Raw genomic sequence first — 57523 nt, 5'->3', positions numbered from 1 at the left:
CCCCAACCCCGGTTCCAGTGATTGACCAAGATCAAGCTGGTCAGGCCCAACCCCGCCGAAATCACCGTCATCCAGCCAAACAACGGTCGCAACGGGATCCGCCGCAGATACACCTGAAAAATGCCCACCCCGATCAAGCTAGCCACGCTGGTGACCAGTCGTACCTGGCCCAAAAATTCCGGTCCAAACCCCAAATCGTTGGTGACGAAGTAAAAAAAGGCCACATCCGAACTGGGGGTGGCCTGCCAAACAAACACAAACAGCACCGGCAAGAAAATACTGGGCTGCCGCACCGCCCGCCATACCTCCCCCACCTGTTGCTGCAAGGGATCCCAGCCCTGGGACAGGGCAACCGGATGGTCCTGAATTACCCCCGCAGAAAATGCGATCAACAACGGCAAAAAGGCCGTTGCCGCAAACACCAACTGGGGCGGATAGTGGGCCAACAACGCACCTCCCAAATAAGCGGTCAACAGGGATCCCAAGGCCGTCGCTCCCCACGTCAAAGATTGCAACGTCCCCGTACCCGCCCAATCGCTCTCCCGAACCCGTTCCACCACCAGCGAATCGACGATCACATCTCCCACCGCCACCGCCAGGGATCCCAGCACCATCCATAGAGTCGCCCATCCAGCTGTCGGTGCCCAGAGGGCCATGCCCAGCCAAGCCCCGCATCCCAACAGGCCAGAAAGCACCAAGTAGGGCTTTCGCCGATAACCGACAATCGGTACTGCATCTGACAGCAAGCCGTACAGGGGTTTGAGGGTCCAGGGAATTACCGCAATACCCGTTAAGGCCGCCACCTGCGCTGGACTCAACCCCAAGCTGTCCTTGAGGTAAAAACTGGTGGCCAGCCGTGCCAACCCTACCGCTCCCTGCACAAAGTACACCAAGAGGATCCCGAATAGCTCCGGTGTCCAGTGAATGCCTTGCAGCCGACTGAGGGTGAGTCTACGCAGCCGTTGCAGCAGGAGTGGAATCATGCGTGAAGGAATGTTAACGGTTTTTTTACTGTAGCCTGTTTACCCAGGGATCCCTGTCAACTGCGGCTCCATTCCCCACTTCTGTAGAGATTCCAAGCCCTATCCCTAGCTTTGGCTGACATGGCCGACAATGCGAGGGATCCCTTCTTGAATTTCTCATGAGCTGGCAACGCCCAGATGGTCGGGCTCCTGCCCAATTGCGCCCGGTCTCCTTTGAGCGACACTTTACGCGCTATGCACCCGGATCGGTTTTGGTCAAATTTGGCCATACCCACGTCCTCTGTACCGCCAGTGTGGCCGAAGAAGTCCCCCCCTTTTTGCGGGATAAAGGCCAGGGTTGGCTGACGGCTGAATACCGCATGTTGCCCGGAGCCACCCAACAACGACAACCGCGCGAGCTGATGAAGTTGTCGGGCCGTACCGCTGAGATCCAACGGCTGATTGGGCGCAGCCTGCGCAGTGTCCTGGATTTTCAGAAGCTGGGATCCCGTACCATCACCCTCGATGCCGATGTGTTGCAGGCGGATGGGGGCACGCGCACCGCGGCGATTACCGGGGGCTATGTGGCCCTCCACGATGCCATCACTTGGCTCTACAAACAGGGCTTGCTCGATCCGGAACAGGGATCCCCGTTGCGGCAACAGGTGGCGGCCCTTTCGGTGGGGATCGTCCAGGGAGAAGTGATTGCGGATCTGTGCTACGAGGAGGACAGCCAGGCGGAAGTCGACATGAACATCGTCATGAACGAGCAGGGATCCTTCATCGAGATTCAGGGCACCGCCGAACAAACCTGCTTTAGCCGTCCCCAGTTGGTGCAGATGCTGGATATGGCCCAAAGCGGGATTCAAGCATTGCTCCAGGCCCAACGACAGGCGCTCCATCTTGGCCCCTCGCGTTAAGCTCCAGTAAAAGCCCTGGATGAGCTGTATTAAAGCAATTGCCTCAGAACAGGGTTTTCTCGCTACAGAAAGGGCAGAAGGGAGCGCTACGATGAAGGGATTGTAAAGTTTCCCTTGCCAGAACTTTGGGTGGGTGGGTGAGGTGATGCAACCCCAGTTGACCCGGAGAAAGCCGCATGTCCCGTTTTGTGTTCGGATCTGAGGAGCTTGCCCCACTGCTCAGGCAGCAAAGCCGACAGTTCACAACCGGATATCTGCGCATTCATCTCAAAGGAATGGATCCCTCTGAGGGGACAGAGGCTTGGGTGCTCACCTATTACCACGGCAGGTTGATTTTCTCCGCCGACCAACCCCTTGATATCCAGATTTTTCTCAAGCGCCTGTGCCGATTTATTCCGCGCCTGAACTTGGGCTGGTCGCAGCGGGCCATCCAGGTGGTGCAGGAGCGCCTGATGAAAGAGAACTCACTGCAGGAGCTGATCGAAGGCATGACCCAACTGGCATTGCTCAAGCCAGGGGAAGTGGAAGATGCCCTGTGGCTGAACCTGCTGACGGACTTTGATCGATACCTATTCGAGCGGGCGGGCACCTGCCGCTTTGAGGTGCAAGAGCGGGTGGCCCAAGATGCCCCCATTGGCGGCTTCGAGCTGGGGCCGCTGCTACAGGAGGCGGCCCAACGCTGGGATCAGTGGATGGCGTTGAAGGTGGCGATCCCGACGATGCTGGCGGTGCCAGTGGTGAACTGGGAGCGCGTCAATCGCTATCGCATCACCGAGGAGCAACGACAAAAGCTCCACAACCTCACGAAAGATGGGCAGTCGCTGGAGGTAATCGCCAAGAAGCTCTGCCGCGATCGGCTGGAGGTGGCCACCCTCTTTGCCGGCTGGATCAAAAAAGGGCTAATTAGCCTACAAACGCCCCCGGAACTGCTTCAGGCCAAGCGCCACACCCCGATCACCATTCTGGCGGTGGATGACAGCGTGGTAATGCAGGAAATTATGCGGCAGTCTTTGCCCAACTACCAGGTGCTCACGACGGGCAACTCTGCGGAAGTCCTCCACCTGTTGTTTCAGTACCGGCCTGATCTGCTGCTGATGGATGTGACGATGCCGGGGATCGATGGGCTGGAGCTGTGCCGGATTGTACGCAACTTGGAGGAGTTCAAATCCATTCCGATTGTCATGGTCACTTCGCGGGATGGCCTGTTGGATCGCATCCGGGGCAAATGGTCGGGAGCCACCGCTTACCTGACCAAACCCTTTACCGAAAGTCAACTGAATGCCGAAGTGGAGCGCCTTTTGGCCCAACAGCCCCACTTGCAGGAGCGTCTGGCCGGGTCGGGAATCAGAATGGATCAGACCTCTTTGTTCAAGGGATCCCACACATCACTCGGATCTCCCGCTCCACGCGCTGCAGAACAGCATCAGGCCAACGCCTAGAACCCCTAATCGGATCCCTGTTGTAGGGAAGAAAACCCGGCTTTGTGTGGCGATAACTGGCCGCCGTGTACCTGAACAATTTGGGCCGCACTGAGCCAGCGGGCATCGAAGGATCCCAGATGGGTGGTGGTGACCAGGGTTTGGACACGGGTTTGAATGGCATCCAACAGTTGATTTTGGCGATGGAGATCCAGCTCCGCCAACACGTCATCGAGTAACAGCAAAGGCGGCTCCCCGATCACCTGCTCGATCAACTGCAGCTCCGCCAATTTGAGAGCCAACACCAAGGTGCGCTGTTGTCCCTGGGATCCGTAGGCACGGGCGGCGGTCTGGTTAATGCTCATCTCCACATCATCCCGATGGGGCCCCACCAAGGAGCTTCCCAAAGCCAGTTCAGCGGCAGCTTTCGCTTGAATTTCCTGCAAAAACTGGGCTTGCACCACCTCGGCAGTGGCCTGGGGATCCGGCAAAGGCACTTGGGGATGGTAGCTCAACGTCAGGGTTTCCTGTCCACCGCTGATGGCTCGATGCCAGTGATCCGCCAGAGGGTCTAGTCGCTGTACCAATCGGGCGCGGCGGCGCATGATGCGGCTGCCTGCTGTGGCCAGCTCGCCATTCCAAAAAGCCATTTCTGTGGAGGAATCGGTTAAGGAATGCCCTGCCGGATCCCGCTGCGCCTTCAGGAGGGCATTGCGCTGTTTCAGCACCTTGCGGTAGTGCTCGAGCAAGCCGGTGTAAATGGGCTCCAGTTGGATCAACACCCCATCCAACCAGTTGCGCCGCGACTCCGGCCCACCCCGCACCAAATCCAGATCCAGGCTGGAGAACAAAACGGCATTCACCTGGCCGAGAAACTCCGCTTGGCGGCGCAGCGGTTGCCCGTTCACCTTGAGGGTTCGCCGACCGCTGCTGCGCAGATCCACCACCAATTCGTGCGCCACACCCAGCCGTTCGATGGTGGCTGCGATTTGAGCCTGAGGGGAGTCATGACTCACCAACTCCCGATCCCGACTGGCCCGTCGCGAGCGTAAGGTGGCCAGCAGCTCCACGGCCTCTAGCAGGTTGGTTTTCCCTTGGGCGTTATCCCCCACTAGGATCGTTTTGGGTGAGCCAAACTGGATCCCTTGATCGCTGTAGTTGCGAAAGTGCCGCAGATGAAGGGAACGCAGGTACACAAAGTTGAGGAATTAAAGAAGGGTCTTGACTCTCTACCTCAGGGATTCTTAGCGAGCTGAGGCTAGCCTGCTGGAGGTCTTAACTTAGGCCATCTTAATTAATTCCTAAAGACTCTGTCCCACTGCCGTGACCGGCAGAAGCCATTATCAGCCACTTCCGAAAACTTGTGCCAACCGCTCACAGGTCACCTTGATTTTGTCCAGACTCCCGGGATTCACCAAGCCGTAGTAGTCAAACCCATAGACCCTCTGGGTTTGTACCGCCTGCAATTGATCCCAAAAAGGACGGGACTGGAAAAAAGCCAAGGGATCCGCCGCCTCCGGGTTGACCACCAACAGAATCTCCGGATTGGCCTCCAGGATGCGCTCGGCTGAAAGGGTGACATAGCCGCGAAATTGCCCTTGGCTTTGCAGGGTGGCCGTCAGATTGTCCGCACCAAAGCGTTCCAGCAGATCTCCAGCCCAGCTTTGCCGGTTAGGGGAAAGAATCGGCTGCGTACCCGCTAGCAGCAGCGTTTTCGGTTGAGAAGGGGGCAGTTGCTGGGGTAAGAGCGCTCCGTATTCCTGCAGTAAAGGCTGGGGATCAACTCCCAGGGCGGCGGCCAGGGTGGTGATCGTCTCTTCTAAGGCAGCCCAACTGTTGACAGCAGTTAAGTAAGTGGGGATCCCCAATTCCTCCAACCGTGAGGCCAAGGCATCGTGAAACCCACTGGCGCCCACCACCCAATCCGGTTGCAGAGCCACCAATTGCTCCAGGTTGGGTTGGTTGCCCAGGCCCAAGCGGGTAATGCCCTGAAAACGGGGATCCGACTCCAGTAGCTGTCCGGAAGGGATCCCCACCAGCTTATCGGGGGCCAGACGATAGAGAATATCCGCTGTCAGAGTGGTGAGGCTGGCCACGCGGTTGACCGGGGCCTCAACTAAAGAGTGTGGGGAGCGCGGGATCCCTGCTTGTGCCCCTGCAGAATGTCCCCACCACCAGGCTCCTAAGCCGGAGAGGGTGAGAGTCAAGATTTGGCGGCGAGAGTAGCGATAAACCATAGACCAACCTCCAGAGAACAGCAGAACGAAGGAACCCAGGTTCTGGGTTCATCCTGATCCCTCAGTTGAGGGCAAATTGAATGGGTACCGTGACCCAAGATTCGATCGGGACATTGTTTTTCAGAGCGGGGCTGAATTGCCACTGTTGCACCGCCTGCTGAGCGGCACTGTCTAGAGCTGGAAAACCACTCGAGGAGAGGATCTCCACCTGCTGCACCCGCCCCTGAGGATCAACCTTGGCTCTGAGTATCACTTGCCCCTGCTGATTGAGACGGCGGGCTTGGGGTGGGTACTGGGGTGGGGCATTGCGGCCTGGAATCGGTTGGGCCAAAGTGTCCGGCAGGGGATTGGCGGCAACCGAGGGCGGAGAAGGCGGTGGAGCAGGAGCAGGTGTTCCAGCAGGCGCTGCAAGGGGAATGGAAGTGGAAGCGGCCTGCGGGGAAGGAGAGGTCGCTGTCGAAGAGGAAGCCCCTGATGGGCCGGAGGAGAGGACTCCGTCCCGCTGACGCGATTGGATCCCTTGCAGCAGAGGGGTCAAGCGAGGCACGGGCGTACCTGCAGGCGCAGGGGAAGCAGGCATTACAGCAGGAGAGGACGGTTGCTGGGCCACAGCAGCAGGAGTAGGAACAGGGGTGGAAGTTGGGGTAAGCGGGGGAGTTGCTGTGGGAACGGGAGTGGGTGGAGGCGTGGGTTCTGGGGTAGGTGGAGGTGTTGGTGTGAACGTTGGTGTTGGGGTGGGAGTGGAGGTTGGTGTTGGGGACGGCGTTTGCAGGCCCAGGTTGGCCAGGGGCAAGGGATCCGGCTCGGGGGGAGGCGGCAAAGGTTCTGGGAGGGGTTCTGGTTGGCTGGCGGGTACTGCGGGCGGCGGTAAGGGATCCGGCTCAGCAACCGGTGCGGGAGGGAGGGGAGCTGCTGGCTCCGGCTCACTCTCTTGGACAGGCTCTGCGACTGGATCGGCTGCCAGTTCCGGTTCCGGGGGCAGTTCCAGCAGCATAATCGGGATCCGCTGCTCCAGCTCTGGCACCGGTCGGGATCCCTGCCAGATCCAAAGCAACACCACCAAGCCATGCAAAAGAGCGGATCCCAGGGTTCCCCAGGTGGGTGGTTGCGAGAGATCCGGTCGCTGATGGCGCCAGTGGGAGGGAGTCCATACCCAGCCAGACGCGGGATCCTCTGTCCAGTGGCTACGGGCCACCGCCAAGGCCGTACAGCAACAACTGGCTTGTAAAGCATCGTTCAGAAGAGCCTCACCCCAGGCTAGGCAACGACCGCCAAGCTCTGTGGGCATAGCCCAGAAGCCCAATTCCACAAAAGCCAGCCCTACCCCGTAGGCCACCCCTTCCTGCAGCCAGTAATAGCTTTGCAAGTGCAGCACCACACCCCAATCCCGCTGAGGCCGGACTTCGAGGGAAGGGTGGGTGAGGATTGGCCGTTCTGCCAGCATGATCTAGGAGAGCTTAAAACCGCGCAGAAAAATTGAGAGCTACATTCCGGCCCGGTTGAGCCCGTCGTTCTACCGCTGGCCCGACGAAAAGATTACGGGTTTCGGAGTAGAGGAAATACTTCTCGTCAAACAGGTTGTAAACCCCAAAGTTCAACTGCCAGTTGTCATCCAGGTTGTAGTAGGCCAGCAAGTCCACCACCGAGTAGCCGCTGGCCAGAAAGGGGATTTGGGGCGGAGCATTGGGATTGGTTTGGACAACCTCCCGTTGGGGATCCCGTGGATCGGCCACCAAGGTGGCTATTAACCTTGCCCCCCACACTTGGCTGGGATCGTCGTAGTTCAATCCCAGTACCGCCGTTAGGGGCTCAATGGAAAGCAGGGGTTTGTTCTCGGTGAGGTTGTCCCCTACCGCCCAGGCCAAGCTGCCGTTCAGGCTCCACCCGGTCAAATCTGGGCTGAAGAAATACTGACCTGTGGCTTCTACTCCGTAAATGCGGGCCCGACTGACATTCTGGCTCTGGAACAGGGTAACAGGCGGGGGAGGTGGCCCACCGGGTGGGCCAGGGGGGGAAGGCTCGGATCCCACTTCTCGAAAGGCTTCGATGAAGTCGTTGTAGTCGTTATAGTAGGCTGCCAAGCTAAAGCTGGCCTGAGGGTAGATCCCCCGCAAGCCCACCTCGAAGCCCTGGCTGGTTTCCGGGCGCAAATCGGGATTGGAGAGGGTGCGATAGCGGAAAAAGGGACTGGTGAGGTTGGTAAAGCCACTGTTGATTTCGTTGTACTGGGGGGCACGGAAGCCGGTGTTGTACTGGGCTGTAAACGTTAGGTTGGGGTTAATCCTCCACACCAAGCCCAGTTTTGGAGAAATCGCATCGGCAAACAGACTGACGGCTTCTGCCCCACTCTTCAAGAAGGTTTCATCCGGGCTGGGGGTGAGGTTGTAGGTGTCGTAGCGGATCCCGGGGATGAGGGTGAAATTGCCGCCATTAAACTCAATTTCATCCTGGAGGTAAAGGCCGAAGCGCACGGTATCGGAGTCGGGAAAATCTTTGGTGGGGAAGTTATCCGGGGGAATATTTTGGGTGACTGCCCCGGTTTGTAAATTGGTTTGGAAGCGGTTGCGAGGGCGTTCATTGCGAGTTGTGGAGAGATCCACCCCATAGACCAAGCGGTGGGAGATATCCCCGGTTTGGAAGCGGCTTTGGGCCTGTAGGTTCACCCCCAAGATGTTGCTGATCAGCTCATTAAAGGTATCGCGGCGGACGGGTACGGGCTGACCTTGCACAGTGAGGGTGCGGTTTTCGACGCTGGGCTCTTGGGTGCGGGCCGGTTGGTAGTAAATCTGCGCTGTGGCCAGTTCAAAGGCTGGGGTATCGGGGTTGGCATAGCGATATTCCAGGCTAAGGCGGGTGCGCTCGATATCGATGGTTTCCTCAAAAAAGCTAATGCCTGTATCTAAGTTACGGGGGGCGGTGGTGGAGGTGGTGCGACGGTTGAAATATTCTCCGGTCAAGTTGAGGCTGCTGTACTCATCAAAGCGATAGACCAGCTTGGCCAAGACGTTATCCCCAATTTCTGTCTGAGGATTGACAAGGCTGGGATCCGCTTTAATGTTGGTTTCCCGTCCATCGCGGCGGGTGTAGATCAGCATCGCCTCTAGGTTGTCCTGCCGCCCCGCCAAACTGACGGTATTGACAAAGCCCTGATTACGACTGCTGTACTGGCTGGAGATGCCCACATGGCTATCCCGTTCTCCCAAAAGATCCGCGGGATCCAAAGTCGTAAAGGTCACCACACCCCCCAGAGCATCACTGCCGTAAAGGGTGGAAGCGGGGCCGCGGATAATTTCTACGGTGCGGGTGGTTTCCAGCTCAAAGGTATCCCGCCCTAGGTTGAAGGGGCCAAAGGTAAAGCGTTCCGGTTGCCGGATCCCATCCACCTGAATGAGCACCCGGTTGCCATCTAGGCCGCGGATATTGAAATCCTGGAGGCCATAGCGGAGATCATCCCGAACCGTGATCCCCGGCTCGTAGCGCACCAGATCCTGAATGTTTTGGATGAGCTCCTGCCGTAGCCGCTCGCGGTCGATCACCGTGATGCTGGCGGGAGAATCGGCCAAGGAGCGCTCGGTGCGGGTGCCGGTCACCGTCACCTGTTGCAGGTTAAACACCGGGATCCCCTGTTGCAGCACCTGCAAATCCGCCTGCAAACGCTCGACTTCCGCCTCATCCCCCCGCTGGCGGGCCGCTTCAATTTGCGCTTCTAACTCGCGGATTTGCTCCTGCAGGGTGGTTGCCCCTTGCACAGGAGCGGGAGTAGCCTGAGCCAGCAACGGGGGATCCGACAAGGATCCCGTAGCCGGTTGGGTTTGTCCCCAAGCCAGGGATCCCCAGCCCACCCCCACACTCAAACCCAAGCTCACCAGGCCAGATAAACGACCGACAACGCCCATAACGCCTCACTCACAACAAGAAAGTTCAAGGTTGCAGTTCAAAAGAAGTTCAAAACGGATTCATTACCCCTGCCGCCCCTCCCACCGACAGCGGTACCCCATCCACCCCCACAGCCGCTATGGGGCAAAGCTGCCGGCCCACCGGGGTCGGGATCCACTCCACCTCCAAGCCAAACACCTGCCGCACCCGGGTCGGGGTCAAGACCTCAGGAGGGGATCCCACCGCCTGCAACTGGCCGGAACTCAGCAGCGCCATCCGTTGGCTGTAGCGAATGGCCAGATTCAGGTCATGGAGTACCGTGATCACCGTCAGGTTCCGTTCCTGTTTCAGCCGTTGCAACAGCTCCAGCAGCTCCAGTTGGTAGCGCAGATCCAAAAAGGTGGTGGGCTCATCCAACAGCAACACCTGCGGTTCCTGCACCAGGGCCATGGCCAAAAACGCCCGCTGCCGCTCTCCCCCCGACAGGGTTTCTAGCCGCCGCTCCGCTAGGGATCCCAGCCCCGTTTGCCCTAGGGCCTGCTCCACCCGCTGCCAATCGGCCCGCCGTAACTGCCACTCCCACCACAGCTGGTGAGGCGAACGCCCCAAACTCACCAACTGTCGCACCGTCAGTCCTGTCGGGATCCGCTGCTGTTGGGGTAGGAGAGCCAGTCGCTGGGCTACCTGCTGTGGCGTGAACTGACGATGGAGATCCCTGCCGTCCAGGAGCACAACTCCAGCCGAGGGAAGCAATATGCGGCTGAGCAAGCGCAACAGCGTCGATTTGCCGGATCCATTGGGGCCAACAATGCTCAGCCATTCCCCCCGCTCCACCTGCAGCGAGAGCTCTCGGATCATCGGCTGGCTGCCGTAGCCGCCCCACAAGCTTTTCGCCTCCAGAATGGCTGCCTGCTCCCTCACAAGCCCCTCTCCTGTCGTTGCAGCAGCCAGCCGAAAAAAGGTGCTCCCATCAGAGCCGTCACCACCCCCACCGGCAACTCCACCGCTCCCAAACGGGCCAGGATATCGGCGGATCCCAGCAAGCCCGCCCCCGCCAGGGCCGAAAGAGGCAACAGCCAGCGGTGATCGGATCCCACCCCCTGCCGCACCATGTGGGGCACCACCAACCCGACAAAGCCAATCAGCCCGCCAACGCTCACCGCCGCCGCCGCCAACAAAGCCGCCACCAAGCCAATTGCCACCCGGGTACGGGCCAAAGGGATCCCCAAGCTCACCGCCATCTCCTCCCCTAAGCCCAACAGGTTCAAGGCCCGCGCCTGCCCCCAGCCCAGCCCCAGCCCCACCAGGATGTACAGCCCCGCCGTCTGCACCTCCGGCCAGCCGCGTCCGCTCAGGCTGCCGATCAACCAGGTCAGAGCCACCTGTACCCGGTCATCCGCCATCAACAGCAAGGTGGAACTGATGGCTCCAAACAGGGCACTCACCGCCACCCCGGCCAAGATCAGCCGCTCCACCGCTAGCCCTGCCCGTGTGCGCGCCAATCCATACACCAACAGCGTGGTGAGCAACCCCCCAACCCAAGCCGCCAACGGTACCCAACTCGTCCACTCCCCTAGCGTCAGTAACCCCACTGCTGCTAGGCCTGCCCCCGCTGAAATACCCAGCAGATAGGGATCTGCCAACCCATTCCCCAACATCCCTTGCAGCAAGGCCCCTGCCATGCCCAAAGCCGCCCCCACCAACTGCGCCAGCAAAGCTCGCGGCATGCGCAACTGCCAAAGGATGGTTTGATAGGTGGGATCCCCCTGTCGCCACAGCGCCTGCCAGACTTCCGCCCCACTCATGGGCACAGCGCCCAAAGAAAGGGAGAACAAAAACAGCAAGATAATGCCACTCAGTAGCAAGCTAGCCAGGCCGATAGGATGGATAGTCCATACCTTCTGCTTATAGATCTTTTCAACACCAGGCGATGCACGTTCGTTGCCAACCAGCACCTCAAAAACCTCTTCGACAGAAATCCGCCAGGAAAACTCAGTCCCTACAGGCCCAGCAGATTCACCCCAGAGCAGAAGGACTGGCTAATTATTGGCTAGTGTTATTGAGAAATAAAATCAACAAAGTTGTAGTTGTCAGAATATCAGCACCTTTCAGATATTGCAAGAGACTACCAATAACAGGCGAATAACTAGGTGCTTGGCGCTGGCATCAATTTGCCAATTGGCCGGATTTCTGGCCAGGATTGTTCTCTCGTGAGTGTGGATGCCATGTCTTCGTCCTCTTCTGCCGCCGAAACCTGGGATGCCTTGACGGTGGATCCCGCGCTGCTCACCCCGATGATGCAGCACTACGTGGAGCTGAAGCGGCAATATCCCCAGGCGATTCTGCTCTACCGGCTGGGGGACTTCTACGAGATGTTTTTCCAGGATGCTTACATCGTCTCGCGGGAGCTGGAGCTGGTGCTCACCGGGCGAGAGGGAGGGGCAATTGGGCGGATCCCGATGTGTGGCGTGCCCCACCATGCCTTTGAGCGCTATGCCGCTCAGTTGGTGGCCAAAGGCTATGCCCTGGCCGTCTGCGAGCAAATGGAACCCGCCGATCAAGCCAAAGGATTGGTGCGCCGGGAAGTAACACGGGTGATCACCCCAGGCACCGTTTTGGAAGAAGAACTGCTGAAAGCGCGGCAGAACAACTATCTGGCGGCTATTGTGCGCCTCAAGGATCTCAGGCAACCCGACTCCCCCTGGGGCTTGGCCTACGCCGATATTTCCACCGGGGAGTTTTGGGTATGTCAGAGCGCAGGGGCAGAAAAACTGGAACAAGAACTGGCACGGCTCCAGCCGGCGGAGGTGTTGCTGCCGGTGGAGGATGGCCTGGGCCTCAATCTGGTTCGTCCCAGGGATCCCCAAGCCCTCCTGGATCTACCGGGTCAGTATGGCTATACCCTGCGCCCCCCAGAACCCTTTGAGTTGAGCGTGGCCCGAGCTAACCTGCTGCAGACTTATCGACTGGGATCCTTGGAAGGGTTGGGCTGTGCCGGGCTCCCTCTGGCAATTCGGGCAGCGGGCGGGCTGTTGCAATACCTGGAGGAAACCCAGAAGAACCTCATCCAGGAGAAGGGGCTCCATTGCCTGTTGCAACCCCCACGTACCTACCAACTGACGGATTACCTAATGTTGGATCCGCAGACGCGGCGCAACCTGGAACTGACCCAGACAATTCGGGAGGGGGCTTTCGCCGGATCCCTCCTCTGGGTGCTGGATCAGAGTCGCACGGCGATGGGAGGGCGGGCGCTGCGCCGTTGGCTCCTCCAACCGCTGCGGGATCCGGAACCCATTCAAGCCCGCCAGGACACCATCCAAGAACTGCTGGACCATCCTTCCCTGCGCACCCGCCTGGGATCCCTGCTGGATTCCCTCTACGACCTGGAGCGCTTAGCCAATCGTGTGGGATCCGGTACCGCCAATCCCCGCGAGCTGGTGGCCCTGGGATCCTCCCTAAGTAAACTGCCGGATCTGGCAGACCTAGTCGCTGATGCCCAAGCCCCTCTTCTGCAAAGCCTGCAACGAGTGGATCCCGCCCTATCGGATTTGGGCCGGCTGATTGAGCGCACCCTCCTCCCCTCCCCTCCCCCGCTTCTGACGGAAGGGGGACTGATTCAGGCTGGTGTGGATTCCGAACTGGATCGGCTGCGGCAGCAGGTGGAACAAGACCGACAATGGATTGCCAACCTGGAGAAGATCGAGCGGGAACGCACCGGGATCCCCACTCTCAAGGTGGGCTTTAACAAAGCCTTCGGCTACTACCTAAGCATCAGCCGCGCCAAAGCTCACCAAGTGCCGGATAACTACATCCGCAAGCAAACCCTGACCAACGAAGAACGCTTCATCACCCCCGAGCTAAAGGAAAAAGAAGCCCGCATCCTCACCGCCCAAACCGAGATCAACCAACGGGAATACGAGCTGTTTTTGCAGTTGCGCCTACAAGCGGGATCCCAAGCCGAACCCATTCGCCAAGTGGCCCAAACCATCGCCACCATCGATGCCCTGTTGGGGCTGGCGGAAGTGGCAGTACAGCAGGGGTATAGCCGCCCCAAAATCACCCGGGATCGGCGATTGTGGATCGAGCAGGGTCGCCATCCCGTCGTGGAAAAATCGCTTCCGAGTGGGTTATTTGTGGCCAACTCCGTCCGGTTGGGATCCCCTGAGGGCCCCGACTTGATGGTGCTAACCGGGCCGAACATGTCCGGCAAATCCACCTACCTGCGACAAATCGGTTTAATTCAAATCCTGGCTCAGATGGGTAGCTTCGTCCCCGCCGAACGAGCCGAATTGGGTCTCTGCGACCGCATCTTTACCCGCATAGGGGCCGTTGATGATCTGGCCACCGGGCAGTCCACCTTCATGGTAGAGATGAACGAAACTGCCAACATCCTCAACCACGCCACCGAGCACTCTTTGGTGTTGCTCGATGAGATTGGTCGCGGTACCGCTACGTTTGATGGTCTCTCCATTGCCTGGGCCGTGGCGGAATACCTAGCCACCCAAGTGCGGGCCCGAACCCTCTTTGCCACCCACTACCACGAGATGAACCAACTGGAAACGCTGCTGCCCAATGTGGCCAATTTTCAGGTGGTGGTGAAAGAGTTGGAAGATCGCATTATCTTCCTGCACCAAGTCCAAGCGGGCGGGGCGGATCGTTCCTATGGGATCGAGGTGGGGCGGATGGCGGGACTGCCCAAACCGGTGATCAAACGGGCCAAGCAAGTCCTGGAGCTGGTGGAAAAGCACAGTCGCATCGGCTTGGGGCTCAGAAACCAAGGACGAAACCAGGAACGTGCCCAGGGCGCGAAGAAAAATCCACCGGAACAGGAACAAAACCCCAGCACTGAACAACTGCCGATTTTCCCGGATATCGGTTAGGACTCGTTGCTGCTCAACTCTTCCTCAACGGGATCCCGTTCCTCCAGAGCAAAGGTGGCCGCCAAAATATCCAGCTCATCCCGATGCCCCTCCACCCACAGCCGGGATCCAGAACTCTCCTCTTGCAGTTTGAGGCGGATCTGTTCCGGGCGTTGGTTGCGCTGGCGGTAGTACCAACCGGCCCAAGGGGAAGCCAGCATCAGCATCCAGGGCCACCCCCCCCATTGCGGCTCAAGGGTGGACAAAACCAGCGCCAAACAGGCCAACCCCACCCCCGCCAGCCCGGTGAGAAAAAGCGCCAAGCCGGTACTGGCCTTAGCCTCCCCCGCAAAGGTGGCGATGCCATCAGAATCGGTGGATTGCAGTTGGTAGGCCCGACCCTGCAAATGGCTGCGCAAGGCGGATCCCAAGGAGTTTAACGGACGGCTGCTAAAGTAGAGGCGGTTCTCCGTTCGATCTTTACCCGAAGCTCGCAAAAAAAAGAATAGGCCGATAGCCAGTAGAGCGGTCAGCGTTAGCGTCGAAAGGGTTTCCCCCGTCAAGGTAATTTCTGGCCCATTCATCGCAATTCAGCGTCCTTAGCGTATAGAGCGTATAGCTTTTCCTAGGGTTCCCCATTCCAGCTTATGGGAGCCAGTGCCCTGCCTGAAAATTAGGCATCCCTCAGTAACCTTTGACATTCCTGCACCACCTCTGCCAAATCCTCACTACACCAGGGGTAGTCCAGAGGGGGCCGCTGGATCACCCACAGCGGGATCCCGAGGGTTTTGGCCACTGCTTGCTTGATCCTCAGTCCGCCGGCCTCTCCAGAAGCTTTGCTGATTGCCACTTCAATGGACAACTGCTGCCAAAGCTGCCATTCTTGCTCAAAACTCAGGGGCAACCGCATCCCGATCACCCGTTCGGCAGGGATCCCGGCTTGCACCGCCTGGGGAACCGATTCTGGTAAGACTCGCGCCCACAGTTGAGAACGCTCTTGCCAGGGCAAAAACAGCGGCAGAGCCTTCACCCCCACCAGCAGGAGTACCCGCCGCCCCAGCAGCACCTCATCTGTGAGTACCCCCCGCCAATCCGGCACCACCTGTACCGCAGGATCCAACTCAACCGGCGGGCGTTCGTAGCGCAGGTAAGGGATCCCCAGTTGCGCCGTCACCTGGATGGCCAGTTGCGAGATCTGCTGGGCAAAAGGATGAGAAGCATCCACCACCACTCGGATCCCATGTTCTCGCAGGAATGGCCCCAAAGATGCCGACGAAAATCGGGTGATGATCACCTGACCGGGTAAATCCTGATACAGTCCTGTTGCGCCTGCCGTAGTGACCGTCACTAGCCAGGGGATCCCTTGTTGGCTGAGGGCTTGAGCTAAGCTGCGACTCTCGCTCGTACCGCCGAGCACTGCCACCGGAGTCGGGTTACGGAGTAGGTTCATGGTGTGTTGCCAAACTTTGACACCCGTAGATACGATCAAGGCTAATGGCTGGAGGCAATTGCTCATGATCGAGATGCATGTGGCTGGGATCGCGGTTGATGCCGTTAACCAGAACCCCATTGTGATCCTCCGCGACAGCAGCGAGCGCCGTGCCTTGCCCATTTGGGTGGGTAAAGCGGAGGCCAACGCCATTTTGCAGGCCCTAGATGACCAAAAGCCCCTACGTCCCATGACCCATGATCTGCTGCTCAACTCTTGGGAGACCTGGGGGATCACCTTAGAGCGAGTGGTTATTCATGCCCTGTTGGACAATACGTTTTATGCGGTGCTCACCACTCTGAACGGCGAGAAAAAACAAGAAATCGACTGCCGCCCCAGTGATGCCATTGCTATTGCCCTGCGGGCCCATGTCCCCATCTGGACGGTCGAAGAAGTGATCGCAGAAGCCTCCATTCCCATGAACCAAGATGCCGATGAAGAGGAGCGGGAGCAGTTTCGCAAGTTTGTGGAAAATGTCAGCCCCAAGGATTTCATTCGCAGCCGACCCTTCACCGACTACCCCACCGAAGCCGATGGCTGATGGTCAGTTGATGGCAACAGGGATCCCGATGGGTAAACCAAAACCATGCCCGATGTTGCTGAGTTAACCCTTTACCCGATCAAGTCCTTAGATGGGGTATCACTACCGGAGGTGAGCCTGACAGCAGCGGGTGCTCTCCTGGGGGATCGCCGCTATATGCTAGTGGATGCTCAGGGCCGACGGGTGAACGGCAAACGCTATGCCCAGCTCCATCGCTTGCGAGCCCAATTTGATCCGGGGCTGCGACAGGTGCAGCTGTGGGGGGATGGACAGGCAGCGCAGTTTGATCTGCAACAGGAGCGGGATCCCCTACAAACTTGGCTGAGCAACTGGCTGGGGTTTCCGGTGCAGGTTCTGGAAGCACCGATCACAGGCTTTCCCGATGATCCTTACGCCAGTGGCCCTACCCTGATCAGCACCTCCACTCTCGAAGTGGTGGCCAACTGGTTCCCCGGACTCACCGCAGAGGAGCTGCGGCAGCGGTTTCGCATGAATATTGAAGTATCGGAGTGCCCGCCCTTTTGGGAAGATCACCTCTTTGCCCAGGCGGATCAGGGGGTGCGCTTTCGCATTGGAGAGGTGGAGCTGTTGGGCATTAACCCCTGTGCCCGCTGTGGGGTACCCACCCGCGATCCGATCACGGGCGCTTCCTATCTCGGCTTTCAGAAGCACTTCGTTGTCCAGCGGCAGAAAACTTTACCCCCGTGGGCCGAGGTTAGCCGGTTTGATCACTTTTATCGCCTTGGGCTGAATACTTGGATCCCGAAAACCGAGGCGGGCAAAAAGTTGAGAGTAGGGGATCCCGTGGAGATCCTCGCGGTTGAACCCCTCAGTGCCTATCCTGAGCTGAGCCGAACCCCGCAGCAGCCTCTCTAGCCGCGTCTTCCTGAATCCCCAGCGACAGTTCTGCCAACCCTGAAGCCGACACAATCTCAGCCGAACAGTCCACCGCTGCTTGCCGAGCTAACCCCAGTCTTGCTCCCGGCTCCTCTTCCATTTCCGCCTACAATCAAGCTAAAGGACATCCTTCCCTGCCAGAGCTATGCAAACCCTGGACTGCCCCCCTGTCTCCCCTCAACAGCCTTACCCAGAACCCGTCTATCCCCGTCGTCCTACCCGTACTGTGGCGGTCGCTGATGTGTTGATCGGCAGTCAGCATCCGGTGGTGGTGCAATCCATGATCAACGAAGACACCCTCGATATCGAAGCGGCTGTGGCCGGGATCCGCCGTTTACATGAAGCGGGATCTGAAATTGTGCGGGTGACCACCCCGAGCATGGCCCATGCCAAGGCCATGGAAGCGATTCGGGACAGGTTGATCCAAACCTACAAGCCGGTGCCCTTGGTGGCTGATGTCCATCACAACGGGGTCAAGATCGCGCTGGAGGTTTCCAAGTACGTCGATAAGGTGCGCATCAATCCAGGGCTGTTTGTCTTTGAAAAACCACAGCCGGGTCGTACAGAATACACACAGGCGGAATTTGAGGCCATCCGCGATCGAATCCGCGAAACCTTTACCCCTTTGGTGCAAACCCTCAAGGATCAAAACAAAGCCATGCGCATTGGGGTTAACCACGGATCCCTGGCGGAGCGGATGCTGTTCACCTATGGGGATACTCCCGAAGGTATGGTGGAGTCGGCCCTGGAATTTGCCCAAATCTGTGCCGAGCAAGATTTTCACAACATCGTCCTTTCCTTTAAGGCTTCCCGTCCACAGGTGATGTTGGCGGCTTATCGACTGGCAGCCCAACGCTTTGATGCGCTGGGATTAAACTATCCATTCCATTTAGGGGTGACCGAGGCCGGGGATGGAGAGTATGGCCGGATTAAGTCGGCAGTGGGGATTGGAACCCTGTTGGCCGAAGGGATCGGCGATACCATTCGCGTTTCTCTGACAGAAGCACCGGAAAAGGAGATCCCGGTTGCCTACAGCATTTTGCAGGCCCTGAACCTGCGCAAGACGATGGTGGAATACGTGGCTTGCCCCTCCTGTGGCCGTACCCTCTTCAACCTGGAGGAGGTGCTGCACAAGGTTCGCGCCGCAACCCAGCATTTGGTGGGCCTGGATATTGCGGTAATGGGCTGCATTGTCAATGGCCCTGGCGAAATGGCCGATGCAGATTATGGCTATGTGGGCAAAAATCCCGGCTTCATCTCCCTCTATCGCGGCAAAGAAGAGGTGAAGAAGGTGCCGGAGGCGGATGGGGTGAAAGAACTGATCGAGTTGATCAAAGCCGATGGTCGCTGGGTGGATCCCGCTTAAGATCCATTGACAGCCCTTTTCGCCAAGGGCACGCTAGCACGTGTCTCTGACAGGCTTTCCTTACGAAAAGCAGCGTAAAGCCCCCGGTTTCTAACCGGGGGATATAAGCGCACAGGCTGAATTTATTCAGCAACAGAAATAGTACATACAATAGTCCCCATGAAACGGGTCACCACCACACTCAAGCTCAAGTTTCTTGACCTCAATGCGGTCAAAGCAGAGATGTTTGCCCAGACGGTTTGTGCGACAACCGCACTGGCAAACGAACTGCTCCGCATCAGTCCGAAGGAGCGGAGGGCATTAACAACCGCCAAAGTGGTGACACCACTCAAGTCGGCCCTCTCCAACCAAGTGATTCGTGTCCTGAAGGGGAAAGCCGGCCAGCGGGTCAAACACTTCAAAGTGTTCTGGCCAGAGGTCAACAACCAAAACTGGAAGCTGCACAAAGTAGGTAGCACCTACTCAGTGAGTTTCCCCACAATTCAGGGTGACAAGCGGGTTCCCCTTGAGGTTGGCAGTTTCTACTATGCCGAGCGTCTTGAGCGCATCTTGGCCGGGCAGGATTGTGAACGGGGAACCTTGAAACTGATGCAAATACGTGGGGTTTGGTATGCTGTTCTGTCTATCACTTGGGAAGTTCCCGAAGTGAAGAGTACGGAGCGACTAGGTGTTGACCGTGGGCAGAACCGTTTGGCAGTGGCGGCCACCCGTTGGGGTCGGGCGGTGTTTTTTGGGGGTGGAGAGGTAGCCTATCGTCGTCGTCGTTTCCAGAAGCGTCGTGCCCAGTTGCAGCAGGCGGGTAAATACCGAGCACTCAAGCGACTGGAGCGCAAAGAAGCCCGGTGGATGAGGGCGGTCAACCACACCGTTAGCCGCCGCATTGTGCGGTTTGCCAATGCGGTAAATGCGGATGTGTGGATGGAAGACCTCTCGGGTATCCGCCAATCCAGACAGAGCCAGAAGGCGCGTTCGGATGCCGGGAAATCGCGCCATACCTGGTCGTACTACGACTTGGAGTGGAAGGTTGCCTACAAGCTGGAAATGGCGGGCAGGACGCTGCATAAACGTCCTGCTGCCTACACATCCAAAACCGACCACAGGACAGGATTGATTGGGAAAAGGAGTGGGCATTTGTTCACTGGGCAGGACGGGTATTGCTGTGATGCAGACTGGAATGCCGCAATGAACATTGCCCAGTGGGACGGGTTTTCGTGTCCCCTGAGTCTAAAAGAAGCCGTATCTGTAATGGGTACGGTCGGCTCAGGGGATGGGGTAGTTGGCAATCCCCTGAACTCCATGAATCCCTCACAGCTTCAAGCTGTGGGGAGCTAGAAGGGAGAATCCCCCGGTTTCTAACCGGGGGAGTGTCAATCCAAGAGGCTGTTATACCTACGGCGGGAGAAGGTGCGAACGGAACGTTCACGAACGTCAGAATCCTTTCCGCATTTCCAAATATCCTCTTAGTTAAGTGCCGGTTGGTCGATGGTAAAAGCCGTGCGAATGATGCGTTCTCCAGGGTAGCGATCTACTGCCGAAAGGCCGAGATCCCGCACCACAAAGGAGCGTTGAATCCAGCGGTCGAACCCGTCGTAGCGGGGAGTAAAGGCGGTTCGTCCATGGACAGTGCGGCGATTGTCAATGCAGAGGAGATCACCTGTTTCCAATTTAATGCCTCGGTAGACAGCGTTGATTGCTTCCTTCAGGGCTTCTAGGGCCAGACCCGCTTCGGGGGTTAGCCCCACCATCAAGTCTTCGTCGTAGTTCAAGAAGGGATCCTCTTGGCGGCCATACAGTACAGGCAAAATCGGGCCATTGGTCAAGGTTTGCAGATTACCGAAAGAGTAGTCGATGCCGGTGCGGTAGAGGGGCTCAAACAGCAGCTCCCGTTCCCGATCACTCAAGAGGGGTAGGGCATGGCTGATGCTGGCATAGGTGGTCTCTGCCTGGCGGTCATGGTCGGGGCGCAGGCAAAACAACAACAGAAATTCCGGCGGATAAGGGTGAAAAACCGTCTCGCGGTGGAATTGCAGTCGTGTTCGGGATCCCTCTGAAGATTGCACCTCCTCGCAGCCAGGTGTAGGCACTAAGTTTTGGAACAAATCGCCATTTTTTTCTTGAATGTAGGAAACCAAGTGACCCAGGCGGCTGCCGATCATGGCCAAACACCGCTCGCTGACAAAGGTGGTTTTCTCCTCCGAGCGCTGGGCTAGAGCCGGAGTCCGGGTGTGGTAAAGCCCTGGATCTACAGGTAACCCCCGTAACAACAGGATCCCTTCCGGGTTGGAATAGACCTGAAACTCCAGCAAAGCTCGCCGCAGATAACGGGGCAACTCATCCGCCCGCATTTCACAATCGAGCAGGAATTCTTCGGTTTCTCGATAAGGATGCGGCCCTGGCAACAAAAACAAATTCACGGTTGTTTCATCGAAGTGCCGACAATCGATGAGCGGATATCCTTCTTCAAGCTGTGGCCTTTTCATCACAATTCCTCACCACCCACTGCTTTAGTCATAGCAGCTGCGGCGAAGTTTTGGCGGTGATCTTAATACCCAAAAAGCCCAAAAAGCTGGGAGATGAGCTTGGATTCAGACTTGGGATTCACCGGGCCAAATCCAGAATCCAGGCAAAGTAAAAGCGGCTACGAATGGTCTGTCGTTGCTGAACGTTCCAGCCCAATTCGGTTAATTTGCTCACCAAAATCGCTTCTCGGTGTTGGTAGGCACGGGTGGCTTTGCTGGGGCCGGGGAAGAACTCTCCCACTTTTTTTAGCAACGTCAACAGAGGGGTTTTGGGGGCAAAACTGAAGATCAAGCGAGAGCGGGCCAGGCGGGTTAGATGTTCCAGCATGCGCAGGGCATCGGCTTCTGGGTAGTGGATCATCACATCCAGGCAAATGACGGCATCATATTCTCCGCTTAGTTCCTCTAAGTCCGAGACCCGAAATTGGGGGTTCTCGGTGGATCCCAACTGGATTTGCTGGCGACGGCGGGCTTCGTTCACCATTTGTTCGGAAATGTCGCTGGCGAAGACGCGGGCCCCTTTGGCAGCCAACGGCAAACTAAGACTACCGACCCCACACCCCGCATCACAAATCTGCAAACCTGAGGGATCCCCCAGCCATTCCAACACAGTGGCTACGGTACGGGCATGGCCGGAGCGAATGTCTTTTTGGACAAAATTGACCTCATCCTCTCCGTAGATGCGCCGCCAACGGTCGAAGCCAATGGAGTTGAAATAGTCGCGGACGATGCTTTTCTCTTGCATGGAACTGCCAGTAGGGATCCGGTTCGGGGAAGGGCAACAGACCCTGATGTGTCAGGGGCCGATGTCTCTTCGCTGACGCGAACCGTATTTTAGCCTGGAACCTCCCAATCATCCGCAGCATTAACCCTAGGATTGTATTAGAATTAACCCGCCTATGTTCGGATGTTGCCTTCATGACCGAAGCTGAGATCGCAGCGGTGTTGCAGTCCCGGTTGGGTGCCCCCGTCAAGATTGCCGTTAAACGTCGCCAGGGGCATTTGCATGTTTTGCTGGGACGTTCTGCCGAGGTACAGCTGGATTATCCTCACCTGACTGACCAGGTGCAAGCAGAGCTGAAGGCCCTAGCCCTATCGGGTCTGGAACAGGTGACGGTCTATGGGCGGGAGCTGGGCCGTGCCGAATACGAGTGGGAACAAGCGAGATCCCTACTCAACCCGACGTTGGCGATGCCAGATACTACGATTTCCCTAGCCGAGAAGAGCGATCTGTTACTGGAGGATCTGACTGTTGTCGCGCCCAATCCGGTTAACCAGCGAAGCAATCCACAGCCAGAACCGATGGATCGAACCGATACTGGATCCCGTTTTTCGTTGGTGTGGTTGGGGGGAGCTTTACTGGCCGCTGGAATAGGGTTAGCTTTTTTAATTCTGGCTTTCTTGTAGAGGGGATCCCGTCCGAGCAGCAGGGGTTAGAGAAGCTTTTTGGAGGGCCTCTTGCAACATCCGCTCCACCAGTTCCGTAAAGGTCCACCCCAGCGCTGCCGCCGCGTCTGGACAGAGGGAGGTGGGGGTCATGCCGGGGAGTGTGTTCACCTCCAGCACCCAGGGGTTCTCTGCTGCATCCACCCGCAGATCCACCCGGGCCAATCCCTCGCATCCTAGAGCCTGGTAGGCGCGCAGCCCCGCCGCCTCACAGCGGGCCAATCCCGCCGGGCTGAGGGAACAGGGGATGATATGACGGGATCCCCCAGGAGCATACTTGGCTTCGTAATCGTAAAAGCTGCCCTGAGCTGGGATAATTTCAATGGCGGGCAGAATTTGCCCCGATAAGATGGAAAGGGTAATCTCTTTGCCGGGGATATACCGCTCCAACAGGATCCGCGACGAGACCGACCGGGCCAGTTGCAGCCCCTGGGTAAAAGAGGGTTCATCTTCAACAATGCTAATGCCGACGGTGGAACCCTCGTTGCTGGGTTTAATCACCAAGGGGGATCCCAATGCTGCCACACACTCGGCCCAAGGGAGGGGAGCTTGGTTATCCCAGGCGATCCACTCTGGGGTTGGGATCCCTTCGGTTTGGAAGATCTGTTTGGACACCAGCTTATCCATGGCCAAGGCACTGGCCAACCGCCCGGATCCCTGATAAGGCAACCCCAACCAGTCGAGCATTCCTTGCACCACTCCATCTTCCCCACCGGGGCCATGCAAGGCAATCCAGACAAAATCACAACCGGCTTCTCGTTCTTGCCATAGGCGCAGGGGCAAATCCACCTCCGGATCGATCAGCTTCACCTGATGCCCCAAATCCTCCAAAGCACGCTTGCAGGCTTTGCCTGTTACCCAAGAAACCTGACGCTCTGACGAACGCCCCCCGGCCAAGACGACAATACGCATGGTTCTTGCTCTCCCTCACCACACCCTCAGCACGACAGTTTGATTTTTTTGTTGGATTTTGTTGGATTTTACCCTAGAGGGTTGGGCGGCGGCGGCGCAAAAACTCGGGAATATCCAAACCACCGGAAGTTGGCGGTTCCGGCTCAGGGGCTTTTCGGGAGGTTGGCTCGCCACTGGGGGTAGCCGGTTTGCGATCAACAGATCTGTTGTTGGAGGAACTCTTGGACGTAGCAGCAGCGCGCTGCACCCCTTGGAAGCCAGTGGCAATGACCGTAATGCGCACTTCCCCCTGCATACGCTCGTCTTGAACGGTGCCGAAGATGATGTTGGCGTCTGGATCGACCGCCTCGGCAATGATCTCAGCTGCAGCAGTGACTTCGTGTAAGGATAGATCTGCGCCACCCGTGATGTTGAAGAGAACCCCCTTGGCCCCTTCGATGGAGGTTTCCAACAGCGGCGAAGACACTGCGGTAACAGCTGCCTCGCGGGCGCGAGATTTGCCAGATCCCATGCCAATGCCCATCAAGGCAGAGCCAGCATCAGCCATCACGCTGCGCACATCGGCAAAATCCACATTGATCATGCCCGGGATGAGGATGATATCCGAGATGCCTTGTACCCCCTGGCGCAACACATCATCTGCCACGCGAAATGCCTCTTGTACAGGCGTTTGTTCCGAGATCACCGAGAGCAGCTTGTCGTTGGGGATGACAATTAGGGTATCGACAGCCTCCTGCAGCGCTTGAATCCCTTCCTCTGCTTGCTTGGTACGGCGCTTGCCCTCAAAAGAAAAGGGCCGAGTTACTACCCCCACCGTCAAAGCACCACTTTCTTTGGCAATTTGGGCAACAATTGGTGCTCCACCGGTACCCGTGCCCCCTCCCATGCCGGCAGCAATAAAGACCAGGTCTGCCCCCTTGAGAGCTGCCGACAATTCTTCACTGGATTCTTCTGCTGCCTTCCGACCAATGGCAGGATTCCCGCCTGCCCCCAAACCCCGCGTCAACTTTTGTCCAATTTGTAGCCGATTTAACGTGGAAGACTGGATCAGCGCCTGAGAATCGGTATTGACACTCCAAAATTCAACCCCCGTGAGGCTGCTGGCCGCCATCCGACTGACCGCATTGCCACCACCGCCGCCCACACCCACAACCTTAATCTTCGCGGTACTGCTCGGCATGATCCCCTCTGGATGACCCGCCGTTTTGGTCTGCGACCCATTCTTCTCGTACTCGACGTGAGAAGCCTCGCCCACGTAACGGTCACTCCAACGGGAAGGTGTCGACTGGGTTTGCTCCAAGCCTTGCCCTGGATTGGGAGGATGGATGTCTGACCAATTGGATGGCATGTCAGCTCTCAAGATAACTTAATTGCGGCAAAGATCGATCACGCTAGCTGATTTAATATAGAGCAACTCTCTTCGGATGCCAACGGCACAGATAACGGCATAGATATTGCATAGATTTTTCCGAGGGATCCCGCTTTCTCAGTGCCCCGATCCTCAGGATCTCAATGACATCAGCCCAGGTGCAGGAGCTGAGAATTGGCTCTTGAGGCAGCTTTGCTCCCTGAAGCCCAACTTAGGGTTTGTAACACAGTTCCCAAGCGAAGGGATTGGTATTTTTCAACACTTAGACAGACGGATTTGCTTCTGTTGAGATCCCAAATTGTTAGGCTTGCCTGCTGTTAAACCTGCATTCCCGACCCAATGTGACCAGGAATACCTCAAGACAGGGATCCCACCCCTTGCGGCAAAAAATGATAATGATTATCTTTATAGGATTGCCGGTCTTACTGCGGCAGCCTCTCTGTGGAGAGTGCCTATCTGATGCCTGTAGATTTCTGAGTTGGCCTATGAACATTGAACGCCCTAGCGCTTCGCGACCCTCTGTCTGGAGCCTGAGCCTATCGTTGTTGTGCTTGATGGGCTTGCCTGCCTGTCGCCTGGTGGAAAGAGGAACTGCCCAAGTTCAGATCTCGGAATCGACCTTGGTGGCCCAAGCGCCAGCTCCAGCAGATCCAGAAGAGGCTGTCCAGCCAGAAGTAGAGCTGCGGGTACTGGCCAGTACCAGCTTTATCGCCGATATTGCCCAAAACGTGGCTGGGGAGCGTCTACAGGTGGATTCGTTGATTCCCATTGGGGTGGATCCGCATGGGTTTGAACCTGCTCCCAGTGATTTGCGCCGTGTTGCCGATAGCCAAGTTTTGATTGTGAATGGCGGTGGGTTTGAGGAATTTTTGGGCAACTTGCTGGAGAATGTCGGCGGTGAACGACTGCTAATCGAGGCTTCGGCAGGCCTAGACATGCGACAGATTCCAGAATCGGAGGAAGCCTTATTTGCTCACGCCCATGGGCACGGGCATACTCACGCGGAAGAGAAGGAAGCGCAACCCTCTGAGTCCCACGGGCACTCCCATGGCCATTCCCACGGGCACTCTCACAATCATTCCCACGGGCACAGTCATGAACCGGATAAACACCACCATGCCCACGACGGGGATCCCCACTTTTATCTAGATCCGCTGAAAGTGATTCGCTACGTGGAAAATATCCGCGATGGTCTGACCAAAGTGGATCCCGCCGGAGCGGATGTCTATGCGGAAAATGCTGCTGCCTACATTGCCCAGTTACAAGAGCTGGATACTTGGATCCAAGAGCAGGTGGCGCAGATCCCTGAGTCCAACCGGCTCCTGGTGACCAACCACGATACCCTAGGCTATTTTGCCGACCGCTATGGGTTCCGGGTGATCGGGACGATCCTGCCTAGTGTGAGCACCAATGTCTCTCCTTCAGCGCGAGAACTGGCCAGCCTCATCGACACCCTTCAGGAGACCAATGTGCCAGCGATTTTTCTGGAGACGGGCAACAATCCCCAACTGGCGGAGCAACTGGCCCAGGAGTTGAATTTGCAGGTTAAACGCCTCTACAGTCACTCCACCTCCACAGCGGATGGTCCTGCCCCCACCTATCTGGACATGATGCGCTACAACACCGAAACCATCGTCACGGCGCTGCGATGAAGTTCAGTCCGCTTGGGGATCCCTTTCCGTTCGCGTCAGCGGGAGGTCGTCCTCCTAAGCCATTGGTGTGCCGTCAGCCGTGTGGGTGAAAAGCCGTGCATATCCGCTTGCAAGATGTGTGGGTTGGTTATGGGGAACAGGCGGTGCTCCAGGGGATCGACCTGCATATTCCAACGGGATCCCTGGTGGCAGTGGTCGGGCCAAATGGAGCAGGGAAATCCACCCTGTTTAAGGCGCTGGTCGGTCTATTGCCCCTGTGGCGGGGTGGGATCCAGGTGGGTCTACAAAACTTCGATGGGGATGTAGATCAGAGGCAGGCTAAGAAAGCCCTTTCCGTTGCCTACATTCCGCAGCGGGAGGAGGTGGACTGGCGCTTTCCGGTGACGGTACTGGATGTGGTGCTGATGGGGCGCTACCGTCAACGGCGCTGGCATCAACGTTTGCAGGCTTCAGATCGGGAAATGGCCTGGGTTTGTCTGGAGCGGCTGGGGCTGGCGGAGCTGGCGACTGCTGCCATTGGGGAACTGTCGGGTGGACAACAACAACGGGTGTTTCTGGCCCGTGCCCTGGCTCAAGAACCCCAGGTTTTGTTGATGGATGAACCCTTTAGTGGGGTGGATATTTCCCATCAAGAGGAGGTGTTGCAGGTGCTGGCAGAGTTGCAAGGGCAAGGGGTAACGATCCTGCTTTCCACCCACGATTTGGGCTTGGTTTGGCAACGGTTTCAACAGGTTCTCTTGCTCAATCGACGCGTGATCGCTTTTGGGCCGTGCCAGGAGGTGATGGTGTCGGGGCTGCTGCAACAAACCTTTGCCGGACAATGGATGATCCTGCCGGATGGATCCCTGATGGCGCAACCTTGCCTGAACGGGCGTGGATCCCCTTGACCCTAACGGCATCTCCAGACTCGAGGAAGGCATCCCTCTACAGGCTTTTTGCCCACGGATCCTGCCCCCGTTGTTTCTGGAGCCAGAAGACTGCCCCAAACGCCAACAGCACCATGGGTAGGCCAGCCCCATTTACCGCCTGCCATCCCCAGCGATTCAACAAGTCACCCGACAGGATTGTTGAGGCCGCGACACCGCTAAACATGAGAAAGTCATGGGCTGCCTGGGTTTTGGCCCGTTCTGCTGGCGTGTAGGCTTCCGTGAGCAACGTAGTGGAGCCGACAAACAAAAAGTTCCAGCCAATACCCAACAGCAACAAGGCAGTCCAGTAGTGCATCAGGCTAATACCCGACAGGTTGATGGCGATGCAAAGCAGGTTCAGGATCCCACCCGTCAGGATGATATTCAGCAGACCAAAGCGAACGATCAGGGCCCCCGTGATAAAAGAAGGTGCAAACATGCCCAACACATGCCACTGAATGACAAAGGCAGCCTGGTGAAAGGGGAAAGCATGTTCCACCATCGCCAAGGGTGTTGAGGTCATGATCAGCACCATTACCCCGTACCCGAGCATACTGCCCAACACCGCCACAACGAACACCGGCTGCCTGATGATGGTCAACAACGGACGGCCCTGCTCCACCTGTTCAGTTTTTTGCCAAGGGAGTAAGGGCACACTGGCCAGCAAAGGCAAGGAGATTGCCTGCAACAGGATGATCGTGAGTAAACAGCCCGCAAAGGGGGCTTCCGCGAACCAATCTTTCGTCCAAGTGGCCAGTTGAGGCCCCAAGACTGCTGCCACCACACCCCCCGCCACCACCAGTGAGATGGCCATACTGCGAAAGGACTCGCTAGCCAGTTCCGCAGCTGCAAAACGGTAGTAGCCAACAAAGCCATTGAAACAGCCCAACAGCACCATAGCCAGACAAAACCCGACAAAGCTGCCCGCGAAAATGGCATAGGCTCCCAATCCAGCCCCGAGCATGCCCATCCCGATACCAGTGGCAAAGCCCACCTTACGCCCCATTCGCGCCATCCACAATGAGGCTGGGATCGTGGTGAACAGGGTGGCCAGGTGCAGCAGCGCCAGAGGGAGGGTCGCCCAGCTTTTGTCGGTCAATAGGTTAGCCCCGATCAAGGCTGCCACTGTAAACAAGACGGAGTTGCCCGTCATCGCCAAAGCTTGACAGCCCGCCAGTTTGAGTACTGATATTTTGGAGTTCTGCAAAGGAAGATTCGTTTCTGTCAGGGATCTGCTCTCGGACATGGGTACCGTTTTGGGGGGGTGAAGGCAAACTAAACCAGTTCCAACTGGATTTCTGCCTTGAGCCGCTGGGGCAGGGAAATTTTGAACACATCCCCCTGATTCATTTCATGGGCCCCTTTCATGCTGGCCAGTGCCTCCACCACTTCGTCGGAGTTGGCGGTTAGCACCACTACAGGGCGCTCACAGGCAATGGGGAAATCGTGCCAGGTGCCCAGGTGCAGAAGTAGCCCATGTCCGGGAGGAAAACGCAGGGCTTGGACTTGATCCAAATCGGGAGCTTCCTTAGGATGATTGGGTGGGGCCATCACCATGATGAAGGGCTCTTGGCCCAAGGCAATGAACAACTGCGTCATGCGCATGTGGCGCTCCAACCAGAGCACGGGCGGGTAACCGGGCAGGATTTTGGCGGTGCGGATGACGGCTTTGCCAGTGTACTCGAAGTCGATGTTTTCCCCTTCCAGAACCCGCCCTTGATAAAACGGGATCCCCAACCCCGGTTTGGCCACATCATCCCCCAACAACTGACCGAAGGGCTGTACATTTTCCGGGGTGGCATCCACAATCGGTACCCGAACAACGGTGGGGGCAGAGGCAGTTGAGGTCATGCTCATCATGGGGATCCCTTTCGCTAGCGATTTTTGAGTCTCACGGGTCATTCTTGGGTTTGGTCATTCTATTGAGAGACCCGGTACAGAAACGGTTTTCATCGTAACGGTTTGCTACCCGACTCGGATCCCTCTACGTAAAATGAGCCTACTCAGCTGAGCCTATCGAGTTTTTCCTGGCCATAACCCACTGCTCGATGAGGGTGCGAATATGTTGGGCAGCAGTGCCATCTCCAAAGGGATTTTTAGCTTGGGCCATGCGGGCATAGGCCTGGGGATCCGAGAGCAATTCCCGAGCAGCATTGACGATCCCACTGGTGGAGGTGCCCACCAGGCGGGCGGTGCCAGCAGCGATTGCTTCTGGGCGTTCGGTAGTGTGTCGCAGCACCAAAACGGGCTTACCCAGGGCTGGGGCCTCTTCTTGAATCCCCCCGGAATCACTCAGGATTAGGGTGCAGCGCTGCATGGCTGCCACCCAAAGGTGATAGTCCAACGGCTCCACCAAGAAGGCCCGCTGATGGGATCCCAGTTGAGCTTGTAAGGGATCCCGGACGACAGGGTTGCGGTGCAAGGGCAGCAGCAGGGCAGTATCGGGAAACTCTTCCAGGATCTGCAGCAGGGCTTCTCCAATTGAGGCGAGGGGTTCCCCCCAATTTTCCCGCCGGTGCAATGTCACCAACAGAACACGATGTCGCTCCCAATCCAATCCGGGGATCGGGCAAGGGATCCCCTGGGCCGCCACCTGCAGCAGAGCATCGATGACGGTGTTGCCGGTGCAATGGATGGATCCCACCACGTGATCTCGCTTCAGGTTTTCGACCGCTTGGGGGGTGGGGGCAAAATGCAGGCTGGCCAATTGGGAGATCAAGCGGCGATTGGCTTCTTCTGGGAAGGGATTGTAGAGATCATCGGTGCGCAGACCCGCTTCCACATGCCCCACCGGGATCCGTTGATAAAAAGCAGCCAGGGTGGCAGCAAAAGCAGTGGTGGTATCTCCCTGCACCAGGATCAGATCCGGCTGACTGGTGTTGAAATAGGTTTCCAAACCGCGTAGGGTGGCTTCGGTAATATCGGTCAGGCTTTGGCGAGGGCGCATAATCGCCAGATCCCGATCCGCTTCTAGGCCAAACAGCTGCATCACTTGATCCACCATTTCCCGGTGTTGCCCAGTCAAAATCACCTCCGTACGCAAATGGGGGCTGGCTTGTAAAGCATGGATCACGGGAGCCAGCTTAATTGCTTCCGGGCGAGTGCCCAAGATCACGGCAATTAGGGGAAGAGCAGTCATGGATGCCATCAGCCTGCAAAAGGCTGTACGAACAGAGAGTTGGGGAGTACAGCAGTGGGAAAACTCTCCCTAACTGGGGTCATGTACGGGGAAGAAAGGGTTGCCGAGTTTCGCTGGGATTCCTGCCTGAACAAGAACACAGGGGATCAAGGCTGGGGGAGAGACACGGCCAATGATCCAGGGTGAGATGGCGATCGGTGGTGGGGCACCACAAACCAGAAGGTGGTCAACCCTGCCTGACTGGTTACGTTGATCTTACCCCCCAGTTGTTCCACCAATTTTTTCACCAAGGCTAACCCCAAGCCGGTACCCCCCCGGTTCCAGGGATCCCCGTTTGGCACCCGGTAAAACTTCTTAAACAGATGCGGCAGTTGATCGGCAGGGATCTGGGCAGGATTGGTAATCTCAAAGCGGATTTGGCCAAGCTCAGATGCGACCCGCAGGTGTATGGCGCCTCCTGGAGCAGTGTACTTGCAGGCGTTGTTGATCAGCTCCCCCAAAATGCGGGATAGGCGTTGGGTATCTGACCACAGTTGGGGCTCAGTTGATTCCAAAGCCGGATCCAGTTCCACCTGTAGCGTTTGCTGATAATGGGCGATACGAGCCTCAAACGAGCGCAGCTGAGCCGGGATCCAACGAGTCAAATCCACGGGTTCTAAAAGGGGTTGATCCACGCCCGCTTCTAGCCGCTGCAAATCCAGCAAATCGTTAATCAGCTCAATCTCGCGGTTAGATTCGGTTTCCAGGATGTCCAGATAGCGCTGCCGCTGCTCCTCATTCTGGGTTTTGCGGATCATGTAGAGGGACATTTTGATGTTGGACATGGGGGTGCGCAACTCGTGGGAGATGGTGTTGAGAAAATCATCCTTGAGTTGATGCAACGACTCCAGCTGAGCCACCTGGCTCTGTAAGGCTTTGTACAAGCGTGCTTGTCGCAGTCCAATCGCACATTGGGTGGCCACCTGCTGCACCAGCCGGATTTCGGACTCGCTAAACTCTTGGTCAATCGGTTTGAACAGCCAGAGATCCCCAAAGATAGCTAGCTCCTGCGGCGGGGTTTTGCAGGCTGTGAACAGGTTTGGTTGTGTGCGCTCTGTAAAAGCGTCTGGACTTCGGAAACGGTCGAAGATGGGACAGGCCAGACACAGGAGCGGTTTGGTAAGCTTCCGCACTCGAGTTGGCGGAACCTGGCACAGTAAAACCGGATCCCCAGCGAGCAGACGACGGTAGAGGCCACCCTGCTCGTCAAGGTCTATGGTGGACTTGAGTTTGGAGGGCAAACCGGCTCCATATTCATAGGTTATGGTGCTGATGCCCAGCTCCAGATTGTATAGGGCTGCATCACATCCTAGAAGCTCTAAGCTGGTGGCCAGCTCCTGTACCGCCGTTTGCAAAATCTGGTCTTCTTCCAGGCTGTCCCGAACTTTGTCGGTGATGCGCTTGAGGGTTGCTTCGTAGTTGAGGGACTGCCGTAGCTGGGCCGTTTGCTGTTGCACCTGCTGTTCTAGGGCAGCGTTGAGGTGTTGGATCTGCTGAGATTTGCTCCTAGCTTGGGCTTGATTCTGTCCAGTTGGGGATCCCTCCTCCAATCCACTCCCAGAGGGCTGCAAGCGACTGAGCACCTGTTGATCCAACAAAACCAGCAGCCAAACCGAAGATCCGAGGCTGATCCCTAGCAACATCAGATAGAACCAGGCCAAGTCTTCGTAGGCTGTTACAGTCTGAACCCTAGCTTCTGGAGCTGCGATCCGTGCCGATTCCACCCGAAAGGAGGATCCCCAATGCAGCACCAACCCGGTTAAGCCCACAACACCACAAAAGAGGGAGGAGCCCATGAGCCAGAAGATTTTTTGGCGGAGCTTCATGCTGACCAATGGGCCTGGGGAGCGCGCAACAACGTCAAAGAGCAAAAGTAAAGAATAGGTGAAGGTACAACAAGCTCAAGCTGCCCCTACTATACCCGCTTCAGGCGGAAAAACCCTCTCTGTCTCCCACACGTTCACCTCTGCCATGCAAAGAAGACGTAAAGAGGGTCGCGCTCCCCAGCTTTGCATCGATCACAAGTTCTTTGGCCTCAACAGCCCCATTAATTTATGTTGACGGCCATAGGCACTTTGCACCTGAACACGGTAAGCTTGCCACTTAGCCTCTGGTAGGCAGCGCGGGTATAGGTCAGCCAGTTCACTGCTTCATGGTATCGACTGGAGGTTTTCCCCGTCATGAGCGGTTCCGCCCGCTGCCGCGACCCCTAGAGCACCTACGCGAACGGTAGGGCGTACCAGAATCAACGCCTCTGGACAGAACAACCTCCATATCAAATCAAGCAACTGGTGAGGACAAGTTGGCTGGATGAAAGAGGAACCCCGCGCTGTATGCGTAGCAACCCTGGGGGAAGCAAGCTACAGCGTCGGGAGGATGTTACCCTAAACGCAACTGAGGGCTGGGGCAAAGGGATCCACCGATGGGACTATTTGACGATCTGATCCGATTTTTGGAAACCCGTCTGGAGGAATTTCTCAAGGCCCATCCCGAAATCGAGCTACAAGCCCTTGAGGAGCAGTTGCGCCAGCAGGAATCCGATACCTTGCGACTGCTGCAGGATAGCCGCGCCCAGGAACAAGCCCTGCAAAAGAGCATTCTCAGCTTGGGAGAGGAAATTAAAACCTGGCACTTCCGCATTGAAAAAGCCCAACGGGCCAATCGCCCCGATCTGGCCCAAGGAGCCCAACGGCGAGAAGCAGAACTGCTGCAGAAGGGCAGCCAGTTGTGGAACCAGATGAAAACCCTGAAGGACAAAATCCAACAAATGGAAGCCTTGTTGCCGCAAATTCAACAGCGTCGCCAAGAGGTGAAAACCAAGCTACAAGAGGTGAAAGCTGCCCAAGCCCAAAATGCTAGCAATCCGGATTTTGGTTTTGGCAATTGGGGGAAGTCCGGCGATGCTTGGGATGATCTAGAAAAACAATTTCATCAGCTGGAGGTGGAAGAAGAATTGCGCAAGCTCCGGCAACAAAAACGATAATCTACAACCTCTGACCAGTTCAGCCACTGTCCTCCGATCACAGGCGGTGTCCCCATCGGCATGATAGCAATAGCGGTAGGGATCCCGGCTCCGCTCTTTGCGGGATCTTCTCAACACAGTGGAGGTGGCCATGCAGTTTCACTATTCCCCTCTGCCAGATGTGGGGGAGCCCCTGGTCAAGCGGTTGGGGTGGTATCCGAGAGTGCCAGATATCACCTGGGAAAGTTGCCGCTGGCTGGGCCGCTGGTTGGGGGTGCTATTGCTGCACCTTAACTATCCCCCAATGCTCTGTCATTGCTGGCATTTGTGCCAGGGTTGGGGGCCGCTTACTGCCTTTGGCAGGGATAGTGGATTGGGGCGCTGTTGTGCATTCTGGGACGCATGGTGATCAACACTCTGGATGGGTTGGTGGCAGAGGAGTTTGGCAAAACCTCGAAACTAGGTGCCTACCTGAACCGTTTGCCGGGGGAATTTACGAAAACCAGCGTAAAGCCCCCGGTTTCTAACCGGGGGATATAAGCGCACAGGCTGAATTGATTCAGCCGTGGTGTGGGTCGTTGATGTATTCCAACACCTTTCCAACCGAATGCCGATAATGCTTGTACTCTGTCATGTAGATAACGGCGAAGCATCTACAGGAATAGTACAATAGCCCCCATGAAACGGGTCACCACCACACTCAAGCTCAAGTTTCTTGATCTCAACGCGGTCAAAGCAGAGATGTTTGCCCAGACGGTTTGGGCGACAACCGAACTGGCAAACGAACTGCTCCGCATCAGTCCGAAGGAGCGGAGGGCATTAACAACCGCCAAAGTGGTGACACCCCTCAAGTCGGCCCTCTCCAACCAGGTGATTCGTGTCCTGAAGGGGAAAGCCGGCCAGCGGGTCAAGCACTTCAAAGTGTTCTGGCCAGAGGTCAACAACCAAAACTGGAAGCTGCACAAAGTAGGTAGCACCTACTCAGTGAGCTTCCCCACGATTCAGGGTGACAAGCGGGTTCCCCTTGAGGTTGGCAGTTCCTACTATGCCGAGCGTCTTGAGCGCATCCTGGCCGAGCAGGATTGTGAACGGGGAACCTTGAAACTGATGCAAATACGTGGGGCTTGGTATGCTGTTCTGTCTATCACTTGGGATGTTCCCGAAGTGAAGAGTACAGAGCGGCTGGGTGTTGACCGGGGGCAGAACCGTTTGGCGGTGGCGGCCACCCGTTGGGGTCGAGCGGTGTTTTTTGGGGGTGGAGAGATAGCCTATCGTCGTCGTCGTTTCCAGAAGCGTCGTGCCCAGTTGCAACAGGCGGGTAAATACCGAGCACTTAAGCGACTGGAGCGCAAAGAAGCCCGGTGGATGAGGGCAGTCAACCACACCGTGAGCCGCCGCATTGTGCGGTTTGCCAAGGCGGTAAATGCGGATGTGTGGATGGAAGACCTCTCAGGTATCCGCCAATCCAGACAGAGTCGAAAGGCGCGTTCGGATGCCGGGAAATCGCGCCATACCTGGTCGTACTACGACCTGGAGTGGAAGGTTGCCTACAAGCTGGAAATGGCGGGTAGGACGCTGCACAAGCGTCCTGCTGCCTACACATCCAAAACCGACCATAGGACAGGATTGATTGGGAAAAGGAGTGGGCATCTGTTCACTGGGCAGGACGGGTATTGCTGTGATGCCGACTGGAACGCGGCTATGAACCTAGCCCAGTGGGACGGATTCTCATGTCCTCTGAGTCTAAAAGAAGCCGTATCTGTAATGGGTGCGGTCGGCTCAGGGGATGGGGTACTTGGCAATCCCCTGAACTCCATGAATACTCCACAGCTTCAAGCTGTGGGGGGCTAGAAGGGAGAATCCCCCGGTTTCTAACCGGGGGAGTGTCAACGATCTGCTGATTATCTTGGGCCTGTGGCCCCACGGGGATTTAACTTGGATGGTGGCATTGCTGCTTTTGACCGGCTGGGTGCAGCTGTTTGGTCTGTTGGGCTTGGTGGCAGGTGGCACAGTTCAGTCGGTTGGCCCCTGTGGACAGACGGATCGCTTGGCTTGGCTGGGCCTGGGCTGTCTCTTGGCTCAGTTTGGCCTAGAGGTGTGGGGTTGGGGGATCCCCTTCTTAGTTGTGGGTTGTATCCTCACGCTCGTGTTGCGGATAGGGCGTTCCCTTCGGCAAATCAGAGCTTTAGATCAAGACAGGGATCGAGCCGCCGCTGCTTCAGAAAGCGTTTAACGTTGTCCTCGCAGATAAGGGATCCCAAGGGCAGCCGGGGCTTCCACCTGTTTGCCTTTGCGCCACAGCACCGCCAAGGTGAGCAGGTAGGGCAACATCAACAAAAACTCATAGGGAAATTGCTGGGATCCTAAGGCTTGAATGCGAAATTGCAGCGCATCCGCTACCCCAAACAGCAACGAACCCAGCAGCGCTTGCCCAGGGTGCCAGCGGGCAAAAAACACCAGTGCCACGGCAATCCACCCCCGTCCAGCGGTGATCCCCTCTGCAAACAGGCGCAGCTGCACGACCGTTAATACCGCCCCTCCCAACCCCGCCAGGGCAGAGCCGATCAAAAGGGCGAGCCAACGGGTTCTCTCGACGCTGATGCCAGAGGTCTCTGCCGCCGCCGGATTTTCCCCCACCGCTCGTAAGGATCGCCCAAACTGGGTGCGAAACAACAGCAACCAACAGGCAGGCACCAACAGCCCACTCAGGTACACCATTGGGTCATGATTGAACAACACCGTTCCCACCCCAGGGATCCCCGCCAGTCCTGGAACCGGCCAAGGGGCAAGCCCCGTTACCCGCACATTGCTATTGGGCAGCAGTTGCCGAAACAGATAGGTGCTCAACCCCTGCCCCAACAAGACCAGCGTGACCCCTGCCACCACCTGATCCGCCCTGAGCCAGACGGCCAAAAGGGCCATCACCGCGCCCATTGCCATGCCCGCCAGGATCCCCGCCCCCAATCCCATCCAAGCCGCCCCGATTACCCCCGCTTGCTCCAGATGATAGGTAGTGGCAAAACCCGCCAAGGATCCCATCAGTAGGATCCCTTCCAAACCTAGGTTGAGAATGCCGGAACGTTGGGTTATCACCTCCCCCAATACCGCCAGCAACACCGGCACAGCCAAACGAATGCCAGACACCAATAGAGAAATCAAAAAGCTCCAGGTAAAGAGGCGCTGCAACAGAGTTTGGCCTAGGAGCCAGTCAGGTAGGTGGAGAGGCAAGCTCATGGCAGATCCAAAGGGTTCAACCGGAAAGTTCAGAATACCCCCCTAAAATGCCGCACCCTGTAGAGTCAATGGGTTCGTAGTAAACTTCTCAGTCCCTCCCGATGACGGTAGACCTTGGGATCCCGGGCTGGCTATGATCTCAAGCATGGCCATTCCGACCGAAGCTCCTCTGTTGCCAGCATCGATATCGATAGAGATCCCTGCCGGGATCCTTTCTGGGGGCCGACGGGATCCCATCCTTGTAATGGGGGCAGGCTTAATCGGTCGTTTGATGGCTGTAAGTCTGGCCGAACTCGGGTATCCCGTCCGCATCGTGGATGCTGCCCCCGGTGAAGCTACGGGTAGCAGTGCTGCTCACGTAGCCGCCGCCATGCTGGCTCCCCTGGCGGAATCTGTGATCACCGAAGCCAGCGTTGTGGCGCAGGGGTACTATGCCCTGTCTCGCTGGCCCTCTCTTTTGGCTCCCTTACCCCAGCCGGTTTTTTTTCAGCAGCAGGGAACCCTCATCCTTTGGCACCGGCAAGATGCCGGCGAGGCCAGACGGTTTTCCGCGCTACTGGCGGATGTTCTCACTCACCTGCCGGATCTGCCAGCGCCTCAGCCTCTCAATGCCCAAAGCTTGGCCCAACTGGAACCGGCGGTGGCCGGGCAGTTTGACCAGGGGTTGTACCTGCCCCACGAGGGCCAACTGGACAACCGCCAGTTGCTCTCGGCTCTCTTGGCGAAGTTGCGAGCTGAGGGTCTAGAGGTGGAATGGGGTTGCCCTTGGGATCTGGAGGCGGCACGGGCTTGGCAGCGCCATAGTGGGGGTTGGGTTCTGGACTGCCGTGGGTTGGGATCCCGGGGCGAGGGGCCTGTCGGCCAACCTTTACGTGGTGTGCGAGGTGAGGTGGCTCGCCTTTATGCGCCCGATGTGAAGCTGCAACGCCCAACCCGCCTACTACACCCCCGCTACCCGATTTACATTGCCCCCAAGCCGGATCATCTTTTCGTAGTCGGGGCCACAGAAATCGAAAGTGAGGATCCCTCCCCGGTCAGCGTGCGGTCTACGCTGGAGTTGCTCAGTGCTGCCTATACCGTCCATCCGGGATTTGCCGAGGCGCGCATCCTGGAGTTGAACAGTCGCTGTCGCCCGACCTTGCCGGATAACCTACCGGCGGTGGTGGAACTCTCCCCGCGCCTGCTACAGATTAACGGTCTCTACCGCCATGGGTTTATGATCTCTCCGGCCATCCACGATGCTGTTTTGGAATACGTGCAACAGGGTACCTGCACCCTGGCCAAGCAGCTAGGGATCCGTTTTCAGGTTGATACTGCAAATAATCACTCAACTGCTCCTGAGAACCCTGCTTCATGCGTATTGTGATCAACCAAGAACCGCGTGAGCTACCCGATGGCCTCACCTTGGCAGAGGCTGTAGCACTGCTGGAGGTCAGCAGCCCCTTTGCCGTGGCGGTGAACCAAAATTTTGTCCCCCGCACCCAGTACGCCCAAACTCCTTTGCAAGAAGGGGACCAGCTGGAAATCCTGACCCCTGTCGTCGGTGGCTAAACCAACCTTGAGAGTCTGTTCAGAAAGAGATGTCTACCCTTTTCAACCCCCCTAATCCCCTACCCTTGACCCCTGTGGATGAGGATCCCTTGATCCTCTATGATCGGCCTTTGAAAAGCCGCCTGATGCTGGGTACGGCCCGTTATCCCTCCCCGGCCCTTTTGGAGCAGGCGGTAGCCCAGGCTCGTCCTTGCCTGCTGACGGCTTCCTTGCGGCGGCAGGGGGCGCTGGGCTTGGACACCTCCCAGGGCTTCTGGGCTCTTTTGCAAAAGATGGGCGTTCCGATCCTGCCCAATACCGCTGGCTGCCACAGTCTGCAGGAGGTCATCACCACGGCGGAGATGGCCCGGGAAGTGTTCGCCACCGACTGGATCAAGTTGGAACTGATCGGGGATGACTATACCCTGCAGCCGGACACCGTCCAGCTACCCGCTGCTGCTGCAGAGCTGATTCGGCGAGGGTTCAAGGTTTTGCCCTACAGCACAGATGATCTGGTGCTTTGCCAACGTCTTTTGGATGTGGGGTGCCAAGTGGTCATGCCCTGGGCAGCTCCGATCGGTACCGGCAAAGGCCCCCTCAATCCTTACACCCTACGCACGCTGCGGGAGCGCATTACGGCCCCCCTGATCATCGATGCCGGTTTGGGGCTGCCCTCCCATGCCTGCCAGGTGATGGAATGGGGGTTTGATGGGGTGCTGTTGAATACAGCCGTGGCCTTGGCTCGGGATCCAGTAGCAATGGCAGCCGCGTTTGCCCAGGCGGTACATGCCGGTCGTCAGGCCTACCTTGCCGGGGCGATGCAACCTCAAGATACTGCTCAACCCAGTACCCCAGTTCTGGGTACTCCCTTTTGGCATCATGGCTAGCTTGAGCAGCTCTTCTAAATCCTCTGATCCCCTCAGAATCCCCCTAGGAACTAGATAGAGGGCTTTTGTGCCTGAACCACTTGTAGAGCCCCCAATCCATGGAATGTCTGCCGGATATTCTGCCACCCCTGTTGCTGTAATTCTTCGGGCAAATCGATCTTCAGGAGTTCCCAGGCAGTGTCGGTCTCGAAAAGGGTCAAGAATAGGGCCAACCCCGGCCAGATCAGTGGTTGCTGGGGAGCGTGCAAGTCCAGAATCAACAGGCCTCCTCCCGGTTTAAGCACCCGCCATACCTCTTGCAGCACCTGCTCCCGCTCGCTGGGGGTCAACTCGTGTAGAGCCAAGCTGGTGTGCACCCAGTCAAACCAGTTATCGGGAAAGGGCATGGCCTGAGCAAAAGCCTCCACAAACTCCACCTGCGGCAATCGCTGGCGGGCCACCTTCAAGGCCTTTGGGGAAGCATCCAACCCCGTCACCTGCTGACTAAGCTCCGCCAACACCGGGGTCACCTCTGCTGGGCCACAACAGAGATCCAACACCCGATCTTGGGAATGGATGGGGATCCCTTCCAAAGGCAGCCGACGTAATCGCCTATAGCCCCCCACCGTTAGGGCGGCCACACGACTGATGCTGCGGTAGAGCCAGGGGTATTGGTAGCTCCAGTCTCGCAGGAAAGTAGCCATCCAGGGATCCCTTAGTTGAGTTTAGTTGAGTTCTTTCACCCTATCTTCTGGAATGGATTCTGCCTTGCTCTCAGCAGTGGGGGCGGCTTCCCGTTGCGATTGAATAAGTACCACAGCCACCAGGATCAAGCCCAACCCCAGGATCTCCTTTGTCCCCAGCACACCCCTGACTATGGTGGTCAATCCAAATTGCTCGATCAGTAAGGAAAACCCGAGCTGCCCAAACACAATGGCAATGCCCAAGGCCACCAACCCAATCCGGGGCAAAGCCAACAGGCTGAGAATAATTGAGCAACTGCCAGTGGCTCCCCCCAAAAAGGCCCACCAGGGAGCTTGTCCGAGAGGGGTGATATTCCATTGGCCCCACAACCCCACCAGGGATCCAACAAACACAAAGGAAATGGTGAAACTGATGGCAGAGGCCGCCAAGGGGCTGTGAAGGGAGCGGTGCAACCGGCTGTTGAAGGCAAAGGCCAAGGTAAACAAGACCCCGCCGACTCCTGCCGCCAGCCCGGCTTGTATCGTCTCTAGGTTCATCTAGCGCCCAACTCCCTAACCTAAAAGCAACACCACCGCTACCACCAAAAGGATCCCAGCCAGCAGTCGCTGCCAGCTCAAGGGTCGCCGCTGCAACCCCAACCAGCCGAAATGATCCACCAACAGGCTACTCAGCATCTGGGTGGCGATCCCAATCCCAATGGTCAGAGTTGTCCCGGCTTGGATCGCTGCATAGGTTACCAGCAGTACGTAGGATCCCCCTGAGATCCCGCCCAAGTAACTCCACCAAGGACTGAGGCGCAACCCTGCCCAATGCACGTTGCCAAAGCGACCCGAGAGCAACAACACCACCAAAACGGTCGCACCAACAAAAGTAGAGACGACCCCCGCCATCGGCACAGAAGCGGCTGCTTGAGCCAATTTTCCATCCAACTGGTAGCGAATCGGCAGCAGAACTCCACTCAAAATCGCCATTAGCAGAAAACTCAGCCGCCACATGGATCCCAGTATCCTTCAAAGCCTAATCATTCAAGCCCCTAAAGCATAGAGTAGAACTTTTTGATTTCATGCTATAACTGGCTACTTTTTTTAGGTTGGCTTGGAACTCTCCACTCCCCGCAGCAGTCTAAGAAGACAAGGCATCTTAGCCTTTTTTGGCAAGCATTGTAACCTTCAACACGCTATGACTGACCCCGAGCTGCCTTTGCCCTCTTCAGAACAACCCGCTCAGCACAGCTTGGTCTGGTTAGTGGCTGCCGCAGGTGTAACGGTCTTGCTCTGGCAGTTCCCGTGGGGCAATTACATCCTCTATCCCTTTACCATCCTGGCTACCTGGTTCCATGAGATGGGCCATGGCTTGACGGCTCTCCTACTCGGTGGAGATTTTCACCGTCTGGAGATTTATTCCAATGGCTCTGGGTTGGCGTTCCACAGTGGGCAGCTGTTTTTGGGGCCGGTGGGTCGGGCTTTGGTGGCGGCTGGCGGGCCGATGGGGCCACCGATAGCGGGGGCTATTTTCATCCTGGCTTCTCGACGTCAGGGGACAGCCCGCTTGGGGTTGTTGTTTCTCGGATCCCTGTTGTTGCTGTCGGCGGTGATTTGGGTGCGCTCTGGCTTTGGGTTGCTGTTTGTGCCAGCGCTGGGGATCGGGATTTTGGCCCTGGGGCTATGGGCTTCCTCCTGGGTGCGGGGCTTTGCCATTCAATTTCTGGGGGTACAAGCCTGTGTGAGCACCTACCGCCAGCTGGATTACCTGTTTACCGCCACTGCCGTGATCAATGGGCAAGTAATCCACTCCGATTCCAGCCAAATTGCCCAGAACCTGCTGCTGCCCTACTGGTTTTGGGGCGGCCTAATGGCAGTATCTTCTTTGGTCTTGCTGATGACCAGTTTGCAGATGACCTACCGTGACTGATTGGCATGGGGCAAAGCCGCAATTCTGGAAGTGATTCACATCACGCGAAAATCCGTCACAAATCACTGCCCAACAGAGGAAACCGCCGCTACAGTAGTGGGCATGAGGAGTGAGGAGTCCAAGAGTGCATTATGTGGCGAGACATTATCGGGCTGACCCTAGCAGCGACGCTGTTGTTAATCAGCAAAACCACCGCAGATACCGTCGGTCGGGCGCAACCGGAGCTTTTGAAAGAGCCGATGCCCTATGCTTTCCCGGTGGAATGAAGTTGGCCCATGATTTTTAGAGCTAGCCGACCAGAGGCGTAACAGCATTGCCTTTTTGTGCAACACTCATCCTAGAGTCTTTTCGTCAAGCCTGGGATCCCTGATGCGCATAGCTCTGTTTACGGAGACCTTTCTGCCCAAGGTAGATGGCATCGTCACCCGGCTTTGTCATACTGTTCGTCATTTAACAGCCCACGGTAATTCCGTTCTCGTCGTTGCTCCCCAAGGTGCGCCCAGGCGGTTTGCACGGGCGCGGGTTTACGGGATCCCTGGAATGCCGTTGCCTTTGTACCCAGAATTGAAGCTGGCTGCCCCTGGCCCCGCGATTGGTAAGCTGCTGCATCGCTTCCGCCCGGATGTGATCCATGTGGTGAACCCGGCGGTATTGGGGCTGGGGGGGCTCTACTACAGCCAAACGATGGGGATCCCGCTGGTGGCCTCCTACCATACCCATTTGCCCAAGTACCTCAAACATTATGGGCTGGGCTTTTTGGAGGGGGTCTTGTGGAACTTGCTGAAGCTGGGACACAATCTGGCGCGGGTGAATCTCTGCACCTCCACGGCCATGGTGCAGGAGCTGAGCGCTCATGGCATTGAGCGGGTGCAACTGTGGCAGCGGGGGGTGGATACGGAGTTGTTTCATCCGCAGGCCGCCAATTCGGAAATGCGAGATCATCTCACGGCGGGCCAACCGGAACGGCCTCTTTTGCTTTATGTAGGGCGGCTTTCTGCTGAGAAAGAAGTAGGCCGGATCAAGGTGTTGTTGGAGCAGATCCCACAGGCCCGTCTAGCCATTGTTGGGGATGGGCCAGAACGGGGATCCCTGGAGCAGCATTTTGCTGGGCATGATGTGGTGTTCACCGGCTATTTACAAGGGGAATCCCTGGCGGCGGCCTTTGCTTCAGCGGATTTGTTCGTGTTCCCTTCCCGCACCGAGACCTTGGGGCTGGTCTTGTTGGAGGCAATGGCGGCGGGTTGTCCGGTGATCGCGCCTCGTTCTGGGGGTATTACCGATGTGGTGGACAGTGGCCGCAATGGGTTTCTCTTTGAGCCCGATTCGGATAGCGATTTTGTCCATGCCACCCAGCAACTTTTGAGCAGCAGCGGGCAGCGACAGGTGTTTCGGCAACAGGCCCGCCAGGAGGCAGAACGCTGGAGTTGGTCGGCAGCCACGCAACAGTTGGAGGATTACTACCGCACGGTTGTTTCTCAAGGGTAGTTACCCCCGTTGTCGGGGATCCAAAGCATCCCGTAAGCCATCGCCAATGAAGTTAAAGGCTAGCACCGTCAACACGATCAGAACACCTGGAGCAATGGCAATGTGGGGATAGGTGAGAATGTAGGCCCGCCCGTCCGAGAGGATTCCACCCCAAGAAGGTGCGGGAGGACGGATCCCTAAACCCAGAAAAGAAAGTGCCGACTCCAAGATGATGGTGCTGCCCACGCCGAGGCTACCCAAGACAATCACTGGGCCAAGCACATTGGGCAAAATGTGGTGCCAAAGAATGTGGCTGCTTTTTGCTCCACCTGCATAGGCGGCCATGACAAAGTCTCGTTCCCGCAAACTGAGGACATCAGCTCGCACCACGCGTGCGTAGGCAGCCCAAGAGGTTAGCCCAATCACCGTCACCGTAGTAAGTAGACTGGGCCCCAGTACTGCTGCCAACATGATCAGTAGCGCTAATGTGGGGAAGGCCATCAAGGTATCCACCAAGCGCGACAGGAGCAGATCCACCCACCCCCCGAAATAACCGGAAAGGGATCCCACCAAAACCCCTACAGTCACCGCAATCCCCGTTGCCCCCAACCCAACGATCAAAGCAGCACGGGTGCCGAAAATCAAACGGCTGAGCAGATCCCGCCCGACATGGTCAAATCCCAGCCAGTGTTCGACAGAAGGGCCGCGGCCCCGCATCCCGGCAAAGGTCTCAACGGGGGAATAAGGGGCTAGGTGATCGGCAAACAGGGCCACCCCCAACAACAGCACCACATATCCCAATCCGAGCAACGCCAATCGATTGGCTCGGAAGCGTCGCCAGGCTCTTACCCACAGGGGAACAGCCACCGTAGCCCGAGAGCTTGCATCTTCAGGAGTCGCCGCCAAAGGAGGAGCAGAAGTCGGGAAAGCCATAAACCAGCAAAAGTGGAACACACAGGACTAACGAGAGCGAGCCAGCAGCCGCAGTCGGGGATCAATCGCAGCGTAGGTGAGATCTGTGAGCAAATTCACCACCACCACCAAAATGGAGAGTAACATCACAATCGCTTGTGCCACCTGATAATCCAGGCGAAAGACCGAGTCATAGAGCAACCTCCCCAGACCAGGTAAAGCAAACACCGACTCGATGATGAGGGTGCCACTCAGCAGAAAGGCGATGCGAAAACCAATCACTGTCACCACCGGCAATAGAGCGTTGGGTACGGCATGGCCGAACAAAATAGCCCCGTAGGAGAGCCCCTTGCTACGCGCCGTTTTAATGTAGTCCTGAGCAAGGATCTCGATCATCGCCCCCCGCATAACCCGCGCTAGCACCGCCATCTGTTCCGTTGCCAACACTGCCACGGGCAGAATGTATCCCTGCCAGGAACGAAGTCCAAAAGGCGGTAACCAGCGCAACACCACCCCAAACAGCACGATTAACATCAACCCCAACCAAAAATTGGGTACGGCAACTCCCAGAGTTGTTCCAGCCGTAAACAGGTAGTCAAACCAAGAGTTGCGGCGGGATCCAGCGATAATACCGGCGGGAATGGCCACTGCCAAGGCAATCCCCAGTGCCAACAGATTGAGCAAAGCAGTGACGGGCACGGCTTCCCAGATCATGCGGCTAACCGGAACCCCGGTGCGGATGATAGAGGTCCCCAAACTGCCAGTGAGCATTTTGCCCATCCAGATCAGATATTGCTCCCACAAGGGGCGATCTAGACCCCACTGGCGCCGAATGGCCTCTACCTGTGCTTCTGTGATGGGCACCTGACCCTCCCCCAGCAACAAATCCACCGGATCTCCAGGGATCAGGCGAACGATGGCAAAGGTGAACAAACTAATCAACAGAATGACAAGGATCCCTTGCAGGATGCGGGTGAGTAGATATCGGCCCATGCTGTGACCCTCCTAAGTTGATGGGTGGGGATCCCTTAAGCTTCAATCCAAAATTGGTAGCACTTTTTGTAGAGGAAATCGCTAATCAGTGCAGACTCTGGCAATCCCTTAATGCGGCTACTGAAAATCGTAAACCAATCCCAATACATGACAAATAAGAAAGGAACTTCATCCGCAACGATTTGCTGAATTTCCCGATAGTATTCTGCTCGTTTTTCGGGATCCACTTCTTTGCGACCCAAATCCAGCAGCTCATCCACACGAGCATTCTTAAAATTTGACCAGTTGGAACGGCCATCGGAACCTAGGGTGGTGGGTGCATCGGGATCCCCATTGGTGCCGCCGTAGTTCCAGTTGTAGAGGGAGGCATCGACGGTATTGTTGCGTAGCCCAGTCTGGATGGCAGTGATCGGAGCTTCTGAAAGTTGCATGTCGATCCCTACGGCCCGCAGTTGTTGCTGCAAAATCTCTGCTTGTGGCCGACGAGCCTGATCCCCGGTGATGGTTGTGCAGGTGAAGGTGAATTTCTGCCCATCTTTCTCACGGATGCCATCTGCCCCAACAGTCCAACCTGCCTCTTCCAGCAATTCCACAGCTTTGTTGGGGTCGTATTCGTAGCGAGTTACCAATTCGGTGTACCACTGCACCAATGAGGGGGAGAGATTGGAGGTGGCTAAAACCGCTGCCCCTTGCTGTACATCCTGAATTTGGCGGGGCCGATCAAAGGCGTACATCATCGCTTGGCGCACCCGCTTGTCGGAAAGAATCGGGTGGTTGTTGTTCAAAGGGAAGTGGTTCACGCTAAGGCTAGGCGTTTTGAAGGTAGTGTAGTTCTCGGTATCCGCTTCGAAGCGCAGGTTGTCTTCGATCAGCGGCGGCCACACCATCGAGTCTGCTTGGCCGGTTTCCAGAGCAATGGCTCGAACAGAAGCTTCTGGCACAATATCTTGGCGCAGAATATCGATATTGGGGCGACCTCGGAAATGCTCCTCGAAAGCCTCCAGCTCCGTAAACTCTGCCGCGCGCCATTCTTTGAGCTTGAAAGGGCCAGTACCGATTGGTTGGGTTTCAAAAACTTCTTCTCCCACCTCTTCATGATAGTGCTTGGGCACAATGTAGAAGTTGTTGGCTGAAATACGCAGAAACGTGGCGTTGGGTTGCTTTAGGGTAAATACCACCGTGTAGTCATCAGGGATATCGATGCTCTCGATATCTGCTGCCTGACCGATCAATGTAGAGCCGCTATCCGGATCCCCATAAAACTCGTAGGTGTACTTCACATCCTCTGCGGTGAAGTCTTCTCCATCGTGAAATTTTACCCCCTGCCGTAGCTTGAAAGTGTAGGTGAGGCCATCCGCACTGATCTGCCAAGATTCCGCTAGAGCAGGCTGAACCTCAAAGTTCTCATCCACCTCTACCAGGCCATTGTAAAGCTGATAGATCACGAACAGGGGCACATTCCCCACCGCCTTGCCGGGACTCAGGGTAGGAACCTCCTGGTGTCCAACCACCACCATCGTGCCGCCCTGCTGAGGCGTGGCTTGGGCCGTTTGAGAATGACGGAGCCCAGAGGTGGATAAAGCCGCCAACCCGGTTCCAGTTAGGATCCCAGCTTGAAGACCTTGTTTAAGAAATTGCCGCCGACCCCTACGATTGGATCCGGCAACCTGTTGACCCATAGTTCACCTCTTTTCATATAAAGTTCATCAAGTTCTACTGAGGCTAGGTCATCTGAGCGGGGATTGAAGTATCTGCTATTACGAAGTCGAAGTTCGGGAAGATTCTTCTGGAATGGGAAAATGAGGCCAGCCCAATCTTTGAGGAGGCCACAATGGGATCCCCTAATCTACCCCAAGCGCTGCAGGCGACCTTCGAACAACTGGGGGTTCCGAAGCCAGCCTTTTCCTGGCGAGCGGATCCCTGGCTTTCTTTTCCTTGGTCGGTGCAGGTGGGATCTTGGCCTTCTGGAAGCATTCTCTACGGCGAGGCAGATGCGCCTGAGATCGAGTGGGCCCGAGCTTTGTGTCAGTTGCGCCTATCCCACCCACCCATCCCAGTCGCCTACCCACGGGATCCCGAAACGGCCTCTGCAGAAGTGCTCACCTATGCTTGGTGTTTGAACCGGATCCTGCAGGGAGTCGTGTTGGATCGCGCTTTGGAGCAACTGGGTTACGATGCCAACGAGAGCAAACGGCTGACCCAAGAACAGCTCATGGCTCAATCGGAGCAGATCCCGGACTACATCAAGGCTCTGCTGCTGTTGGAACTACTGTATCGAGGGATAGACATCGCCTGGCAAAAGGAGTTACAAGCTGCTTGTGGAGACGATGAAATGCGGGCAGCCCATCAACTGAACATGGCCTGTATTCGCCCTGAAGATCCGGAACGCACCCTGCTGCAAGTTCACCACTTTGGCCTCAGGATCAGCGGATCCCAGGAGGAGCAGCTACGGGCAGGGTTGCAAATTCAACTCTCCGATGGTCGACAAGTTTAGGTGGATACAGGATGATCCCCCTCCACCGCCCGCACCTGATCGACAAAGTATTCTTCTAACGACTGTCGTTGCAAATGCAAATCCGTCACCACTGCCCCCGCCTGATTGAGGATCCCTAGCAATTCCGACAGGGATCCACCCCATTCCCCCGACCAATGGGATCCCTGCAGATGAAAATGCTGGAGGCGCTCACGGAATTGATTGACATCTCCATCGTGCCCCTGCACCCGATAGCTTTCGGTCTGCCCGAGCAATTCATCCAAAGTGCCCTGCTGCACCAATTTGCCGCCGATGATCAGGCCGACCCGGTTGCAGATCACCTCGACATCTCCCAAGATATGGCTATTGAAAAAGACGGTTTTGCCCTGTTGTTTGAGGGATAGGATAATCTCGCGCATTTGGTAGCGGCCCATCGGATCCAACCCGGACATCGGCTCATCCAAAAACACCAGCTCCGGATCGTTGATCAGGGCTTGGGCCATGCCGGTGCGTTGGAGCATCCCTTTGGAGTAGGTGCGCAGTTGTTTTTTACGGGCGGTATCGATGGAAAGCCCCACCAACTCCAGCAGTTGCGGGATCCGTTCTTGCAAAAGGCGGTCGGGCAGCCGAAACACTTTCCCCGCAAAATGTAGAAACTCCCACGCCGTTAAATAGTCGTAAAAATAGGGATTTTCCGGCAAGTACCCCACCTGCTGCTTGATGGAGCGATCCCCCAAGGGTCTGCCCAGCAAGGTACCGCTGCCGCTGGTGGGATCCACAATCCCGAGTAAACATTTGATGGTGGTGGTTTTGCCAGCCCCGTTAGGCCCCAGCAGCCCAAAGGTTTCTCCGCGTGCCACCGTCAAGGAACAATCCTTGAGGGGACTCACCACCTTGTTCATCCAAAAGCCGGTGCGATAGGTTTTGGTCAGGCCTGTAATGGCAATGGCAGGCTCGGTCTTGTGAGCCGATTCTGTTGGTGGGGCAAGGGTCTCGCTCATGGGGAGGTCAGGCTTGAGGAAGAATGGCTAGAAAAGGTAGGCCACAGCCCACCCCTTAGTTTACCCACTTGCCTTGCCCTAGCTTAGGCTTTGTCGCAGCACCTCCTGTAAAAAGGAGGCCAGTTCCCGATTGAGTTGCCCAGAACGGACATATTCGGCGTAGGTATCGGCTTCGATGGAAAGCAGTTCTTCTCGCAACTGTTCAGCGGCGTAGTCTTTGAGCAGAGGATGCTTGCTCTGCAAAGCGCTGATCTCTTCTTCCAAATCGCGGATCCCGCCTTCTACCAGCGCTTTTTGGTACTGGTAAAAATCGACTTCGACTTCAATACGGCCATCCATTTGCATCAAATGCTCCAGCACCCGTTGCAGAGCGGCGCGGCGGGCCAGCTTTTCCATATATTCCTGTTTCAGGGGTTGATCCCCCAAAAGGTCTAGTCCGACTAAGAGGGGCTTCACGGTCAGCCCCTGTACCAACAGCGTAAAGAGCACGACCCCAAAAACAGTGGCGATGATTGCTTCTCGACCGGGCAACGATTCGGGCACACTCAAGGCCAAGGCAATGGAGACCGAGCCGCGTAAGCCTCCCCACCAGAGCACCGTTTGAGCCTTCCAGCTGATCGGTTCTGCTCCAGAAGCCCCTCGGTTGGAGAGCAGCGTCACATTACAGAAACTACTGAGGCCATAAGTAGAAAGGGCACGGGAAATTACCATTGCGGTGATGGCCACCCCGATTGGGATCAAGTTCTCCCCCAAAATGCTGTACTGGATCTGATCTCCAATCAGCAAAAACACAATGGAATTCACAAAGAAAGCGAGAAATTCCCAAAATTCACTCACGATCAAACGGGTGCGGGGATTCATGCCAATTCGGGATCCAAAATTGCCCAAAATCAGCCCAGTGGTCACCACCCCAATCACGCCGGATCCCCCCAATTCTTCCACCACCAAATAGGTGCCGTAGGCAGCAATTAAAGTCAGGGATTGCTCTACTAGGGGCAGATCAAACCGTTGTGTCAAATAGGAGATGCCGAACCCGACCAGTGCCCCCATGCCGACACCAATCCCGACCACCGTAAAGACCCGCAGCACCGTCACCTGCAGATCAAAAGTTTCGATTCCCAACGGGATCCCGACCAACAGGCCAAAAGCCACCACCGCCACCCCATCGTTGAACAGACTTTCGCCTTCCATCAGAGTTTTGATGCGCTCTCCTACCCCCAGCTCTCGAAACAGGGCAATCACCGAAACCGGATCCGTGGCCGATAGGCTTGCTCCGATCAACAAAGCCAGCGACAAGGGGATCCCGGCCCACTGCGCCAACCCTAAGCCAATACCCATGACGGAGATGATCACCCCCACGACTGCAAAGAGGGTAATCGGGAACAGATCCCGGCGCAGATCCCTCCACTTCAGGTTCCAAGCCGCTTCAAACAGCAACGGCGGCAAGAAAATGGTTAGGATCAGCTCCGGCGAGAGATTCACCAAGCGCACATCCACTAGCGCCAAGGCTGCCCCGACGATCACCAGCAGCAGGGTATAGGGGATCTGCCGTACCCAGCGAAACACCTGCGGTAAGGTGGCCACACTTAGAGAGACAGTCAGCACCAGCAAAAACCGCTCCAGATTGGCTTTGATCACCTCTGATTCCAAGGCATCCAGCACCTCCGACTCCGCTAAAGTTGCCAGAGCAGTGGCTAAGACCTGAGGCGAGAAATGGCAATTGAGGTTGAAACCGGCCAACGGGATCCCGTCTAGCATGAAGCACTCGCAGTGACATTCGGGATCCAGCCTACCCAAATCTGCACGGTGCGGCTGACCTGTTGAATCTTGCCAGAAAAGTCAGCTCAAGAGGGGCTTAAGAGGAAAAAAACAGATATTTGATAAAGCCAGAGACCACACCCACTACAAGAGCAACGATTGCACCTCGACTGACGAATTCCTGTTGCTCCAACCGTTTGCCATAGCCATCCATCTTGCCGCTCAATTCAGCAATTTTGCCTTCAAGCCCAGTCTGAGCAAGGCTGATTTTGGCTTCCAGTTCAGTTCGGCTCAGGTCAATCTTGGCTTCTAACTCCTTCCGGCTCAGGTCGATCTTGGCTTCTAACTCGTTCCGGGTCAGGTTAATCTTGGCTTCTAGCTCGTTCCGGGTCAGGTCGATCTTGGCTTCTAGCTCAGTCCGAGCTAAACCGATCTCAGCCTGCAACTCCGTTTTAACTAATCGAACCTCATTCTTGAGTTCAGTAATTTGATTCTCGAACTTTCGATCAAATCCATCTAACTTTTTGTCTAAAGCCAGGATGAGATCTTTGATCTCTTGATTTGAGTCCGACATATTGATAACTGAACCTAGATGCCTTGAGTATAGCCCCGGAGAAACATCTAGATGAGCAGAGCTCAACAAACCAGACATAGATCCCTATTCTTCAAGCCTTAGCCCGTTGTCGTTGACGGTAGAGGATCCCTGTACCCAGGGCCAGAGCAATGCCGATCAACAGCCACTCTTCTGGCTCCGGTACCCCTGTGACCGTAAAGGGCGAGAACGGTTGCGTTAGGGTCTCGGTGCCGGTTTCCACCTCCCGCTCAAAGCGATCTGCGGCGGCTTCGGCCTCGGCAAGGGCTTGTCGTTGCCGGTCATTGACTAGCACCAACATCGAGGAAAAAGGCGTGACGATATCCTGTTCTTTGGCAATGGTATGGATGCGATCCAAATCGGCCAGGGTGCGCTCCGGGGTTTGGCGGCTCATGTACCGGATCCAATAGCGGGCCGCCAAGGGGGCAAAGAAGGGATCCCCTTCTTCCTCTGCTGGCTTTGTTTGGACTTCTGTCTGGGTTTCTGTTTGCACCTGCCAACGGTACCCATCCAAGACGGTGGATCCCAGGCTGAGTTGGGTTTCCAGTCGGGTCATCAGGGTTTGAAGGTTGGTATCCACGCCCCCATCGGTATCGGTGATTGCCTCCAGTACCGGGTCATCATAGGCCGCAGGCACATCTCCCAAATGCAGGATCCACAAGGGGGCCGCTAACGGGGGCAAGGGATCCCCTTGGGAACGTTCATAACTGCCGGTATCGGTCACGAGCACAACGGCATCGTAGGAGCGGCTGTTTTGCAGGCTATGAAACTGATGCAAAATCTCCTGAAGGGTCAGGGATCCGTACAGGGTCAGGGTTTGGGCCTGCAATTGCCGGATCTCTCCCAAAAAGCGGGGACTCATGCCCTCGGCAGAACTGACGTACACATCCACCTGATTTTGCGGCAAGAAAAGAGCATCCAACCACAAAAAAGTTTCCCGCAGGGATCCCCGTTGCTGCCACATGCTGTAGGAGGTATCCAAAACCAGGGCGAAATGCCGGTTTTTGGGGATCCGTTGCTCTGCAAAAGGCTGAGCCGTAAGGGTGGTCGGTGGGTCACTGGTGAGGGTGATCTGATGGGATTGGGGCTGTACCGTCCCACTGACGTAAGGGGGAAACCATGACTCGGTCAGAGAGCTAACTGGTTCGCCGTTTTGCCAACGCTCGGTTTGGCGTGTCCAGTAGATATTGCGCTGCTCCAATAGGTGCGGCAGCGGCCATCCCCCCGGCTGAGCCATGACTTGATAGGTCATCCACAGGTGCATTTGACCCGGGATCCAGCCACCGGCTCCTTGAGGATCATAGGTTCTGGGGGGAACGGGGAACGCCCGCAGACGGTATTGTTGGGGGCCCACCTGCTCCAGTAGGGCCGGATCCACCTGGCGACGCACCTCCTGGGTGTAGACCTGTTGGGCTGCTCCACGCGGGGCCACCACATGGGAGAAGCGTTGTGCCAAGTTTTCGGTTTCTCCAAGCCAGAGGCCGGTAATAACAGCACTTTCGGGCAAAGAAAAAGCGTAAAAAACCTCCTGCTGCTCCCAGGTATTGTTTTCGTACCGTTCGTGGATCTCAACTTGAGCGATATCCCCCTGAGATTGAACCGTCACCTCCTGTTTGGCCAGCCAAACCCGTTTTTGGTCGATATCCAAAAGGCCCGCCTGCACCTGATCCCTGTTGAGGGTGGCATTTAGGGCCTGACGAATGGTTTCGCTCTCGGCTTTTTGGATCGGCTCATCGAAAAATTGTTCGTAAAGCTGAGCGGCTTTGGGTTGATCCTCCAGGGATCCGTCATATAAAAAGGGTGAAAACAAGGTGTTGTGAACCGCCTGAATTTTCTCCCCGATGGGTCGGGGTAAGCGAAATATATCATGGTAAAGCTCCCGCAGATTTTGGGCTTCAGTACGGGTGCTGAGATAGCGGTAGGGAGATAGATAGGCATTTAATAAACCATCCCGAATTCGGTCAGACTGCTGGATCAGTTCCTGACGAGCTTGATCGGTGGTGGGTGGATTCTCCAGTAATGTAAAGGCATGAACTTGAGGTTGGGTTTGCAGCGTTAGAAATAGCCCCATCCACACACCCAAAACGGCAATCGATCCGGCAAAAACGCGAGGGGATCCCCATCTGATGGCAAGCTGCACTAACTTCCCCCAGCCGGAACGCAAATACAAGCTAGTCATGGCAAGGGGCAGCAGGATAAAGATCAATCCGCCTGCTCCCAAAACCAGCAACATGCTGCTGTAGATGAGCAGGAAAAAAGGCAGGGCTTTCCAGGGGGTGTATTGCAGGCTAGACACCCATTCAAACCGGAAAAAGCCGACCACCCATTCGATCACCCCTTTGACAAAGATCATGGCAATGGGAGGCACATACAGACTCAAGAGGATCCCGCCATACAGTCCGGTGGTGAGCAGCAAACTATGCCCAGTGAGTTGTAACCAACTACCCCAGCGGCCCCAGGTTTTGGTAGGCCAGGCCAAGTCCACACCATAGGCCAGCAGCGCCAACAAGAAGGTGACCACCATGAACAGGCTAGAAAGAGGCATTTGTCGAAAGACAAACAGCCGAATTAAACATAGCAAAATCAGCGGTGCCTCTAGGCCAAAAAATAGCCGCATCAATTGCCCTGGTTTTTTGAGATAGCGAATCAGTCCCCAGATCGAACACCCCACCGGCACCAGCATTAGCAGAAGAATCGTCAAGAAAAGATTGAGATTGAAATTTTCTTGCCCAATGGCAATGAGAAATGAAAATCCGATAAATGGAAGAAACCCTAGATATACCAAGGCCAGGGATCCCGCATTCCAGCTCCAGAAAATGCCGTAACAGGCCCAGTTAAACAGTCGTCGCATCCAACTGATTTTTTGAGGCTCAGGAGTAGCAGCAGTCATGATAGGGATCCCTGGGTTGCAAGTGTAGGATGGAGAAGTATTCAATAAATGAAAGGGTTAACTTACGCTAAAATTCAATATCTCTTGAGCGCCTAAAACCAGCTCTGAAAAAAATCCTAGACTGAACTGGGTCATTCGCACGAAATTGCTGAGCTTGATACCGATCGTCTATCAACTGATAGATGCTAACCGTTGGCTGCTTGGGATCCCCGATGAATCGTTTTCCATCCAAAGCTCGATAATCGACGATCCAGTATTCTCGGATCCCCATGGCTTCATAATCCTCCAGCTTGCGGGCGTAATCATCCTGCCCATTAGTACTGGCAATCTCAACCACAAGAGGAGCTGAGGATCCATATATAATCGTCGAGGCTGTTTTCCAAAGGGGTTCTTTTTGCAGGGCCTGTCGATCCAAAACGATCACGTCCGGTAGATAAGCATCTGTTGCGCTTTCTGGCTTGACACAGCAGCTTTTGGGGATGAAGTAGGGTAATGACAGCCGTTCAATTTCTCGATCCAGTTTGCGCGTAATCAAACCCGCCAATTCTTCATGATCTCCAATGGGCCGCATTTCCACTAGCTCACCATCGATCAACTCATAGCGGCTGCCATCGTTGGGATACCAGTCTAAGAATTCTTCAAAGGTTAATTTTTGGATTTGCTGGAGTTCGCGTGCCATCGGTTTTCTCAACAAAAATAGTTATGACTAAAAGACAGACTCTAATGCAGTTTGGAGCTGAAGGGCCAACGACTGAATTTCAGGTTCATTTGGAGAATAGGATCCCTCCAAAACGCCTGAGACCAAAACCCAACGGGGATCCGTTTTCTGTATTGCCCCTTGCAGTTCTGCTCCAATTCGACTGAGGAGATTATCTGTTGTCCCCTGGGCCGATTGAAACCAATAAAAGCCTGAACTGGTCACAGCAGATCCTGGGATCCCTTGCTCTAACGTTAACCAGCGGGCCTTAAGAGCAGGATTCAGCTCTACCGGGATCATCTTGACCACCCGTAAACCACTAGCCGCCCAACAGAGTTCGGGGGCATGGTGCTGTCGCCAACTGCTGCTCCCCACCAAAAGCAGGGATCCCTGCACAGTGCCGGTATCGAAGTGGGTTTTCACAACGGTTGTGCCCGCTTGTGGGCGAAAGAAGTCTTGTTCAGCAGCTGTCAAGTCCAGTGGGGTTGTCACCCAGGTGAGGGATCCCATTTGCAAAGCGTGCAGATCCAATGCCTGCGGGATCCCCACTGATGGAGGTAGCCGAAGGGATCCCAGCCAAAGCAGGGGTAAAACCAGCCATACCCCCCAGGGGGCCGATTTTGGGGAAGCCGTTGAACGGGGCCCGTTCTCAGAAGGGGCTATTTCCCCAGCGGGTACCCATTGCAAAGCCAGCCAGCTCAGCCCACAGGCCCCCACAAACCCCAACACCCCCAAGGGCACATGCAGCAGTTCCGCCAGTTGCGGCTGCGCCAGCCCATACCCCACCTCCACCAACGCCCACACCCGCAAGATATTGGCCATCATCAGGGCAACTAGGGTGAAACTGGCCACCCCTAGCCAAAGCCAGCCCATGCGCCGACCTTCCAGCCAGGTGGCCCCTAACAAAAAGCACCCGCCCACCCACAGTCCCTTCAGGCCGCTACAGGGCAGATCCACATGGGCAATGCCGTTCTCCAGCAGAATAATGTCGTGGGAAGAAATAGCGGCAACGCCCCTGGCTTTGAGCAACTGCTCCACCACCTGAGCCGTTACCAGCCGGGCCGGAAACCCCAAACCATTACCAAACGCCCCGCCAAAAGGCAGCAACACGGATATCCCCAGAGCAAAGGGTAACCCTCGCCACCACAGGGATCCAGGCAACCCCAACCCCAGCAATCCATAGAGACCCCAACTGAGTTGAAGCGACTGCCCGATGCTCTCCGGCAGGGATCCCCCCACATAGGGCACCACACCCGCTGCCAGCAACATCCCCAGGGATCCCCAGTGGCAGACCGGCTCCAGCCTCAGCCCCTTAGGCTTTGCCCCGGCCCACAGGATTACCCAGCCCAACCCCGCCAGCAGCCACAGGATTAAACTCAGCCGGGATCCCAGTTCCCCCAGCCATTCCGTCAGGGATCCCCAGTGGATGACCAACCAGGAAGCAGTCAGCACTCCCGGAACAAGCCAGCTCTTTATGGGTGTGGACGGGATCCCAGATTCTTCTGGCTCTGGGATCCCTGGCTCTGGCCTCAACACATCCACTCACTCCTCCTGCCTAGCTCGGGAAGGCTGCTTTGGGTTATAGCCTCAAGGTAGGGGATCCCGCGTGAGTCAGATCACAACCCCGTTAGATTTCTAGCTTTTGGGTAAGGGATCCCTGCGCTACTGGAATCAGGGGTTTTGGCCTCGCGCAAGACATCAGAACTGCCTCAACAGAGTAGCCAAATGGGCCAGTCATTGATGAGTTGAGGTGCTTTAGCTTGGGCCTAGCCCTGGCCAGCATGGCCCATGAGACCCAATATTCGCAGCTATTTCGTAGCTAAAGGATCCAAGGGGTTTGACATGTCTCCGTTGGCTTGTGTGACGAGGCGCTGTTCCCGTCTGGGAAGGCACCCAAGGCCATCTATGCTGTATATCCTTACAAACTGCGTATTATCCAAAATATCCTTTGGGCAAAGGAAAACCTATGATCTCATCGGTTGCCCAAAGCGTGATCTGGTGGGTACTATATGCGCATTCAGATTGCTAGCAAGAGCTGGGTGTGGGATGTCTTGCCGTTTATCCTTGCAAATTGCGGGATATACTACCGTTGCAGGTTACTCGTGCAGTTTAATCACTGGTTATGCGGCTCAAGGTTATCTGTGGGGGCGCAACCGAAAGACCATTAGTGTGACACTTAAATCACAATCAGAAAGTGCCTGGTATGGGTCACGTTTTCAAACCAAGTACAATACCAACTGTTAACGAGTATGTGTCAGGCTTATCTGCGATCGGTTCTCGTATCAATGAATCACAGCTTCGTTTATTACAAGAGCAGTATTACGCCCCAAATCGTACTGTTACAGCGACCCAACTTGCAGAGCTAATAGGCATTGAGAGCGGACGTGGCACGGTCAATCTGCTATACGGTCGGCTAGGACGGTTATTCTGCGAAGCAACAGGGTTTGAGCCAAGTCAGCGAGAAATTGGTACACATCGATGGTGGTCTGTGTGGTCTAGTGGATACGAAGAGCGTAATCCCTATCGATTTTTTTGGGAAATGCATCCAGAAGTTGCAGAAGCTCTCGAAGCTTTGGGTTGGGTTACGCCTGAACGTTCTTCATCGGTCACGTTTCCTGATGAAGTTGATGAAACTACAGTTTTCCGCGAAGGCGCAGTCTGCAAAGTTTCAGTTAATGCTTATGAACGCAGTCCTCAAGCTCGTCAAAGATGCATAGCTTACTATGGAACAAGTTGCTTTGCCTGTGGATTCAATTTTGGTCAGGTTTTCGGAGAATTAGGTGAGGGGTTTATTCACGTACACCATCTCTGTCCCATTTCTGAAATTGCCGAAGAGTACGAGGTTGATCCTGTCAAAGAGGCTCTCCTGGACTTATGGTGATCAAGGATTACTAAGGCCAGAAAGCTGCTAATAATCTGGCTCTGAAGTTAGTAATGTTGGTAAACCCATACCCTTGTCGCTTGATTACCTTGATCCGGTTGTTGA

The 57523-nt window shown here is 56.3% G+C and carries 53 protein-coding genes (1 of these 53 cut by a window edge); 22 read left to right on the top strand and 31 right to left on the bottom strand.

Features of this window, described 5'->3' with window-relative positions; genetic code table 11:
* On the bottom strand, positions 1–983 hold the 5' portion of the coding sequence (locus tag JX360_RS09205; RefSeq protein ID WP_244350362.1) for a folate/biopterin family MFS transporter. It extends 448 nt beyond the left edge of the window; 983 of the gene's 1431 nt are visible here — the first part of the coding sequence; its start codon is at positions 981–983; the stop codon falls past the left edge of the window.
* Positions 984–1141: 158 nt separating this feature from the next.
* Between JX360_RS09205 and rph the strand changes: the two genes are divergently transcribed.
* Entirely contained in the window at positions 1142–1882 is a 741-nt protein-coding gene (rph, locus tag JX360_RS09200; RefSeq protein ID WP_244350361.1) for a ribonuclease PH, read from the top strand.
* A gap of 176 nt (positions 1883–2058) precedes the next feature.
* The gene (locus JX360_RS09195) at positions 2059–3321 is read left to right on the top strand and encodes a response regulator (protein ID WP_244350360.1); all 1263 of its coding nucleotides are present in this window, start codon (positions 2059–2061) and stop codon (positions 3319–3321) included.
* 5 nt (positions 3322–3326) lie between these two features.
* On the opposite strand, the gene recF is transcribed toward JX360_RS09195, so the two are convergent.
* The 6 genes from recF to JX360_RS09165 all read right to left on the bottom strand — a co-directional run bounded on the left by recF (position 3327) and on the right by JX360_RS09165 (position 11326).
* On the bottom strand, positions 3327–4496 hold the full coding sequence (gene recF / locus JX360_RS09190; RefSeq protein ID WP_244350359.1) for a DNA replication/repair protein RecF: 1170 nt from the start codon (positions 4494–4496) through the stop codon (positions 3327–3329).
* Positions 4497–4643: 147 nt separating this feature from the next.
* Positions 4644–5537 carry an ABC transporter substrate-binding protein gene (locus tag JX360_RS09185; protein WP_244350358.1) on the bottom strand — a complete coding sequence of 298 codons (894 nt, stop codon included), beginning with the start codon at positions 5535–5537 and terminating at the stop codon, positions 4644–4646.
* A gap of 61 nt (positions 5538–5598) precedes the next feature.
* Positions 5599–6981 (bottom strand): energy transducer TonB, encoded by a 1383-nt coding sequence (locus JX360_RS09180; RefSeq protein WP_244350357.1) that lies wholly within the window; start codon positions 6979–6981, stop codon positions 5599–5601.
* A 13-nt stretch (positions 6982–6994) separates the two neighbouring features.
* Positions 6995–9433, bottom strand: coding sequence for a TonB-dependent hemoglobin/transferrin/lactoferrin family receptor (locus tag JX360_RS09175; protein WP_244350356.1), 2439 nt, complete (start codon positions 9431–9433; stop codon positions 6995–6997).
* A 49-nt stretch (positions 9434–9482) separates the two neighbouring features.
* Positions 9483–10334, bottom strand: a complete 852-nt coding sequence (locus JX360_RS09170; RefSeq protein WP_244350355.1) for an ABC transporter ATP-binding protein — start codon at positions 10332–10334, stop codon at positions 9483–9485.
* Positions 10331–11326, bottom strand: coding sequence for a FecCD family ABC transporter permease (locus JX360_RS09165; RefSeq protein ID WP_425244380.1), 996 nt, complete (start codon positions 11324–11326; stop codon positions 10331–10333). The genes JX360_RS09170 and JX360_RS09165 overlap by 4 nt, the downstream gene beginning before the upstream one ends.
* Positions 11327–11638: 312 nt before the next feature.
* Between JX360_RS09165 and mutS the strand changes: the two genes are divergently transcribed.
* A complete protein-coding gene (gene mutS / locus JX360_RS09160) occupies positions 11639–14293 on the top strand; it encodes a DNA mismatch repair protein MutS (RefSeq protein ID WP_244350353.1) in 2655 nt (884 codons plus the stop codon).
* Here mutS and JX360_RS09155 read toward each other — a convergent pair.
* Positions 14290–14856: a cofactor assembly of complex C subunit B gene (locus JX360_RS09155; protein WP_244350352.1), complete on the bottom strand. Its 567-nt coding sequence runs from the start codon at positions 14854–14856 to the stop codon at positions 14290–14292. The genes mutS and JX360_RS09155 overlap by 4 nt on opposite strands.
* A gap of 89 nt (positions 14857–14945) precedes the next feature.
* A complete protein-coding gene (locus JX360_RS09150; protein ID WP_244350351.1) occupies positions 14946–15788 on the bottom strand; it encodes a cobalt-precorrin-6A reductase in 843 nt (280 codons plus the stop codon).
* Here JX360_RS09150 and JX360_RS09145 point away from each other — a divergent pair.
* From JX360_RS09145 to JX360_RS09130, 4 genes are all read left to right on the top strand, one after another.
* On the top strand, positions 15787–16302 hold the full coding sequence (locus tag JX360_RS09145) for a bifunctional nuclease family protein (RefSeq protein WP_244350350.1): 516 nt from the start codon (positions 15787–15789) through the stop codon (positions 16300–16302). The two genes, JX360_RS09150 and JX360_RS09145, sit on opposite strands and share 2 nt — an antisense overlap.
* Before the next feature lie 45 nt (positions 16303–16347).
* Positions 16348–17178 carry an MOSC domain-containing protein gene (locus JX360_RS09140; protein ID WP_244350349.1) on the top strand — a complete coding sequence of 277 codons (831 nt, stop codon included), beginning with the start codon at positions 16348–16350 and terminating at the stop codon, positions 17176–17178.
* Positions 17179–17344: 166 nt separating this feature from the next.
* Positions 17345–18565: a (E)-4-hydroxy-3-methylbut-2-enyl-diphosphate synthase gene (gene ispG / locus JX360_RS09135; protein ID WP_244350348.1), complete on the top strand. Its 1221-nt coding sequence runs from the start codon at positions 17345–17347 to the stop codon at positions 18563–18565.
* A gap of 159 nt (positions 18566–18724) precedes the next feature.
* Positions 18725–19897: an RNA-guided endonuclease TnpB family protein gene (locus JX360_RS09130; RefSeq protein WP_244350347.1), complete on the top strand. Its 1173-nt coding sequence runs from the start codon at positions 18725–18727 to the stop codon at positions 19895–19897.
* A 128-nt stretch (positions 19898–20025) separates the two neighbouring features.
* On the opposite strand, the gene JX360_RS09125 is transcribed toward JX360_RS09130, so the two are convergent.
* Positions 20026–21045, bottom strand: a complete 1020-nt coding sequence (locus JX360_RS09125; protein WP_244350346.1) for a TauD/TfdA family dioxygenase — start codon at positions 21043–21045, stop codon at positions 20026–20028.
* A 118-nt stretch (positions 21046–21163) separates the two neighbouring features.
* Complete coding sequence (bchM, locus tag JX360_RS09120) at positions 21164–21829, bottom strand: magnesium protoporphyrin IX methyltransferase (RefSeq protein ID WP_244350345.1); 666 nt, start codon at positions 21827–21829, stop codon at positions 21164–21166.
* 173 nt (positions 21830–22002) lie between these two features.
* Between bchM and JX360_RS09115 the strand changes: the two genes are divergently transcribed.
* Complete coding sequence (locus tag JX360_RS09115; RefSeq protein ID WP_244350344.1) at positions 22003–22491, top strand: hypothetical protein; 489 nt, start codon at positions 22003–22005, stop codon at positions 22489–22491.
* Here JX360_RS09115 and JX360_RS09110 read toward each other — a convergent pair.
* Positions 22471–23442, bottom strand: coding sequence for a D-alanine--D-alanine ligase (locus JX360_RS09110; RefSeq protein WP_244350343.1), 972 nt, complete (start codon positions 23440–23442; stop codon positions 22471–22473). The two genes, JX360_RS09115 and JX360_RS09110, sit on opposite strands and share 21 nt — an antisense overlap.
* 73 nt (positions 23443–23515) lie before the next feature.
* Complete coding sequence (gene ftsZ / locus JX360_RS09105; RefSeq protein ID WP_279611378.1) at positions 23516–24790, bottom strand: cell division protein FtsZ; 1275 nt, start codon at positions 24788–24790, stop codon at positions 23516–23518.
* 506 nt (positions 24791–25296) lie between these two features.
* Between ftsZ and JX360_RS09100 the strand changes: the two genes are divergently transcribed.
* The gene (locus JX360_RS09100) at positions 25297–26463 is read left to right on the top strand and encodes a metal ABC transporter substrate-binding protein (RefSeq protein WP_244350342.1); all 1167 of its coding nucleotides are present in this window, start codon (positions 25297–25299) and stop codon (positions 26461–26463) included.
* Positions 26464–26558: 95 nt separating this feature from the next.
* Positions 26559–27350, top strand: a complete 792-nt coding sequence (locus JX360_RS09095; protein WP_244350341.1) for a metal ABC transporter ATP-binding protein — start codon at positions 26559–26561, stop codon at positions 27348–27350.
* Between the two features lie 37 nt (positions 27351–27387).
* Here the strand turns inward: JX360_RS09095 and JX360_RS09090 are convergent, their stop codons facing one another.
* The 4 genes from JX360_RS09090 to JX360_RS09075 form a co-directional block, all read right to left on the bottom strand.
* Positions 27388–28617 carry an MFS transporter gene (locus JX360_RS09090; RefSeq protein ID WP_244350340.1) on the bottom strand — a complete coding sequence of 410 codons (1230 nt, stop codon included), beginning with the start codon at positions 28615–28617 and terminating at the stop codon, positions 27388–27390.
* 29 nt (positions 28618–28646) lie between these two features.
* Entirely contained in the window at positions 28647–29222 is a 576-nt protein-coding gene (locus JX360_RS09085; protein ID WP_244350339.1) for an ureidoglycolate lyase, read from the bottom strand.
* A 148-nt stretch (positions 29223–29370) separates the two neighbouring features.
* Positions 29371–30510, bottom strand: a complete 1140-nt coding sequence (gene wecB / locus JX360_RS09080; protein ID WP_244350338.1) for a non-hydrolyzing UDP-N-acetylglucosamine 2-epimerase — start codon at positions 30508–30510, stop codon at positions 29371–29373.
* A gap of 146 nt (positions 30511–30656) precedes the next feature.
* On the bottom strand, positions 30657–32345 hold the full coding sequence (locus tag JX360_RS09075; protein WP_244350337.1) for a GAF domain-containing sensor histidine kinase: 1689 nt from the start codon (positions 32343–32345) through the stop codon (positions 30657–30659).
* Positions 32346–32971: 626 nt separating this feature from the next.
* Here JX360_RS09075 and JX360_RS09070 point away from each other — a divergent pair.
* From JX360_RS09070 to JX360_RS09055, 4 genes are all read left to right on the top strand, one after another.
* Positions 32972–33532 carry a TIGR04376 family protein gene (locus JX360_RS09070; RefSeq protein WP_244350336.1) on the top strand — a complete coding sequence of 187 codons (561 nt, stop codon included), beginning with the start codon at positions 32972–32974 and terminating at the stop codon, positions 33530–33532.
* A gap of 381 nt (positions 33533–33913) precedes the next feature.
* A complete protein-coding gene (locus tag JX360_RS09065; RefSeq protein WP_244350335.1) occupies positions 33914–34051 on the top strand; it encodes a hypothetical protein in 138 nt (45 codons plus the stop codon).
* Between the two features lie 138 nt (positions 34052–34189).
* Positions 34190–35362 carry an RNA-guided endonuclease TnpB family protein gene (locus tag JX360_RS09060; RefSeq protein WP_244350334.1) on the top strand — a complete coding sequence of 391 codons (1173 nt, stop codon included), beginning with the start codon at positions 34190–34192 and terminating at the stop codon, positions 35360–35362.
* An 88-nt stretch (positions 35363–35450) separates the two neighbouring features.
* On the top strand, positions 35451–35744 hold the full coding sequence (locus JX360_RS09055) for a hypothetical protein (protein ID WP_244350333.1): 294 nt from the start codon (positions 35451–35453) through the stop codon (positions 35742–35744).
* Here JX360_RS09055 and JX360_RS09050 read toward each other — a convergent pair.
* Positions 35741–36745: an ABC transporter permease gene (locus JX360_RS09050; protein ID WP_244350332.1), complete on the bottom strand. Its 1005-nt coding sequence runs from the start codon at positions 36743–36745 to the stop codon at positions 35741–35743. The genes JX360_RS09055 and JX360_RS09050 overlap by 4 nt on opposite strands.
* Before the next feature lie 244 nt (positions 36746–36989).
* Between JX360_RS09050 and JX360_RS09045 the strand changes: the two genes are divergently transcribed.
* The 3 genes from JX360_RS09045 to JX360_RS09035 are packed head-to-tail and all read left to right on the top strand — an operon-like array spanning position 36990 to position 39162.
* Positions 36990–38111 (top strand): FAD-dependent oxidoreductase, encoded by a 1122-nt coding sequence (locus tag JX360_RS09045; protein ID WP_425244379.1) that lies wholly within the window; start codon positions 36990–36992, stop codon positions 38109–38111.
* Positions 38099–38296 (top strand): sulfur carrier protein ThiS, encoded by a 198-nt coding sequence (gene thiS, locus JX360_RS09040; RefSeq protein ID WP_244350330.1) that lies wholly within the window; start codon positions 38099–38101, stop codon positions 38294–38296. Before JX360_RS09045 ends, thiS begins: the two co-directional genes overlap by 13 nt.
* Positions 38297–38325: 29 nt before the next feature.
* Positions 38326–39162 carry a thiazole synthase gene (locus tag JX360_RS09035; RefSeq protein ID WP_244350329.1) on the top strand — a complete coding sequence of 279 codons (837 nt, stop codon included), beginning with the start codon at positions 38326–38328 and terminating at the stop codon, positions 39160–39162.
* Between the two features lie 50 nt (positions 39163–39212).
* On the opposite strand, the gene JX360_RS09030 is transcribed toward JX360_RS09035, so the two are convergent.
* From JX360_RS09030 to JX360_RS09020, 3 genes are read right to left on the bottom strand one after another with little or no spacing between them, the layout of a single operon-like run.
* Positions 39213–39845, bottom strand: coding sequence for a class I SAM-dependent methyltransferase (locus JX360_RS09030; RefSeq protein WP_244350328.1), 633 nt, complete (start codon positions 39843–39845; stop codon positions 39213–39215).
* Positions 39846–39866: 21 nt separating this feature from the next.
* Positions 39867–40382: a DMT family transporter gene (locus tag JX360_RS09025; protein ID WP_244350327.1), complete on the bottom strand. Its 516-nt coding sequence runs from the start codon at positions 40380–40382 to the stop codon at positions 39867–39869.
* Between the two features lie 15 nt (positions 40383–40397).
* Positions 40398–40841, bottom strand: a complete 444-nt coding sequence (locus JX360_RS09020) for a DMT family transporter (protein ID WP_244350326.1) — start codon at positions 40839–40841, stop codon at positions 40398–40400.
* 184 nt (positions 40842–41025) lie between these two features.
* On the opposite strand from JX360_RS09020, the gene JX360_RS09015 reads away from it, so the two are divergent.
* The 3 genes from JX360_RS09015 to JX360_RS09010 all read left to right on the top strand — a co-directional run bounded on the left by JX360_RS09015 (position 41026) and on the right by JX360_RS09010 (position 43242).
* Entirely contained in the window at positions 41026–41757 is a 732-nt protein-coding gene (locus tag JX360_RS09015; RefSeq protein WP_244350325.1) for a M50 family metallopeptidase, read from the top strand.
* A 131-nt stretch (positions 41758–41888) separates the two neighbouring features.
* Positions 41889–42023: a hypothetical protein gene (locus JX360_RS17570; RefSeq protein WP_279611377.1), complete on the top strand. Its 135-nt coding sequence runs from the start codon at positions 41889–41891 to the stop codon at positions 42021–42023.
* 103 nt (positions 42024–42126) lie between these two features.
* On the top strand, positions 42127–43242 hold the full coding sequence (locus tag JX360_RS09010) for a glycosyltransferase family 4 protein (RefSeq protein WP_244350324.1): 1116 nt from the start codon (positions 42127–42129) through the stop codon (positions 43240–43242).
* On the opposite strand, the gene JX360_RS09005 is transcribed toward JX360_RS09010, so the two are convergent.
* The 3 genes from JX360_RS09005 to JX360_RS08995 are packed head-to-tail and all read right to left on the bottom strand — an operon-like array spanning position 43243 to position 46805.
* On the bottom strand, positions 43243–44154 hold the full coding sequence (locus JX360_RS09005) for an ABC transporter permease (protein WP_244350323.1): 912 nt from the start codon (positions 44152–44154) through the stop codon (positions 43243–43245).
* Between the two features lie 27 nt (positions 44155–44181).
* Entirely contained in the window at positions 44182–45126 is a 945-nt protein-coding gene (locus JX360_RS09000; RefSeq protein WP_244350322.1) for an ABC transporter permease, read from the bottom strand.
* 35 nt (positions 45127–45161) lie between these two features.
* Positions 45162–46805 carry an ABC transporter substrate-binding protein gene (locus tag JX360_RS08995; RefSeq protein WP_244350321.1) on the bottom strand — a complete coding sequence of 548 codons (1644 nt, stop codon included), beginning with the start codon at positions 46803–46805 and terminating at the stop codon, positions 45162–45164.
* Between the two features lie 152 nt (positions 46806–46957).
* Here JX360_RS08995 and JX360_RS08990 point away from each other — a divergent pair, with 152 nt between their 5' ends.
* Positions 46958–47620, top strand: a complete 663-nt coding sequence (locus JX360_RS08990; protein ID WP_244350320.1) for a hypothetical protein — start codon at positions 46958–46960, stop codon at positions 47618–47620.
* Here JX360_RS08990 and JX360_RS08985 read toward each other — a convergent pair.
* The 6 genes from JX360_RS08985 to xrtO all read right to left on the bottom strand — a co-directional run bounded on the left by JX360_RS08985 (position 47617) and on the right by xrtO (position 56079).
* Positions 47617–48600 carry an ABC transporter ATP-binding protein gene (locus JX360_RS08985; protein WP_244350319.1) on the bottom strand — a complete coding sequence of 328 codons (984 nt, stop codon included), beginning with the start codon at positions 48598–48600 and terminating at the stop codon, positions 47617–47619. The genes JX360_RS08990 and JX360_RS08985 overlap by 4 nt on opposite strands.
* A gap of 78 nt (positions 48601–48678) precedes the next feature.
* Complete coding sequence (locus tag JX360_RS08980) at positions 48679–50358, bottom strand: Na+/H+ antiporter (RefSeq protein ID WP_244350318.1); 1680 nt, start codon at positions 50356–50358, stop codon at positions 48679–48681.
* 97 nt (positions 50359–50455) lie between these two features.
* Positions 50456–51010, bottom strand: a complete 555-nt coding sequence (locus JX360_RS08975) for a hypothetical protein (protein ID WP_244350317.1) — start codon at positions 51008–51010, stop codon at positions 50456–50458.
* A 13-nt stretch (positions 51011–51023) separates the two neighbouring features.
* Positions 51024–53840: a TIGR02921 family PEP-CTERM protein gene (locus JX360_RS08970; RefSeq protein WP_244350316.1), complete on the bottom strand. Its 2817-nt coding sequence runs from the start codon at positions 53838–53840 to the stop codon at positions 51024–51026.
* Between the two features lie 67 nt (positions 53841–53907).
* The gene (locus JX360_RS08965; protein ID WP_244350315.1) at positions 53908–54519 is read right to left on the bottom strand and encodes a Uma2 family endonuclease; all 612 of its coding nucleotides are present in this window, start codon (positions 54517–54519) and stop codon (positions 53908–53910) included.
* Between the two features lie 27 nt (positions 54520–54546).
* Positions 54547–56079 (bottom strand): exosortase O, encoded by a 1533-nt coding sequence (gene xrtO / locus JX360_RS08960; protein WP_244350314.1) that lies wholly within the window; start codon positions 56077–56079, stop codon positions 54547–54549.
* 661 nt (positions 56080–56740) lie between these two features.
* On the opposite strand from xrtO, the gene JX360_RS08955 reads away from it, so the two are divergent.
* Complete coding sequence (locus JX360_RS08955; protein WP_244350313.1) at positions 56741–57418, top strand: HNH endonuclease; 678 nt, start codon at positions 56741–56743, stop codon at positions 57416–57418.
* A gap of 10 nt (positions 57419–57428) precedes the next feature.
* On the opposite strand, the gene JX360_RS17925 is transcribed toward JX360_RS08955, so the two are convergent.
* Positions 57429–57512, bottom strand: coding sequence for a hypothetical protein (locus JX360_RS17925; protein WP_425244331.1), 84 nt, complete (start codon positions 57510–57512; stop codon positions 57429–57431).
* Between the last annotated feature and the right edge of the window lie 11 nt (positions 57513–57523).

The sequence above is a fragment of the Thermostichus vulcanus str. 'Rupite' genome (genome assembly GCF_022848905.1).
Classification (GTDB): Bacteria; Cyanobacteriota; Cyanobacteriia; order Thermostichales; family Thermostichaceae; genus Thermostichus; species Thermostichus vulcanus_A.
This window is presented reverse-complemented; position numbering and strand designations above follow the sequence as displayed.

Coding starts and splice junctions, on each gene's coding strand:
- JX360_RS08970 (WP_244350316.1), bottom strand. CDS start 53,840: ATGACTGCTGCTACTCCTGAGCCTCAAAAAATCAGTTGGATGCGACGA.
- JX360_RS08975 (WP_244350317.1), bottom strand. CDS start 51,010: ATGTCTGGTTTGTTGAGCTCTGCTCATCTAGATGTTTCTCCGGGGCTA.
- ispG (WP_244350348.1), top strand. CDS start 17,345: ATGCAAACCCTGGACTGCCCCCCTGTCTCCCCTCAACAGCCTTACCCA.
- JX360_RS09020 (WP_244350326.1), bottom strand. CDS start 40,841: ATGTGGCGGCTGAGTTTTCTGCTAATGGCGATTTTGAGTGGAGTTCTG.
- mutS (WP_244350353.1), top strand. CDS start 11,639: ATGTCTTCGTCCTCTTCTGCCGCCGAAACCTGGGATGCCTTGACGGTG.
- JX360_RS08955 (WP_244350313.1), top strand. CDS start 56,741: ATGGGTCACGTTTTCAAACCAAGTACAATACCAACTGTTAACGAGTAT.
- JX360_RS09010 (WP_244350324.1), top strand. CDS start 42,127: ATGCGCATAGCTCTGTTTACGGAGACCTTTCTGCCCAAGGTAGATGGC.
- JX360_RS08985 (WP_244350319.1), bottom strand. CDS start 48,600: ATGAGCGAGACCCTTGCCCCACCAACAGAATCGGCTCACAAGACCGAG.
- JX360_RS08995 (WP_244350321.1), bottom strand. CDS start 46,805: ATGGGTCAACAGGTTGCCGGATCCAATCGTAGGGGTCGGCGGCAATTT.
- JX360_RS09145 (WP_244350350.1), top strand. CDS start 15,787: ATGATCGAGATGCATGTGGCTGGGATCGCGGTTGATGCCGTTAACCAG.
- thiS (WP_244350330.1), top strand. CDS start 38,099: ATGCGTATTGTGATCAACCAAGAACCGCGTGAGCTACCCGATGGCCTC.
- JX360_RS09005 (WP_244350323.1), bottom strand. CDS start 44,154: ATGGCTTTCCCGACTTCTGCTCCTCCTTTGGCGGCGACTCCTGAAGAT.
- JX360_RS09140 (WP_244350349.1), top strand. CDS start 16,348: ATGCCCGATGTTGCTGAGTTAACCCTTTACCCGATCAAGTCCTTAGAT.
- JX360_RS09175 (WP_244350356.1), bottom strand. CDS start 9,433: ATGGGCGTTGTCGGTCGTTTATCTGGCCTGGTGAGCTTGGGTTTGAGT.
- ftsZ (WP_279611378.1), bottom strand. CDS start 24,790: ATGCCATCCAATTGGTCAGACATCCATCCTCCCAATCCAGGGCAAGGC.
- JX360_RS08980 (WP_244350318.1), bottom strand. CDS start 50,358: ATGCTAGACGGGATCCCGTTGGCCGGTTTCAACCTCAATTGCCATTTC.
- JX360_RS09110 (WP_244350343.1), bottom strand. CDS start 23,442: ATGCGTATTGTCGTCTTGGCCGGGGGGCGTTCGTCAGAGCGTCAGGTT.
- JX360_RS17570 (WP_279611377.1), top strand. CDS start 41,889: ATGTGGCGAGACATTATCGGGCTGACCCTAGCAGCGACGCTGTTGTTA.
- JX360_RS09065 (WP_244350335.1), top strand. CDS start 33,914: ATGGTGATCAACACTCTGGATGGGTTGGTGGCAGAGGAGTTTGGCAAA.
- JX360_RS09075 (WP_244350337.1), bottom strand. CDS start 32,345: ATGGGCTCCTCCCTCTTTTGTGGTGTTGTGGGCTTAACCGGGTTGGTG.
- JX360_RS09030 (WP_244350328.1), bottom strand. CDS start 39,845: ATGGCTACTTTCCTGCGAGACTGGAGCTACCAATACCCCTGGCTCTAC.
- JX360_RS09150 (WP_244350351.1), bottom strand. CDS start 15,788: ATGAGCAATTGCCTCCAGCCATTAGCCTTGATCGTATCTACGGGTGTC.
- wecB (WP_244350338.1), bottom strand. CDS start 30,510: ATGACTGCTCTTCCCCTAATTGCCGTGATCTTGGGCACTCGCCCGGAA.
- JX360_RS09060 (WP_244350334.1), top strand. CDS start 34,190: ATGAAACGGGTCACCACCACACTCAAGCTCAAGTTTCTTGATCTCAAC.
- JX360_RS09035 (WP_244350329.1), top strand. CDS start 38,326: ATGTCTACCCTTTTCAACCCCCCTAATCCCCTACCCTTGACCCCTGTG.
- JX360_RS08965 (WP_244350315.1), bottom strand. CDS start 54,519: ATGGCACGCGAACTCCAGCAAATCCAAAAATTAACCTTTGAAGAATTC.
- JX360_RS09100 (WP_244350342.1), top strand. CDS start 25,297: ATGAACATTGAACGCCCTAGCGCTTCGCGACCCTCTGTCTGGAGCCTG.
- JX360_RS09070 (WP_244350336.1), top strand. CDS start 32,972: ATGGGACTATTTGACGATCTGATCCGATTTTTGGAAACCCGTCTGGAG.
- JX360_RS09055 (WP_244350333.1), top strand. CDS start 35,451: ATGGTGGCATTGCTGCTTTTGACCGGCTGGGTGCAGCTGTTTGGTCTG.
- JX360_RS09085 (WP_244350339.1), bottom strand. CDS start 29,222: ATGACCTCAACTGCCTCTGCCCCCACCGTTGTTCGGGTACCGATTGTG.
- JX360_RS09130 (WP_244350347.1), top strand. CDS start 18,725: ATGAAACGGGTCACCACCACACTCAAGCTCAAGTTTCTTGACCTCAAT.
- JX360_RS09180 (WP_244350357.1), bottom strand. CDS start 6,981: ATGCTGGCAGAACGGCCAATCCTCACCCACCCTTCCCTCGAAGTCCGG.
- rph (WP_244350361.1), top strand. CDS start 1,142: ATGAGCTGGCAACGCCCAGATGGTCGGGCTCCTGCCCAATTGCGCCCG.
- bchM (WP_244350345.1), bottom strand. CDS start 21,829: ATGCAAGAGAAAAGCATCGTCCGCGACTATTTCAACTCCATTGGCTTC.
- JX360_RS09025 (WP_244350327.1), bottom strand. CDS start 40,382: ATGAACCTAGAGACGATACAAGCCGGGCTGGCGGCAGGAGTCGGCGGG.
- JX360_RS09050 (WP_244350332.1), bottom strand. CDS start 36,745: ATGAGCTTGCCTCTCCACCTACCTGACTGGCTCCTAGGCCAAACTCTG.
- JX360_RS09015 (WP_244350325.1), top strand. CDS start 41,026: ATGACTGACCCCGAGCTGCCTTTGCCCTCTTCAGAACAACCCGCTCAG.
- JX360_RS09185 (WP_244350358.1), bottom strand. CDS start 5,537: ATGGTTTATCGCTACTCTCGCCGCCAAATCTTGACTCTCACCCTCTCC.
- JX360_RS09155 (WP_244350352.1), bottom strand. CDS start 14,856: ATGAATGGGCCAGAAATTACCTTGACGGGGGAAACCCTTTCGACGCTA.
- JX360_RS09090 (WP_244350340.1), bottom strand. CDS start 28,617: ATGTCCGAGAGCAGATCCCTGACAGAAACGAATCTTCCTTTGCAGAAC.
- JX360_RS09115 (WP_244350344.1), top strand. CDS start 22,003: ATGACCGAAGCTGAGATCGCAGCGGTGTTGCAGTCCCGGTTGGGTGCC.
- JX360_RS09125 (WP_244350346.1), bottom strand. CDS start 21,045: ATGAAAAGGCCACAGCTTGAAGAAGGATATCCGCTCATCGATTGTCGG.
- JX360_RS09195 (WP_244350360.1), top strand. CDS start 2,059: ATGTCCCGTTTTGTGTTCGGATCTGAGGAGCTTGCCCCACTGCTCAGG.
- JX360_RS08990 (WP_244350320.1), top strand. CDS start 46,958: ATGGGATCCCCTAATCTACCCCAAGCGCTGCAGGCGACCTTCGAACAA.
- JX360_RS09045 (WP_425244379.1), top strand. CDS start 36,990: ATGGGGGCAGGCTTAATCGGTCGTTTGATGGCTGTAAGTCTGGCCGAA.
- JX360_RS09000 (WP_244350322.1), bottom strand. CDS start 45,126: ATGGGCCGATATCTACTCACCCGCATCCTGCAAGGGATCCTTGTCATT.